Source organism: Marinicauda salina, assembly GCF_003122085.1.
In the GTDB taxonomy this organism is placed as follows: domain Bacteria; phylum Pseudomonadota; class Alphaproteobacteria; order Caulobacterales; family Maricaulaceae; genus Maricicauda_A; species Maricicauda_A salina.
Window position 1 is genome coordinate 111,934 of the sequence record NZ_QEXV01000003.1, and the last position, 56,990, is coordinate 168,923.

The 56,990-nt window shown below is 68.0% G+C and carries 49 protein-coding genes, 3 tRNA genes and 1 pseudogene (2 of these 53 only partly in view); 12 read left to right on the forward strand and 41 right to left on the reverse strand.

The window, feature by feature from the left end:
• From DDZ18_RS06050 to DDZ18_RS06180, 27 genes and pseudogenes are all read right to left on the reverse strand, one after another.
• Positions 1–1,431, reverse strand: partial view of a ribonuclease J gene (locus tag DDZ18_RS06050; RefSeq protein WP_456298948.1) — the 5' portion only. Its footprint begins 267 nt before the window's first position; 1,431 of the gene's 1,698 nt are visible here — the first part of the coding sequence; it begins with the start codon at positions 1,429–1,431; the stop codon falls past the left edge of the window.
• Positions 1,406–2,191, reverse strand: coding sequence for a type III pantothenate kinase (locus DDZ18_RS06055; protein WP_109252482.1), 786 nt, complete (start codon positions 2,189–2,191; stop codon positions 1,406–1,408). Before DDZ18_RS06055 ends, DDZ18_RS06050 begins: the two co-directional genes overlap by 26 nt.
• Positions 2,192–2,210: 19 nt before the next feature.
• Positions 2,211–2,939 carry a biotin--[acetyl-CoA-carboxylase] ligase gene (locus tag DDZ18_RS06060; RefSeq protein ID WP_109252483.1) on the reverse strand — a complete coding sequence of 243 codons (729 nt, stop codon included), beginning with the start codon at positions 2,937–2,939 and terminating at the stop codon, positions 2,211–2,213.
• Between the two features lie 4 nt (positions 2,940–2,943).
• On the reverse strand, positions 2,944–4,398 hold the full coding sequence (gene nuoN, locus DDZ18_RS06065) for an NADH-quinone oxidoreductase subunit NuoN (protein ID WP_109252484.1): 1,455 nt from the start codon (positions 4,396–4,398) through the stop codon (positions 2,944–2,946).
• A gap of 16 nt (positions 4,399–4,414) precedes the next feature.
• Positions 4,415–5,926, reverse strand: coding sequence for an NADH-quinone oxidoreductase subunit M (locus tag DDZ18_RS06070; protein ID WP_109252485.1), 1,512 nt, complete (start codon positions 5,924–5,926; stop codon positions 4,415–4,417).
• Positions 5,927–5,930: 4 nt separating this feature from the next.
• The gene (nuoL, locus tag DDZ18_RS06075; RefSeq protein ID WP_109252486.1) at positions 5,931–8,018 is read right to left on the reverse strand and encodes an NADH-quinone oxidoreductase subunit L; all 2,088 of its coding nucleotides are present in this window, start codon (positions 8,016–8,018) and stop codon (positions 5,931–5,933) included.
• Positions 8,019–8,027: 9 nt separating this feature from the next.
• Positions 8,028–8,342 (reverse strand): NADH-quinone oxidoreductase subunit NuoK, encoded by a 315-nt coding sequence (gene nuoK / locus DDZ18_RS06080; protein ID WP_109252487.1) that lies wholly within the window; start codon positions 8,340–8,342, stop codon positions 8,028–8,030.
• The gene (locus tag DDZ18_RS06085; protein WP_408631534.1) at positions 8,342–8,953 is read right to left on the reverse strand and encodes an NADH-quinone oxidoreductase subunit J; all 612 of its coding nucleotides are present in this window, start codon (positions 8,951–8,953) and stop codon (positions 8,342–8,344) included. Before DDZ18_RS06085 ends, nuoK begins: the two co-directional genes overlap by 1 nt.
• 94 nt (positions 8,954–9,047) lie before the next feature.
• The gene (gene nuoI, locus DDZ18_RS06090) at positions 9,048–9,536 is read right to left on the reverse strand and encodes an NADH-quinone oxidoreductase subunit NuoI (RefSeq protein WP_109252489.1); all 489 of its coding nucleotides are present in this window, start codon (positions 9,534–9,536) and stop codon (positions 9,048–9,050) included.
• A 12-nt stretch (positions 9,537–9,548) separates the two neighbouring features.
• Entirely contained in the window at positions 9,549–10,601 is a 1,053-nt protein-coding gene (nuoH, locus tag DDZ18_RS06095) for an NADH-quinone oxidoreductase subunit NuoH (RefSeq protein ID WP_109252490.1), read from the reverse strand.
• Positions 10,598–10,792: a hypothetical protein gene (locus DDZ18_RS06100; RefSeq protein ID WP_109252491.1), complete on the reverse strand. Its 195-nt coding sequence runs from the start codon at positions 10,790–10,792 to the stop codon at positions 10,598–10,600. Before DDZ18_RS06100 ends, nuoH begins: the two co-directional genes overlap by 4 nt.
• 10 nt (positions 10,793–10,802) lie before the next feature.
• Entirely contained in the window at positions 10,803–12,911 is a 2,109-nt protein-coding gene (gene nuoG, locus DDZ18_RS06105) for an NADH-quinone oxidoreductase subunit NuoG (protein ID WP_109252492.1), read from the reverse strand.
• 250 nt (positions 12,912–13,161) lie between these two features.
• Entirely contained in the window at positions 13,162–13,572 is a 411-nt protein-coding gene (locus tag DDZ18_RS06110) for a hypothetical protein (protein WP_109252493.1), read from the reverse strand.
• A 5-nt stretch (positions 13,573–13,577) separates the two neighbouring features.
• Entirely contained in the window at positions 13,578–14,891 is a 1,314-nt protein-coding gene (nuoF, locus tag DDZ18_RS06115; RefSeq protein ID WP_109252494.1) for an NADH-quinone oxidoreductase subunit NuoF, read from the reverse strand.
• On the reverse strand, positions 14,891–15,652 hold the full coding sequence (gene nuoE / locus DDZ18_RS06120) for an NADH-quinone oxidoreductase subunit NuoE (RefSeq protein WP_109252495.1): 762 nt from the start codon (positions 15,650–15,652) through the stop codon (positions 14,891–14,893). The genes nuoF and nuoE overlap by 1 nt, the downstream gene beginning before the upstream one ends.
• Positions 15,649–16,839 (reverse strand): NADH-quinone oxidoreductase subunit D, encoded by a 1,191-nt coding sequence (locus DDZ18_RS06125; protein WP_109252496.1) that lies wholly within the window; start codon positions 16,837–16,839, stop codon positions 15,649–15,651. The genes nuoE and DDZ18_RS06125 overlap by 4 nt, the downstream gene beginning before the upstream one ends.
• 3 nt (positions 16,840–16,842) lie before the next feature.
• Positions 16,843–17,454, reverse strand: a complete 612-nt coding sequence (locus DDZ18_RS06130; protein WP_109252497.1) for an NADH-quinone oxidoreductase subunit C — start codon at positions 17,452–17,454, stop codon at positions 16,843–16,845.
• 22 nt (positions 17,455–17,476) lie between these two features.
• Positions 17,477–18,077, reverse strand: a pseudogene (locus tag DDZ18_RS06135) (NuoB/complex I 20 kDa subunit family protein).
• Positions 18,047–18,412 carry an NADH-quinone oxidoreductase subunit A gene (locus DDZ18_RS06140; RefSeq protein WP_109252499.1) on the reverse strand — a complete coding sequence of 122 codons (366 nt, stop codon included), beginning with the start codon at positions 18,410–18,412 and terminating at the stop codon, positions 18,047–18,049. The pseudogene DDZ18_RS06135 and the gene DDZ18_RS06140 overlap by 31 nt, the downstream one beginning before the upstream one ends.
• Positions 18,413–18,736: 324 nt before the next feature.
• Positions 18,737–18,813 (reverse strand) — tRNA-Asp (locus DDZ18_RS06145).
• Positions 18,814–18,943: 130 nt separating this feature from the next.
• Positions 18,944–19,019 (reverse strand) — tRNA-Val (locus tag DDZ18_RS06150).
• A gap of 49 nt (positions 19,020–19,068) precedes the next feature.
• Positions 19,069–20,241 (reverse strand): bifunctional chorismate mutase/prephenate dehydratase, encoded by a 1,173-nt coding sequence (locus DDZ18_RS06155; RefSeq protein ID WP_109252500.1) that lies wholly within the window; start codon positions 20,239–20,241, stop codon positions 19,069–19,071.
• 259 nt (positions 20,242–20,500) lie between these two features.
• Positions 20,501–22,903, reverse strand: a complete 2,403-nt coding sequence (gene lon / locus DDZ18_RS06160) for an endopeptidase La (RefSeq protein WP_109252501.1) — start codon at positions 22,901–22,903, stop codon at positions 20,501–20,503.
• Positions 22,904–23,105: 202 nt separating this feature from the next.
• Positions 23,106–24,386 (reverse strand): ATP-dependent Clp protease ATP-binding subunit ClpX, encoded by a 1,281-nt coding sequence (gene clpX, locus DDZ18_RS06165; RefSeq protein WP_109252502.1) that lies wholly within the window; start codon positions 24,384–24,386, stop codon positions 23,106–23,108.
• A gap of 233 nt (positions 24,387–24,619) precedes the next feature.
• Entirely contained in the window at positions 24,620–25,243 is a 624-nt protein-coding gene (locus DDZ18_RS06170; protein ID WP_109252503.1) for an ATP-dependent Clp protease proteolytic subunit, read from the reverse strand.
• Positions 25,244–25,376: 133 nt separating this feature from the next.
• Positions 25,377–26,996: a trigger factor gene (tig, locus tag DDZ18_RS06175; protein WP_109252504.1), complete on the reverse strand. Its 1,620-nt coding sequence runs from the start codon at positions 26,994–26,996 to the stop codon at positions 25,377–25,379.
• 344 nt (positions 26,997–27,340) lie between these two features.
• Positions 27,341–27,424, reverse strand: a tRNA-Leu gene (locus DDZ18_RS06180).
• 45 nt (positions 27,425–27,469) lie between these two features.
• On the opposite strand from DDZ18_RS06180, the gene DDZ18_RS06185 reads away from it, so the two are divergent.
• The gene (locus DDZ18_RS06185; RefSeq protein WP_109252505.1) at positions 27,470–28,084 is read left to right on the forward strand and encodes a methyltransferase domain-containing protein; all 615 of its coding nucleotides are present in this window, start codon (positions 27,470–27,472) and stop codon (positions 28,082–28,084) included.
• Between the two features lie 3 nt (positions 28,085–28,087).
• Here DDZ18_RS06185 and DDZ18_RS06190 read toward each other — a convergent pair whose 3' ends face one another.
• Both DDZ18_RS06190 and DDZ18_RS06195 read right to left on the reverse strand, forming a co-directional pair.
• Positions 28,088–29,485 carry an MATE family efflux transporter gene (locus tag DDZ18_RS06190; protein WP_109252506.1) on the reverse strand — a complete coding sequence of 466 codons (1,398 nt, stop codon included), beginning with the start codon at positions 29,483–29,485 and terminating at the stop codon, positions 28,088–28,090.
• A gap of 215 nt (positions 29,486–29,700) precedes the next feature.
• Positions 29,701–30,258, reverse strand: a complete 558-nt coding sequence (locus DDZ18_RS06195) for a hypothetical protein (protein WP_146190617.1) — start codon at positions 30,256–30,258, stop codon at positions 29,701–29,703.
• A gap of 171 nt (positions 30,259–30,429) precedes the next feature.
• Here DDZ18_RS06195 and DDZ18_RS14285 point away from each other — a divergent pair, with 171 nt between their 5' ends.
• On the forward strand, positions 30,430–30,828 hold the full coding sequence (locus tag DDZ18_RS14285; RefSeq protein ID WP_408631535.1) for a DUF6864 domain-containing function: 399 nt from the start codon (positions 30,430–30,432) through the stop codon (positions 30,826–30,828).
• On the forward strand, positions 30,773–31,099 hold the full coding sequence (locus DDZ18_RS13710) for a hypothetical protein (protein WP_146190618.1): 327 nt from the start codon (positions 30,773–30,775) through the stop codon (positions 31,097–31,099). The genes DDZ18_RS14285 and DDZ18_RS13710 overlap by 56 nt, the downstream gene beginning before the upstream one ends.
• Positions 31,100–31,353: 254 nt before the next feature.
• On the opposite strand, the gene DDZ18_RS06200 is transcribed toward DDZ18_RS13710, so the two are convergent.
• From DDZ18_RS06200 to DDZ18_RS06215, 3 genes are all read right to left on the reverse strand, one after another.
• Complete coding sequence (locus DDZ18_RS06200; RefSeq protein ID WP_109252508.1) at positions 31,354–31,824, reverse strand: helix-turn-helix transcriptional regulator; 471 nt, start codon at positions 31,822–31,824, stop codon at positions 31,354–31,356.
• A 503-nt stretch (positions 31,825–32,327) separates the two neighbouring features.
• Positions 32,328–34,598 (reverse strand): NADP-dependent malic enzyme, encoded by a 2,271-nt coding sequence (locus DDZ18_RS06210; RefSeq protein WP_109252510.1) that lies wholly within the window; start codon positions 34,596–34,598, stop codon positions 32,328–32,330.
• A gap of 68 nt (positions 34,599–34,666) precedes the next feature.
• Positions 34,667–36,181, reverse strand: a complete 1,515-nt coding sequence (locus tag DDZ18_RS06215) for an NAD(P)H-hydrate dehydratase (protein ID WP_109252511.1) — start codon at positions 36,179–36,181, stop codon at positions 34,667–34,669.
• A 137-nt stretch (positions 36,182–36,318) separates the two neighbouring features.
• On the opposite strand from DDZ18_RS06215, the gene DDZ18_RS06220 reads away from it, so the two are divergent.
• The 9 genes from DDZ18_RS06220 (at position 36,319) to DDZ18_RS06260 (ending at position 49,983) form a co-directional block, all read left to right on the forward strand.
• Positions 36,319–36,657, forward strand: a complete 339-nt coding sequence (locus DDZ18_RS06220) for a P-II family nitrogen regulator (protein WP_109252512.1) — start codon at positions 36,319–36,321, stop codon at positions 36,655–36,657.
• A 51-nt stretch (positions 36,658–36,708) separates the two neighbouring features.
• The gene (glnA, locus tag DDZ18_RS06225) at positions 36,709–38,112 is read left to right on the forward strand and encodes a type I glutamate--ammonia ligase (RefSeq protein WP_109252513.1); all 1,404 of its coding nucleotides are present in this window, start codon (positions 36,709–36,711) and stop codon (positions 38,110–38,112) included.
• A 158-nt stretch (positions 38,113–38,270) separates the two neighbouring features.
• Entirely contained in the window at positions 38,271–41,528 is a 3,258-nt protein-coding gene (locus tag DDZ18_RS06230) for an autotransporter outer membrane beta-barrel domain-containing protein (RefSeq protein ID WP_109252514.1), read from the forward strand.
• Between the two features lie 62 nt (positions 41,529–41,590).
• Complete coding sequence (locus DDZ18_RS06235) at positions 41,591–42,199, forward strand: transglycosylase SLT domain-containing protein (RefSeq protein ID WP_233245735.1); 609 nt, start codon at positions 41,591–41,593, stop codon at positions 42,197–42,199.
• An 80-nt stretch (positions 42,200–42,279) separates the two neighbouring features.
• Positions 42,280–44,334, forward strand: a complete 2,055-nt coding sequence (parE, locus tag DDZ18_RS06240; RefSeq protein ID WP_109252515.1) for a DNA topoisomerase IV subunit B — start codon at positions 42,280–42,282, stop codon at positions 44,332–44,334.
• A gap of 147 nt (positions 44,335–44,481) precedes the next feature.
• Positions 44,482–45,909, forward strand: a complete 1,428-nt coding sequence (locus DDZ18_RS06245; RefSeq protein WP_109252516.1) for an amidohydrolase — start codon at positions 44,482–44,484, stop codon at positions 45,907–45,909.
• Between the two features lies 1 nt (position 45,910).
• On the forward strand, positions 45,911–47,182 hold the full coding sequence (locus DDZ18_RS06250; RefSeq protein ID WP_109252517.1) for an amidohydrolase family protein: 1,272 nt from the start codon (positions 45,911–45,913) through the stop codon (positions 47,180–47,182).
• A gap of 156 nt (positions 47,183–47,338) precedes the next feature.
• On the forward strand, positions 47,339–48,796 hold the full coding sequence (locus DDZ18_RS06255; protein ID WP_109252518.1) for a DEAD/DEAH box helicase: 1,458 nt from the start codon (positions 47,339–47,341) through the stop codon (positions 48,794–48,796).
• A gap of 128 nt (positions 48,797–48,924) precedes the next feature.
• The gene (locus tag DDZ18_RS06260) at positions 48,925–49,983 is read left to right on the forward strand and encodes a GGDEF domain-containing protein (protein ID WP_109252519.1); all 1,059 of its coding nucleotides are present in this window, start codon (positions 48,925–48,927) and stop codon (positions 49,981–49,983) included.
• Here the strand turns inward: DDZ18_RS06260 and DDZ18_RS06265 are convergent, their stop codons facing one another.
• The 9 genes from DDZ18_RS06265 to sufB form a co-directional block, all read right to left on the reverse strand.
• A complete protein-coding gene (locus tag DDZ18_RS06265; protein ID WP_109252520.1) occupies positions 49,984–50,346 on the reverse strand; it encodes a TfoX/Sxy family protein in 363 nt (120 codons plus the stop codon). It lies immediately after the preceding gene.
• 3 nt (positions 50,347–50,349) lie between these two features.
• Positions 50,350–50,958 carry a glutathione S-transferase family protein gene (locus DDZ18_RS06270; RefSeq protein ID WP_109252521.1) on the reverse strand — a complete coding sequence of 203 codons (609 nt, stop codon included), beginning with the start codon at positions 50,956–50,958 and terminating at the stop codon, positions 50,350–50,352.
• A gap of 63 nt (positions 50,959–51,021) precedes the next feature.
• Complete coding sequence (locus DDZ18_RS06275) at positions 51,022–51,381, reverse strand: HesB/IscA family protein (protein ID WP_109252522.1); 360 nt, start codon at positions 51,379–51,381, stop codon at positions 51,022–51,024.
• Between the two features lie 11 nt (positions 51,382–51,392).
• Positions 51,393–51,839 (reverse strand): SUF system Fe-S cluster assembly protein, encoded by a 447-nt coding sequence (locus DDZ18_RS06280; RefSeq protein WP_109253070.1) that lies wholly within the window; start codon positions 51,837–51,839, stop codon positions 51,393–51,395.
• Between the two features lie 24 nt (positions 51,840–51,863).
• On the reverse strand, positions 51,864–53,105 hold the full coding sequence (locus DDZ18_RS06285) for a cysteine desulfurase (protein WP_109252523.1): 1,242 nt from the start codon (positions 53,103–53,105) through the stop codon (positions 51,864–51,866).
• Complete coding sequence (locus tag DDZ18_RS06290; protein ID WP_109252524.1) at positions 53,102–54,217, reverse strand: SufB/SufD family protein; 1,116 nt, start codon at positions 54,215–54,217, stop codon at positions 53,102–53,104. Before DDZ18_RS06290 ends, DDZ18_RS06285 begins: the two co-directional genes overlap by 4 nt.
• Before the next feature lie 3 nt (positions 54,218–54,220).
• Complete coding sequence (gene sufC / locus DDZ18_RS06295; RefSeq protein WP_109252525.1) at positions 54,221–54,985, reverse strand: Fe-S cluster assembly ATPase SufC; 765 nt, start codon at positions 54,983–54,985, stop codon at positions 54,221–54,223.
• Entirely contained in the window at positions 54,969–55,262 is a 294-nt protein-coding gene (locus tag DDZ18_RS06300; protein ID WP_109252526.1) for a hypothetical protein, read from the reverse strand. Before DDZ18_RS06300 ends, sufC begins: the two co-directional genes overlap by 17 nt.
• Positions 55,263–55,677: 415 nt before the next feature.
• On the reverse strand, positions 55,678–56,990 hold the 3' portion of the coding sequence (sufB, locus tag DDZ18_RS06305; RefSeq protein WP_109252527.1) for a Fe-S cluster assembly protein SufB. It continues 193 nt past the right edge of the window; the window shows 1,313 of its 1,506 coding nt (coding positions 194–1,506); its start codon lies off the right edge, out of view; it ends in the stop codon at positions 55,678–55,680.

Consider the following 56,990-nt stretch of genomic DNA (forward strand, 5'->3'; position numbering starts at 1 on the left):
CGCGACCACCGTCAGATGCCCGGCGAAGGCCAGCCGGCGACGCTCGCGGATCGACTCCGCCTCGGAGTCGACCAGGAAGTTTCCGTCGAGATGCAGCCGGCCGGCCGGCGCCTCGTCGACGATCTCCGCGCCGTCGCGGGTGATGCGCACGATCGCGCCGTTATAGGGCGCGACGGCGTGGGGCACCTGCAGCGATTTCGCGAACGCGGCGTGTTCGAGGATGTGCCGGCGCTCGCCGTGGACGGGGATCGCCACCTTCGGCTTCGCCCAGGCGTACATCTGCTGGAGCTCGTCGCGGCAGGGATGGCCCGAGACGTGGATGTGGCGGTCCTTCTCGGTGATCACCTTCACGCCGCGGCCGGCCAGCCGGTTCATCAGGTCGAAGATCTCGCGCTCGTTTCCGGGAATGACGCGCGAGGAGAAGATCACCGCGTCGCCCTTCCCCAGCGTGACGTTGCGGTGCGAGCCGTCGGCGATGCGCGAGAGCGCGGCGCGGCTTTCGCCCTGCGAGCCGGTGCACAGATAGCAGATCTTGTCGTCGGGAAAGTGGGCCGCATCGGCCTCGTCGACGAAGTCCTGCACGTCGGCGAGCAGGCCGACCGCCTTGGCCGCGTTGGTCATGCGATGCATCGAGCGGCCGACCAGGCAGACGCGGCGGTCATTGGCTTCAGCGGCGCGGATGGCGGTCTGGAGCCGCGCGACATTGGAGGCGAAGGCCGCGATCGCGACCTTGCCTTTCTGCTCGCCCACCACCTTGGTCAGGGACTCGGCGACGCCCGCCTCGGAGCCGGATTCGCCCGGCGTGAAGACGTTCGTCGAGTCGCACACCATCGCGGTGACGCCCTCCTCGCCGAGGGCCTCGATGGCGCTGGTGTCGGTCGTCTCGCCGATCTGCGGCTCGGGATCGATCTTCCAGTCGCCGGTATGCAGCACCAGCCCGGCGGGCGTGCGGATCGCCAGCCCGTTCGGCTCGGGAATGGAGTGGGTGAGCGTGATCAGCTGCAGATCGAACGGGCCGATCTCGAAACGCGCGTCGAGCCCGATCTCGTGGACCGGCGCCTCGCCCAGAAGTCCCCGCTCGGCCAGCCGGTCGCGCATCAGCCAGGCGGTGAAGGGCGTGGCGTAGATCGGACAGCGCAGGCGGTCCCAGAGATACGCCACCGCGCCCATGTGGTCCTCGTGGGCGTGGGTGAGCACGATGCCCAGCAGGTCGTCGCGGCGCTCCTCGATGAAGCGCGGGTCGGGCATGATGACGTCGACGCCCGGCGTGGAGAGATCGCCGAAGGTCACGCCGCAATCGACGATGATCCACTTGCGGTCCTCTTCCGGCCCGAAGCCGTAGAGGTTGAGGTTCATCCCGATCTCGTCGGAGCCGCCCAGCGGCACGAAGTAGAGCGCTTCCGAGTCAGCCGTCACGGCGATCGCCTCCATTGCGCCGCCACACCTCGTGCAGCCCGCGGATCGTCACGTCTGCGTCGTAGTGATCGACCGTCCTCGACGCGCCCTCGAAGAGCGAGGCGACGCCGCCCGTCGCGATGACGGTCATCGGCTGGGCGTATTCGGCCTTCACCTGGGCGACCAGCCCGTCGATCAGGTTCACATAACCCCAGAACACGCCCGACTGCATCGCCTGGACGGTGTTGCGCCCGATGACGTGCGGCGGGCGCTCGATGGCGATGCGCGGCAGCTGCGCGGCGGCGGTGTGCAGCGCCTGCATGGACAGATTGATGCCCGGCGCGATGATCCCGCCCTCGAAGGCGCCGTCGGCGGAGACGACGTCGAGCGTCGTGGCCGTGCCGGAATCGACGATCACCAGCGCGCCGTCATACTTCACCCGGCAGCCCAGCGCGTTGACCAGCCGGTCGGCGCCGGCCTCGGACGGGGTCTCCAGGTTGACGCCGACCCCGATCTCGACGCCCGGCTCGCCGACGACGACGGGTTCGGTCTCGAGATAGCGCCGCGCGAGGTTCCTGAGATTGAACAGGGACTGGGGCACCACCGAGGAGATCACGCAGGCGTCGAGATCTTTCAGGGAGAGCTCCTGCAGCGACAGCAGCTGCTGCAGCCAGACGGCGTACTCGTCGGCGGTGCGCGCGGTGTAGGTCGCAGTGCGCCACTGCGCGATCCAGCTCTCGCCGTCATGGACGGCGAAGAGCGTGTTGGTGTTGCCGCAATCGATGGCGAGAAGCATGGGAAGGGTTCCGGGCTCGTCAGCGCGCTGACGGGAAGAAGATGTCGCCTGCGGAGATAAACCGCCGCCGGCCGTCCTTCAAATCCAGTCGCAGCGCGCCCTCGCTCGTCAGGTCGGCGAAGACGCCCTCGACGGTCTCGTCCTCGAGCCGGGCGACGCATGTTCCGCCCAGCCCGTGGGCGCGCGCCAGCCAGGCGTCGCGGACGGGCGCGAAGCCGTGCTCGGCCCAGCGCCGCCGCCAGGCGTCGAAGCTGTCGGCGAGGACGCGCAGCGCCGCGTCGGGTTCGAGCGCGCGTCCGTGCGCGGCGAGATCGGTCGCCGGGCGCTCGGCGTCCTCGGGATGGTCGACGAGATTGATCCCGACGCCGACGCCCAGCCACAGCCCGCCGCCCGGCGCGTTTCCCGACTCCAGCAGGACGCCGGCCGTCTTGCGCCCGTCGACCAGCACGTCGTTGGGCCATTTGAGCGTGATCCGCTCGGGGTCGACGCCGGCGGCCGCTGCCACGTCGGCGACCGCGAGCGCGGCGGCGAAGGAGAGCTGGGCGGCCTTGGCGGGCTGCGTCTCCAGCCGATAGAGCCCGGTGGCGTACAGATTGCCCGCACCGCCCGACCAGCGGCGGCCGCGGCGGCCGCGTCCCGCCGTCTGCCGGTCGGCGCGGATCCAGACCGGACCGGTCTCGCCGGCGAGCGCGCGGCGCTTGGCCTCTTCGTTGGTGGAGTCGGTCTCGGCGAGGTGCTCGAAACGCAAGCGATCAGCCGCCGAAGCCGGCGCCGGCCTGGATCACGCGCGTGAACAGGACCGCCACGAAGGGCAGCAGGGCCACGGTCGCGAGCCCCGCGACGCGGCTGACCAGCGCCGCGCCGGCCGGAGCGGGCATGAACTCGCCGGTCGGCTCGTCGAACCACATCACCTTGATGACCTTGAGATAGTAGGCGATCGACACCGTCGAGAAGAGCACGCCGACGACGGCGAGCCAGACCAGCCCCGCCTCGACGGCGGCGTAGAAGACGAACAGCTTGGCGAAGAAGCCCACCAGGAAGGGCATTCCGCCGATCGAGAACAGCACCGCCGTCATCGCCCAGCTCATGCCGGGCCGGGTCTGCGACAGGCCGGCGAGATCCTCGATGCGCTCGACCATGCCCTCGGACCGCCGCATCGACAGGATGACGCCGAACGCGCCGGCAACGCCGATGACATAGAGCGTCATGTAGAGCAGGACCGACCAGACGCCGATTGCCGTTCCCGCCGACAGGCCGACCAGCGCGTAGCCGACATTGCCGATCGAGGAATAGCCCATCAGGCGCTTGATGTTGGTCTGCATGAGCGCGCCGAAGGCGCCGAAGGCCATCGACAGGATCGCCAGCACGATCACCACCTGGCGCCATTCCTCGACCATCGGCGCGAAGGGATCGCTCACGACGCGCGCCAGCAGCGCCATCGCGGCGAGCTTGGGCGCGGTCGCGAAGAAGGCCGTCACCGGCGTCGGCGCGCCCTCGTAGACGTCGGGCGTCCACATGTGGAACGGCGCGGCGGAGACCTTGAAGGCCAGCCCCGCCAGCAGGAAGACCATGCCGAACAGAAGGCCCACCGACCCGCTCTCCGACGCCGCGGCGACGGCGATCGCCTCGAAGCTGGTCGAGCCGGCGAAGCCGTAGATGAGCGACGCGCCGTAGAGCAGCAGGCCCGAGGACAGCGCGCCGAGGACGAAGTATTTCAGCCCTGCCTCGGAAGCGCGCAGGGAGTCGCGATTGAATGCCGCCAGGATGTAGAGCGACAGCGACTGCAGCTCGAGGCCGAGATAGAGCGTCATCAGGTCGTCGGCCGAGACCATCACCGACATGCCGAGCGACGCCAGCACCACCAGGACCGGGAACTCGAAGCGCGCCAGCCGCTCGACCTCGAGATACTTGTCGGCCAGCAGCAGCGCGGCGATGGCCGCGACGAAGACCGCCGTCTTGGCGTAGAGCGCGAAGGGATCGAGCACGAAGGCGCCAGTGAAGGCCTCGCCGCCCTCGCCCGGAACCAGGTAGAGCGCCGCCGCCCCAGCGACCGCCAGCAGGACGAGGCTCAGCGTGTTGACCAGCTTGAACGCCGGCAGGTCGCCCTTGCGGTAGACGCCCGCCATGAGCAGCGCCATCGCGCCGAGCGCGAGGATCAGCTCCGGCGTCAGCAGGCGAAGGTCGGCGAGCAGCGTTTGCGCGGTCATGAGCTCTCAGCCCTCGTTACGAGCCCGGCGCGGCGAGCGCGGCCTGGTACTGGTCGATGAGCGCCTCGACGGAGACGCCGGTGATTTCCGTGATCGGCGTGGTGAAGAAGCCGAGCCACACCACCAGGATCGCGAGCACGCCCAGATTGATCCATTCGCGGAGATCGAGATCGGACGCGCCCTCGAGCTTGGGATTGTCGAGCTCGCCGAAGACCACCTTCTTGTAGAGCGTCAGCATGTAGACCGCCGACAGGATCACGCCGAGCGCGGCGCCGGCGGCGACGCGGGGATCGACCTGGAAGGCGCCGATCATCGTCATCACCTCGCCGACGAAGCCCGACGTGCCCGGCAGGCCGACATTGGCCATGGCGAACAGGCCGAACAGCGCGGCGTAGACCGGCATCGAATTGGCCAGCCCGCCGTAGAAGGCGATCTCGCGGGTGTGGAAGCGGTCGTAGATCACGCCGACGCACAGGAAGAGCGCGCCCGAGACGAGGCCGTGGGAGAGCATCTGGTAGATGCCGCCCTGCACGCCGAGCTCGGTCATCGTGAACAGGCCCATCGTCACGAAGCCCATATGGGCGACCGACGAGTACGCGATCAGCTTCTTCACGTCGGTCTGCCGGAAGGCGACCAGCGAGGTGTAGACGATGGTGATGATCGACAGCGCGTAGATGAGCGGCGCGAAGAAGGCGCTGGCGTCGGGGAACATCGGCAGCGAGAAGCGCAGGAAGCCGTAGCCGCCGAGCTTCAGCAGGATGCCCGCCAGGATCACCGAGCCCGCCGTGGGCGCCTCGACGTGGGCGTCGGGCAGCCAGGTGTGGACCGGCCACATCGGCATCTTCACCGCGAACGAGGCGAGGAAGGCCAGCCACAGCCAGCGCTGCGCCTCGCGGGCGAAGTCGTGGTCGAGCAGCATGGTGAGATCGGTCGTGCCGGCGTCGAGATACATCCAGATCATCGCCACCAGCATCAGCACCGAGCCGAGGAAGGTGTAGAGGAAGAACTTGAACGCCGCGTAGATCCGGTTGGCGCCGCCCCACACCCCGATGATCAGGAACATCGGGATCAGCGAGCCCTCGAAGAAGATGTAGAAGACGATCATGTCGAGGGCGCAGAAGATGCCGATGACCAGCGCCTCGAGCAGCAGGAAGGCCGCCATGTAGTCGGCCACGCGCGTCTTGATGTTCCAGCTCGCCAGGATGCAGATCGGCATCAGGAACGCGGTGAGCAGGACGAACAGCACCGACAGCCCGTCGACGCCGAGCTTGTAGTTGATGCCGAGCTCGGCGAGCCACGGCGCGCTCTCGACGAACTGGAAGCCGGCGACCGTGGGGTCGAACTCGACCACCAGAAGCAGCGACAGCGCGAACACGAAGACGGTCACGAACAGCGCCACGCCCTTGGCGTTGCGGTCCAGCGCGGCCTGGTCCTCGCCGCGCATGAGCGCGCGCAGCACCAGGATCGCCAGCGCGCCGAGCGCGGGCAGGAAGGTGACGGCGGAGAGTATCGGAAGCTGACCCAGCATCGTCCTATTGCACTCCGGCGCCGGCGACGAGCCACAGGGTGAGCGCGAGCAGGCCGATCAGCATCACGAAGGCGTAGTGATACAGATACCCGCTCTGGACCTGCGCGATCCGCTTCGCCCCGGCGAAGGCCGACCGCGCGACGCCGTCCGGACCGAGACCGTCGATCAGGCGCTTGTCGCCAATCTTCCAGAACAGGTCGCCCAGCGCCCGCGCCCCGCGGACGAACACGAAGTCGTAGATCTCGTCGAAATACCACTTGTTGTAGAGGAAGGCGTGGAGCGGCCCGCCGCGCGCGGCGATGCGCGCGGGCAGCCCCGCGTTGAGAATGTAGAACCAGTACGCGATCGCGAAGCCGAGCACCGTCACGCCCAGCGGCGTGAACAGCACCCAGGTCGGCGGATGATGGCCGCCGTGCTCGCCCTCGGCGGCGTGATCCTCCGCGCTCGTGGCCGCTTCCAGCGACGCCGTCTCGGCTTCGCTCAGCGCGACGCCGTGTTCGGCGGCGCGTTCGCCGGCGTCCGGCGCGTGGGTCTCGCCGTAATTGGCCTCGGCGTACGGGCCGGCCGGCAGGCTCTCGCCCCAGAAGGTGAGCGCGCCCTCGCCGACGAAGTCGGACTTGAACGCGCCGCCGGCGAACACCGCGCCGACCGCCAGCAGGATGAGCGGGATCAGCATCACGCCCGGGCTGTCATGGGCCTTCTTCAGCACCTCGGGCTCGCCGCGATACTTGCCGTGGAAGGTCATGAAGATGACGCGCCAGGAATAGTAGGAGGTCAGGCCCGCCGCGATGACGCCCATCCAGAAGGCGAGCATGCCGAAGCTGACGCCCTCCTGCCCCATCATGAAGGCTTCCTCGATGATCATGTCCTTGGAGTAGAAGCCGGCGAAGCCGAGCCCCAGGATCGGCAGCCCGACGCCCGTGAGCGCCAGCGTGCCGATGATCATGAGGATCCAGGTCCAGGGCAGCGACTGGTAGATGCCGCCCATCTTGCGCATGTCCTGCTCGTCGTGGAGGCCGTGGATGACCGAGCCCGCGCCGAGGAAGAGCAGCGCCTTGAAGAAGGCGTGCGTGAACAGGTGGAACATCGCCGCCGAGTAGAGGCCGAGGCCGGCGGCGAAGAACATGTAGCCCAGCTGCGAGCAGGTCGAATACGCGATCACGCGCTTGATGTCGTTCTGAACCACGCCGACCGTGGCGGCGAAGAAGGCCGTGATCGCGCCGATCACGGTGACCACCGCCGAGGCGTTCGGCGCCAGCTCGTAGATCGGATAGGCCCGGCAGACCAGGAACACGCCCGCCGTCACCATGGTCGCGGCGTGGATCAGCGCGGAGACCGGGGTCGGGCCCTCCATGGCGTCGGGCAGCCAGACATGGAGGAAGAACTGGGCCGACTTGCCCATCGCCCCGATGAACAGCATCAGCGCGATCAGCTCGAGCGCCTGGAACTGCAGGCCGAAGAAGGTGATCAGCGTCTCGGTCTCGTCCGGCGCGGCGGCGAACACCTCGTCGAACTGGACCGAGCCGAAGATGAAGAAGATCGCCATCACGCCCAGCGCCAGGCCGAAATCGCCCACCCGGTTGGTGACGAAGGCCTTCACCGCGGCGGCGTTGGCGGACTCCTTCTTGTACCAGAAGCCGATCAGCAGATAGGACGCCAGCCCGACGCCCTCCCAGCCGAAGAACATCTGCAGGAAGTTGTCGGCCGTCACCAGCGACAGCATCGCGAAGGTGAACAGCGACAGGTAGGAGAAGAAGCGCGCCCGATGAGGGTCGTGCTCCATATAGCCCCACGAATAGACGTGGACGAGCGAGGACACGCCCGTCACCACGATCAGCATCACCGACGAGAGCGTGTCGAGCTTGATCGCCCAGGACACCTCGAAATCGCCGACCGCCATCCAGCGCGCGAGCTCGATCGTGCGCGCGTTCCCGGCCACGGCGACGTCATAGAAGACGAAGACCGACAGCACGGCGGCGAGGATCAGGATCCCCGTCGTGATCAGCTGCGCGAGCCGGTCGCCGATCTGCTTCTGCAGCAGGCCGGCGATGATCGCGGCGAGGAGCGGACCGAAGACGATGATGTGAGCCATGGCGTGCGATCAGCCCTTCATCAGGTTGGCGCCTTCGACCGCGATGTCTCCGCGGTTTCTGAAGAAGACGACGAGAATGGCGAGGCCGATGGCGGCTTCGGCGGCCGCGACGGTGAGGATGAACATGGCGAAGACCTGGCCGGCCAGATCGCCCAGATGCGCCGAGAAGGCGACGAAATTGATGTTGACGGCCAGCAGCAGCAGCTCGATCGACATCAGCAGGATGATCACGTTCTTGCGGTTCACGAAGATGCCGAACACGCCGATCGTGAACAGGATCGCGCCGAGCGCGAGATAGTGTCCGAGCCCGATTTCGGTGAGCATCAGCCGATCCCCTCGCCGCTTTCGATGTCGACCACCTCGACGGATTCGGCGCGCGTGCGGCGGACCTGCTTGCCGATGTCCTGGCGCTTGACGCCCTCGCGGTGGCGCAGGGTCAGCACGATCGCGCCGATCATCGCGACCAGCAGGATCAGGCCGGCGGCCTGGAAGAAGAAGACGTAGCGGTCATAGATGAGCGCGCCGAGCGCCTCGACATTGGACACGCCCGCCGGCGTCGGCGACTGCAGCGCCTGGCCCGCGGTGTCGGCCGAGACCCAGGTGAAGCCGACGATGATGAGTTCGGCGGCGAGCACCAGCGCGACCAGCCCGCCCAGCGGCAGATAGCTCAGGAAGCCCTGCTTGAGCTCGGCGAAATCGATGTCGAGCATCATCACCACGAACAGGAAGAGCACGGCGACCGCGCCGACGTAGACGATGACCAGGATCATCGCCAGGAACTCCGCGCCGAGCAGGACGAACAGCCCCGCCGCGCTGAAGAAGGCGAGAATCAGGAACAGCACCGCGCGAACGGGGTTGCGCGCGGCCACCACCATGAAGGCGGAGCCGATCGCCACGATCGATAAAAGCCAAAAGGCCGCCGCTTGCAGCATCAAGCCCCCCGTCGGGTCGATGGTTCAATCGTGTCGTCGCAGGTAAAGCCGGGAGAAAGCCCCGACTCCGGTGCGGGAGTCGCGCGCCGTCATAGCGTCAGCGATAGCGCGCGTCGAGTTCGAGGTTCCGTGCGATTTCGCGTTCCCACCGATCGCCGTTCTCGAGGAGCTTCTCCTTGTCGTAGTAGAGCTCCTCGCGGGTCTCGGTGGCGTATTCGAAGTTCGGCCCCTCCACGATCGCGTCGACCGGGCAGGCCTCCTGGCAGTAGCCGCAATAGATGCACTTCACCATGTCGATGTCGTAGCGCGTCGTGCGCCGCGAGCCGTCCTCGCGCGGCTCGGCCTCGATGGTGATGGCCTGGGCCGGGCACACCGCCTCGCACAGCTTGCACGCGATGCAGCGCTCCTCGCCGTTGGGATAGCGTCGGAGCGCGTGCTGGCCGCGGAAGCGCGGGCTCAGCCGGCCCTTCTCGGAGGGATAGTGCAGCGTCGGCTTCTTGCGGAAGAAGTAGCGCATGCCGAGGGCGAAGGCGCCCCAGAAGTCCATCAGGGCGGCCCCGCGCAGGGTCTGGGCGATCCGGTTCATCTCATCCCTCGCTCACGAAGCGTTCGAATAGGCCACGGCGATTCCCATCAGCGCGACGGCGGCCAGCGAGGTCGGCAGGAAGACCTTCCAGCCCAGCCGCATCAGCTGGTCGTAGCGGTAGCGCGGCACCAGCGCCTTCACCATGGCGAACATGAAGAACAGGAACAGCGCCTTGAGCGCGAACCAGAACACCGGCGGGACCCAGGTGAAGGGAACCACCTCGATCGGCGCGTGCCAGCCGCCGAGGAAGAGCACCGTCATCAGCGCGCACATAAGCACGATGTTGAGGTACTCGCCGATCATGAACAGCAGGTACGGCGTCGAGGAGTACTCGACCTGGTAGCCCGCCACGAGCTCGGATTCGGCCTCGGGCAGATCGAAAGGCGGCCGGTTCGTCTCGGCCAGCGCCGAGATGAAGAAGATGAAGAACATCGGGATCGTCACCACGAAGGCCGGCCAGGGCAGCATGTCGAAGCTGAGCACGTGCCAGTTCCAGAACCCGCCGGACTGGGCCACGACGATCTCGGAGAGGTTCATCGAACCCGCCATCACCAGCACGGTGACGATCACGAAGCCGATCGAGACCTCGTAGGAGACCATCTGGGCGGCCGAGCGCAGCGAGCCCAGGAAGGGATATTTCGAGTTCGACGCCCAGCCCCCGACGATGATGCCGTACACGCCGAGCGAGGAGATCGCGAAGATGTAGAGGATCCCGACATTGAGGTCGGAGATCACCCAGCCCGGCGCCACGGGCACGACGGCCCAGGCGATGAAGGCCAGCACGAAAGTCACCAGCGGCGCCATCAGGAAGAGCGGGCGGTCCGCGCCGGCGGGCACCACGATCTCCTTGAGCACGAACTTGATGAAGTCGGCGAAGGACTGCAGCAGGCCGAACGCGCCCACGACGTTGGGACCCTTCCTCAGCTGGACCGCCGCCCAGACCTTGCGGTCGAGCAGGAGCAGGAAGGCCAGCGACAGCAGCAGCACGACCATGAAGCCCAGGATCTGGCCGATGCTGGCGACCGTGCCCCACAGCGGGCCCCAATCGGCGACGAAATCACTCATTGCTCAGCATTCCCCCCGCCCTTGGCGCGATTGACCGCGGCGCGATGAAAGACGACCGCCCAGAGGACGGCGAAGCCCGCCGCCATGGCGATCCCCGCCGGCAGACTCTCCATCGCCACGCCGAGCGACACGCCCAGCGCGACGCCCACTCCGACGCCGCCGAGGGCCGCGATTTCAGGCGCTTTCGCCAATCCCGCCTCCCTACTCCGCGGCCTGCAGCTCGGACCGCGCCGCGGCGACCTCGGCGGAGCATTCCGCCAGGGTCTTCGAGGCGCGCGCGATCGCATTGGTCAGATAGAAGTCCGTGATCGGCGAGACGAACGGCGCGTCGGCGACGTCGCCGGCCTCGCCGAGGCTCGCCGGATCGAAGCTCTCGGCGCCGGCCGCGCCGGGCGCGTGGTCGATCTCGCCGAAGCTCTCGATCTTTTCGATGAGATCGGCGCGCAGCGCATTGAGATCGTCATAGGGCAGCGTCCGGCCGAGGCGCGCCGACAGCGCGCGGAAGATCGCCCAGTCCTCCTTGGCCTCGCCCTTCGGGAAGACGGCCCGCTCGGCGAGCTGAACCCGGCCCTCGGTGTTCACGTAGAATCCGTTCTTCTCGGTGTAAGCCGCTGAAGGCAGGATCAGATCGGCGCGCATGGCGCCGGCGTCGCCGTGATGGCCGACATAGATGACGAAGGCGTCGCCGAGACGATCCGTATCGATCTCGTCGGCGCCGAGCAGCACGACCGTCTCGACGTCGCCGGCCTTGGCGCCGTCGAGGATGGCGTTCGCGTCGCGGCCGCCTTCGCCCGGGATGAAGCCGAGATCGAGCCCGCCGACGCGCGACGCGGCCGTGTGAAGGACGTTGAAGCCGTTCCAGCCGTCGGCGACCGCGCCGACCCTGGCGGCGAGATCGCCGGCCGCGCGCAGCACCTGCGCGCCGTCGGCCCGGGCGAGCGCGCCCGCGCCCACGATGATCATCGGCTTCTCGGCGTCCTTGAGCGTCTTGATGAAGCCCGAGCGCTTCTTCGCAAGCGCGGCGATGTCCTTCGGCCCGGTTCCGAGATGCTCGTATTCGTAGGTGAGATCGGCGGCCTCGCCGATCACGCCCACCTTGGCGTCCGAGTTCAGCCAGCGCGTGCGGATGCGCGCATTGAGCACCGGGGCCTCCAGGCGCGGGTTCGAGCCCACGATCAGGATGGCGTCGGCCTCGTCGATCCCGGCGATGGTGGAGTTGAACAGATAGCCCTGCCGCGGCCCGCCGCCGATCTTGGCGCCGTCCTGGCGGCAGTCGATCGATTTCACGCCGAGTGAATCGAACAGATCCTTGGCGGCCTTGAGCCCCTCGACGTCATTGAGATCGCCGGCGATGACGCCGACCTTCTCGGGATCGCCCGACAGCTTGTCGGCGGCGAGGGCGAGCGCCTCGTCCCATTTCGCCGGACGCAGCTTGCCGGCCTCGCGCACGAAGGGCCGGTCGAGGCGCTGCCGGCCCAGCCCGTCCCAGACGAAGCGCGTCTTGTCGGAGATCCACTCCTCGTTCACCTCCTCGTGGAGGCGCGGCATGATCCTGAGCACCGCCCCGCCCCGGCTGTCGACGCGTATATTCGCGCCCTGGGCGTCCATCACGTCGACGGTCTCGGTCTTGGTGAGCTCCCACGGCCGCGCGTTGAAGGCGTAGGGCTTCGAGGTGAGCGCGCCGACCGGGCAGAGATCGATGACATTGCCCGACAGCTCGGAGGTCATCGACTTCTCGAGATAGGTCGTGATCTCCATGTCCTCGCCGCGTCCGATCGCGCCCAGCTCGGGCACGCCGGCGATCTCGGTGGCGAAGCGCACGCAGCGGGTGCACTGGATGCAGCGGGTCATGATCGTCTTGATCAGCGGACCCATGTACTTGTCCTCGACGGCGCGCTTGTTCTCGGCGAAGCGCGAGCCGGCGCGGCCATAGGCCAGCGACTGGTCCTGCAGGTCGCACTCGCCGCCCTGGTCGCAGATCGGGCAGTCGAGCGGGTGATTGATGAGCAGGAACTCCATCACCCCTTCGCGCGCCTTCTTGACCATCGGCGAAAGCGTGTTCATCGCCGGCGGCTCGCCGTTCGGCCCGCCGCGCATGTCGCGCACGAGGAAGGCGCAGGACGCGGCCGGCTTCGGCGCGCCGACCAGCTCGACCAGGCACATGCGGCAGTTTCCGGCGACCGACAGGCGCTCGTGATAGCAGAACCGCGGGATCTCCTTGCCCGCGGCCTCGGCGGCCTGCAGCAGCGTGTAATCGACGGGAACGTCGATCTCCTCGCCGTCGATGATGATGGTGCGCGTTTCGCTCATGCCGCGACCTCACGAAGATGCGCGTGGAAGGATCCCCTCCCGCCCCTCGATGGGAGGCGGAGCCGGGCCGTCGAATTCGGGCGGGCGGGGCGGCCAACGCGCCCCTCCCTCCCCTCGATGGGGAGGGAAGACGGCGCAGCCGTCAGGGTGGGGTGAGGTTCACCCCCTCCCGCCGCTTCGCGGCGACCTCCCCCGTCAAGGGGGAGGAGGGCGTTCGCGGCGCCGTCGATGATGATGGTGCGCGTTTCGCTCATGCCGCGACATCCGTTGTTTGAACATTCTCCGAGCGGCGCAGCCGAAAGACGGCGCCCCAGACGAGCGCGCTGCCAAGCCAGCCCCCAACAAAGACGGGAAGGTTGATGATCAGCACGTCGGCGGCTTCGCCGAGCGGGCGGTTCGCCATCCGCGGCGCCAGATCCCAGACGAGAAGGACGAGCGCCACGCCGCCCCAGGCCACGAACGAGCGCGCAATCAGCGACTCTCGCGCGAATAACGCCCCGATCCGCCAAGCCAGGCCGCCGGCAACGAAAAAGAACAGGAAGGACAGAGCTGTGGAGAGCGCGAAATTCTCATCAGCTCCGCCGAGTACGAGCCGCGCGATCGCCAGCGCCGCCGTGCAAGCCGCTGCAGCCAGGACGTATGTCAGAACAATGCCCGCCATCACCCCTACTCCGCCGCGACCGGTTCCTGCACGAAGACCGGACGGCCCGCGCGATAATTCTCGATGCGCTCTTCGATCTCGCCGCGGAAATGGCGAATCAGTCCCTGGACGGGCCAGGCCGCGGCGTCGCCGAGCGCGCAGATGGTGTGGCCCTCGACCTGGCCGGCGACGTCGAGCAGATCGTCGATCTCGGAGGTCTCGGCCTCGCCGCGGGCCATGCGCTCGAGCACGCGCCACATCCAGCCCGTGCCCTCGCGGCACGGCGTGCACTGGCCGCAGCTCTCGTGCTTGTAGAAATAGCTGATGCGCGCGATCGCCTTCACGATGTCGGTGGACTTGTCCATCACGATCACGGCGGCCGTGCCGAGGCCGGACTTGGCGTCCTTGAGCGCGTCGAAGTCCATCAGCACGTCGTCGCAGACATCCTTGGGGATGAGCGGCACCGAGGAGCCGCCCGGGATCACGGCCTTCAAGTTGTCCCAGCCCCCGCGCACGCCGCCGGCGTAGCTCTCGATGAGGGTCTTGAGCGGGATGCTCATCGCCTCCTCGATATTGCACGGCGCGTTCACGTGGCCGGAGATCGAGAAGATCTTGGTGCCGGTGTTTCCGTCGCGGCCGAAGCCGGCGAACCACTCCTTGCCGCGGCGCAGGATGGTCGGCACGACCGCGATGGATTCGACGTTGTTGACCGTCGTCGGGCAGCCGTAGAGCCCGGCGTTGGCCGGGAACGGCGGCTTCATGCGCGGCTGGCCCTTCTTGCCCTCGAGGCTTTCCAGAAGCGCCGTCTCCTCGCCGCAGATATAAGCGCCCGCGCCGTGATGGACGTAGACGTCGAAATCCCAGCCGTGGACGTTGTCCGGCCCGATCAGCTTTGCGTCATAGGCCTGCTTGATCGCGGCCTCGAGGCGCTCGCGCTCGAGCACGTACTCGCCGCGGATATAGATGTAGGCCGCATGCGCGCGCATGGCGTAGGAGGCGATCAGGCAGCCCTCGATCAGCGTGTGCGGATCGTGGCGCATGATCTCGCGGTCCTTGCAGGTGCCCGGCTCGGACTCGTCGGCGTTGACGACGAGATAGTGCGGCCGCGCGCCGACCTCCTTGGGCATGAAGGACCATTTCAGTCCGGTCGGGAAACCCGCCCCGCCGCGGCCGCGCAGGCCGGAGCCCTTCACCTCGCCGGTGATCCACTCGGGGCCCTGCTCGAGGATCTCCTTGGTCATATTCCACGCGCCGCGATGACGGGCGCCCTCGAGGCCCCAGTCATGCGCGCCGTAGAGATTGGTGAAGATCCGGTCCTTGTCCTGAAGAAGCTGGGTCATCAATCCTGATCCTTCTTCTTCGCGGAGCCGGACTTCTTCGCCGCGGGCTTCTTCGCCGCGCCCGCCTTGGCTTTCGGCTTCGGCTTCACCGCGACCTCGGCGTTCGGGAGCTCGCTCAGCGGCTCGGCCGGCGAGCCGTCATAAAGCTCGTCGGCGACGAGGGTCTCGACCTTGGCTTCGGTCGGCTCGGAGGCGCGCCGCGCGGTGATCGGGCCGGCCTCGACCGACTTGCCGGCGGCGAGATCGTCGAGGATCTTCTCCAGCGCCTCGCCGGTCAGGTCCTCGTAATACCAGTCGCCCTCGGCGTTGGAGATCTGGACCATCGGCGCGTTGGCGCAGGCGCCGAGGCACTCGACCTCCTCCCAGGAGAACTTGCCGTCGGCGGTGACATTGCCGCGGCCCTTCTTGCCGATGCGGGTCTCGCACACGGCCTTGAGATCGTCGGACCCGCGCAGCCAGCACGGCGTCGTGCCGCAGACCTGGATCAGGTGCTCGCCCACCGGCTCCAGGTTGAACATGGTGTAGAAGGTCGCGACCTCGTAGACGCGGATATACGGCATGCCCAGCCGGTCGGCGATCGCGCGGATCGCCGGCTCGGTGACCCAGCCCTCCTGCTTCTGGGCGATCCAGAGAAGCGGAATGACGGCCGAATCGGCGCGATCTTCGGGATACTTGTTCAGCCAGAACGCGACCTTTTCCTCGTTCTTCTTTGAAAAGGCGAAGCTTTCCGGCTGCTCCTCGGCGAGACGGCGGACGCTCATCGGTCGATCTCCCCGAACACGATGTCCAGCGAGCCCAGGATGGCGGAGACGTCCGCCAGCATGTGGCCCTTGTTCAAGTGATCCATGGCCTGGAGGTGGGCGTAGCCCGGCGCGCGGATCTTCACCCGGTAGGGCGTGTTCGTGCCGTCGGCGACGAGATAGACGCCGAACTCGCCCTTGGGCGCCTCGACGGCGGCGTAGCACTCGCCCTCGGGCACGTGGACGCCCTCGGTGTAGAGCTTGAAGTGGTGGATGAGCGCTTCCATGGAGCGCTTCATCTCGGCGCGCCGCGGCGGGGCGAACTTGGTGTCGGTGGGCAGCACCTGGCCCTGGTTCTCCGAGCGCGAGAGCCATTCGCAGCACTGCTGCATGATCTTCACCGACTCGCGCATCTCCTCCATGCGGCAGAGATAGCGGTCGTAATTGTCGCCGTTCTTGCCCAGCGGGATCTTGAACTCGAGCTCGTCATAGACCGCGTAGGGCTGCGAGCGCCTGAGATCCCAGGGCATGCCCGAGCCGCGCACCATCACCCCGGAGAAGCCCCAGGCGAGCGCGTCCTCCTTCGTGACGACGCCGATATCGACATTGCGCTGCTTGAAGATGCGGTTCTCGGTGAGCAGCGTCTCGATGTCGTCGACGGCCTGGGGGAAGGCCTCGCACCAGGCCATGATGTCGTCGATGAGCTCCTGCGGCAGGTCCTGGTGGACGCCGCCGGGGCGATAGTAGTGGGCGTGCATGCGCGCGCCGGAGGCGCGCTCGTAGAAGCCCATCAGCTTCTCGCGCTCCTCGAAGCCCCACAGCGGCGGGGTGAGCGCGCCGACGTCCATCGCCTGCGTGGTGACGTTGAGCAGGTGGTTCAGGATCCGCCCGATCTCGTCGTAGAGCACGCGGACATACTGGCCGCGCTTCGGCACGGGAATGTCGGCGAGCCGCTCGATCGCGCGGCAGAAGGCGTGCTCCTGGTTCATCGGCGCGACGTAATCGAGGCGGTCGAAATAGCCGATTCCCTGGAGATAGGTCTTGTGCTCCAGCAGCTTCTCGGTGCCGCGGTGCAGAAGGCCGATATGCGGGTCGACGCGCTCGACCACCTCGCCGTCGAGCTCGAGGATCATGCGCAGCACGCCGTGGGCGGCCGGGTGGACCGGACCGAAATTGATCGTGAAGTTGCGGATGTCGGTTTCGGCCATCGCTTACGCCTCGCCCTCGGCCTTCTCGTCGCCGGGCAGCACGTATTTCGCGCCCTCCCACGGCGAGAGGAAATCGAAGTCCCGGAATTCCTGGACCAGCTCGACGGGCTCGTAGACCACCCGCTTCTCCTCCTCGTCGTAGCGGACCTCGACATAGCCCGACAGCGGGAAGTCCTTCCTCAGCGGATAGCCCTGGAAGCCGTAGTCGGTGAGGATGCGGCGCAGGTCGGGATGGTCGTCGAACAGCACCCCGTACATGTCGAAGACTTCGCGCTCGAACCAGTTCGCGGTCGGGAACACCTCGACCACGCTCGGCACCGGCGTGTCCTCGTCGGCGGTCGTCGTCACGCGGATGCGCTGGTTAAGGTGCATGGACAGCAGGTGATAGACGACGTCGAAGCGGTCGGCGCGGCCCGGCCAGTCGACGCCGCACACGTCCATCAGCGAGGTGAAGCGGCAGTTCGGGTCCTCGCGCAGGAAGCGCAGCACCTTGACGACGCGGTCGCGATGGATCTCCACCGTCAGCTCGCCATGGGCGACGCGCCAGCCGCGCACGTCGGCCTCGAGCGTCGCGGCGATGTGCTCGCCGAGTTCGGTCAGGTCTTTGTCGCTCAACGGTCTGCTCTTTCCGTTTCGCCTAGCGCTCGATCGAGCCCTCGCGGCGGATCTTCTTCTGGAGCTGGAGGATGCCGTAGACCAGCGCCTCGGCGGTCGGCGGACAGCCGGGCACGTAGATGTCGACGGGCACGATCCGGTCGCAGCCGCGCGTCACCGCGTAGGAATAGTGGTAGTACCCGCCGCCGTTGGCGCACGACCCCATCGAGATGACGTAGCGCGGCTCGGGCATCTGGTCGTAGACCTTGCGGAGCGCGGGCGCCATCTTGTTGGTGAGCGTGCCCGCCACGATCATCACGTCGGACTGGCGGGGCGAGCCGCGCGGCGCGGCGCCCAGGCGCTCGATGTCGTAGCGCGGCATCGAGGCCTGCATCATCTCCACGGCGCAGCAGGCCAGCCCGAACGTCATCCACATCAGCGAGCCGGTGCGCGCCCAGGTGATGAGATCGTCGGCGCGCGCGACGATAAAGCCCTTGTCGGCGAGCTTGTCCGAGACGCCGTCGAAGAACGGATCGTGCTTCTTCGGGTCGTAGCCCGGGGTCGCCGCGCGTGCGGCGCCTCCGGCGGGGACGGTCGCGTCAGTCATCGGCGATCACTCCCATTCCAGCGCGCCCTTGCGCCATTCGTACAGGAATCCAACGGTCAGCACGCCGAGGAAGATCATCATCGACCACAGTGCGAACAGGTTTCCGTCGAACACCGGGAAGATCCACGGGAACAGGAAGGCCACCTCGAGGTCGAAGATGATGAACAGGATGGCGACCAGGTAGAAGCGCACGTCGAACTTCATCCGCGCGTCGTCGAAGGCGTTGAAGCCGCACTCGTAGGTCGACACCTTCTCGGGGTCGGGATCGGACGGCGCCAGCACGAAGGCCGCCAGCACGAAGGCGAGCCCCAGGGCGCCGGCGATTCCCAGGAAGATGACGATCGGCAGGTATTCGAGCAGAAGCGCGTTCATCCGCACACGGGCCTTCCTGTCGCGACCGGAGATATGGAGCGCGTAACGCGCCCGGCGACGCGGCGAGAGCGCGCACCCAGGGGGTCCGCGCCGGCGTCCCGGTCGAATTCGGGGCGGAAGCTAGTGCGACGCGTCATGCGCCGCAAGACGAAACCGCCGCCTTCGCGGGCGATCACTGCAGCGGGTTCGAATGAGCTGCGAATAGTTCTCAATTGCGGACAACGCAGCGCCGCGGCGGCGCGAGATTCCGCGCGCTCGAATACTGACCGGGCGGGGTCCGGAACGCGAAAAGGCCGCCGGGACCGGCGGCCTTTCGAACTGGAATGGCGCGAGTGACGGGACTCGAACCCGCGACCTCTGGCGTGACAGGCCAGCGCTCTAACCAACTGAGCTACACCCGCACATTCCGGGGTCTCGCCGACACGCGCGGGCGCGGCGAGAGGCGTTACCTAAAGCCGCGCCCTCCGGCGGTCAAGCGGGTTTGGGCGCGTATTCGCAGAGCGTCTCCGGGAACCGCTTCGCCGCGAAGGATGGTGGGCGGTGACGGGATCGAACCGCCGACCTACTGGGTGTAAACCAGTTGCTCTTCCAGCTGAGCTAACCGCCCTTCCCTCGCCGGCCGCGTTATCGCCGAGACGGCGCGACTCGGCAATCGATCACTCGTCTCCCGTCGTCCGGTCCACCGGCTTCAGCCGATCCGAGCCATAGGAGCCGAAGCTCCTCAGGCTCTTCGCATGAAGACCCAGCGCGTCGAGCGCCGCGGCGACCGGTTCGTGGTCCTCATGCCCCTCCAGGTCGAGGAAGAACATCTGCTCGAACGGCGCGCCCGCGATCGGCCGGCTTTCGAGCTTGGTGAGATTGACCTCGTGGGCGCGGAAGCCGTCGAGCGCATCGACGAGCGAGCCGGCGGCGTTGGAGGTCACGAACACGATCGAGGTCTTGCACGGCAGCAGCGGGCTCGCCGGCTCCGGATCGCGGGCGAGCGCCACGAATCGCGTGTAGTTCTCCGGATGATCGGAGATGTCGGGCTCGATCACGTTGAGCCCGAACAGGCGCGCCGCGTCCGCGCCCGCCACCGCGGCGATCTCGGCGCCCTCGTCCATGGCGCGCTCGAGCGCGCGCGTCGACGAGGAGACCGGAACGGGCTTGAGCTCGGGATGACGCGCCAGGAAATGCTGCGCCTGGCGCAGCGCCTGGGGATGGCCGTAGACAGTGCGGACCGCGCCGGCGTCGCTGGCCATGCCGACCAGGCAGTGCTCGACCTTGTAGTGATGCTCGCCGGCGATCTTGAGCGCGGTGTCGCGCATCAGGTCGTAGACCTCGACGATGCCGCCCGTGGTGGTGTTCTCGATCGGCAGGAAGCCGTAATCGGCCTCGCCGGCCTCGACGGCGGCGAAGATGCCCGCGAAGTCGCGCTTGATCACGGGCTCGACCCCGGAATAGCGCCCGGCGAAATGGGCGTGGGCGGCGAAGTGGCTGTAGCTGCCCGGACCGCCGAGATAGGCCACGCGCGCCTCGCTCAGCGCCCGGTCGGCGGCCCGCGCGTCGAGACCGGCGCGCTGGCGGCGCAGGGAATCGTCGATGATCAGCTTGAACAGGCGCTCGGCGAAGGCCGCATCCAGCCCTTCGTCGGCCGCCAGCCCGACCGCGCGGTCGAGCACGGCGCGTTCGCGCCCCTCGTCGCGCACCAAGTCGCCGCGCCCGGCCTTCAGCGCGCCCAGCGTCTCGCTCAGCCGGCGCCGCTCCGCGATCAGCTTCAAGAGGCGGGCGTCCGCCTCGTCGATCGCGGCGCGCAGCGTTTCGCGCTCGGTGTCCGTTCCATCCGCCATGTCGCCTCCTCCGAAACGAGAAACGGCCCCCGGGGATCCCGGGGGCCGTCTGGAGATCTGTCCGCCTTTCGCGCGCGCAGACTTCAGCCGACCCCCGCGGGGCGGATGAAGAAATAGCCGAAGAAAAAGCTGCGCGCGGTCGTGTTCATGGGCGAAGGATGCGCGGGCCTGCGGAGAACGTCAATCACCCCGCCCGAACCGGAAAAAGGCCGCCCGTCTCCGGGCGGCCTTTCCATGGATCGAATGCGAGCCGGCGCCGCTAGTGCGCGCGGACTTCTCCGCCCGAGGCGGGCTCGGCCGGGGGAAGCGCGGCGAGCGCCTCCTCGTCGGCCTCGGTCCACTCGACGGGCTCGACCTTGCGGGTGAGCGCGTGCTCGAGCACCTGGTCGACGGCCTCGACCGGGATGATCTCCAGGCCCTTCTTGACGTTGTCGGGCACCTCGGCGAGGTCCTTCTCGTTCTCCTGCGGGATCAGCACGGTCTTCACCCCGCCGCGCAGCGCGGCGAGCAGCTTCTCCTTCAGGCCGCCGATCGGCAGCACCCGGCCGCGCAGCGTGATCTCGCCGGTCATCGCCACGTCCTTGCGCACCGGCACGCCGGTGAGCACGGAGACGATCGCGGTGATCATCGCCACGCCGGCGGACGGGCCGTCCTTGGGCGTGGCGCCCTCGGGCACGTGGACGTGGATGTCGGTCGTGCGGAACACGGTCGGCTTCACGCCAAGCGAAGGGGCGCGCGACTGCACGAACGAGTTCGCCGCGGAGATCGACTCCTTCATCACGTCGCGGAGATTGCCGGTCACGGTCATGCGGCCGCGGCCGGGCATCTTCACCGCCTCGACCGACAAGAGGTCGCCGCCGACCTCGGTCCAGGCCAGGCCGGTCACCAGGCCGGTCTTGTCCTCCTCCTCGGTCTCGCCGAAGCGGAATTTCCGGACGCCGAGATAATCGCCGAGATTGTCCGGCGTGACCTTGATCGAGGTCGTGTCGCCGCTCTCGAGTTCGCGGACCGCCTTGCGGGCCAGCCGCGCGATCTCGCGCTCCAAGTTCCGCACGCCGCTCTCGCGGGTGTAGTAGCGGATGACGTCCCGGAGGCCCTTCTCGGTGAGCTCCCACTCGCCTTCCTTGAGCGCGTGGTTCTTCACCTGCTTGGGAAGAAGGTGGCGCTTGGCGATCTCGACCTTCTCGTCCTCGGTGTAGCCGGCGATGCGGATCACCTCCATGCGGTCCAGCAGCGGCTGGGGCATGTTCAACGTGTTCGCCGTGGTGATGAACATCACATCGGAGAGGTCGTAATCGACCTCCAGATAGTGGTCGGAGAAGTTCGCGTTCTGCTCAGGGTCGAGCACCTCAAGCAGCGCCGAGGCCGGGTCGCCGCGATAGTCCATCCCGAGCTTGTCGATCTCGTCGAGCAGGAAGAGCGGGTTGGAGTACTTCGCCTTCTTCATCGACTGGATGACCTTGCCGGGCATCGAGCCGATATAGGTCCGGCGATGGCCGCGGATCTCGGCCTCGTCGCGCACGCCGCCCAGCGACATGCGGATGAACTCGCGCCCGGTGGCTTCGGCGATCGAGCGGCCGAGCGAGGTCTTGCCCACGCCCGGCGGGCCGACCAGGCACAGGATCGGGCCCTTGATCTTCTTGGTGCGCGACTGCACGGCCAGGTGCTCGAGGATGCGCTCCTTGACCTTCTCCAGGCCGTAATGGTCGCGCTCGAGGACTTCCTCGGCCTTCGCAAGGTCGTTCTTGACCCGCTTGCGCTTGTTCCACGGGATCGACAGCAGCCAGTCGAGATAATTGCGCACGACGGTGGCTTCGGCCGACATCGGGCTCATCTGCTTGAGCTTCTTCAGCTCGGCGTCGGCCTTGGCGCGCGCCTCCTTGGAGAGCTTCGTCTTCTCGACGCGCTCCTCCAGCTCGGCGAGCTCCTCGCGGCCCTCGTCGGTCTCGCCCAGCTCGCGCTGGATCGCCTTCATCTGTTCGTTGAGGTAGTACTCGCGCTGCGTCTTCTCCATCTGACGCTTCACGCGCGAGCGGATCTTCTTCTCCACTTGGAGAACCGAGATCTCGCCCTCCATCAGGCCGAACACCTTCTCCAGGCGCTGGCCGACATCCGGGTTGGCGAGCAGGTCCTGCTTGTCGGTGAGCTTGACGGCGAGATGGCCCGCGATCGTGTCGGCCATCTTCGCGGGCTCGGTGATCTCGCCGACCGCGGACAGGGTCTCCGGCGGGACCTTCTTGTTGAGCTTGACGTATTCCTCGAACTTCTCGGCGGCGGCGCGCATCAGCGCCTCGGCCTCCGACGGCTCGCCCTCGATCTCGTCGATCAGGGCGGCCTCGGCCTCGAAATAGGCCTCGTTGTCGAGGAAGCGCTGCACGCGCGCCCGGCGGCCGCCCTCGACGAGCACCTTGACCGTGCCGTCGGGCAGCTTGAGCAGCTGGAGCACGGAGGCCAGAACGCCGGTCTTGTAGATGGCGTCGGGCTTCGGGTCGTCGTCGGCGGCGCTCTTCTGGGTCGCCAGAAGGATCTGCTTGTCGGCGCGCATCACCTCCTCGAGGGCGCGCACGGACTTCTCGCGGCCGACGAAGAGCGGCACGATCATGTGCGGAAAGACGACGATGTCGCGCAAGGGCAGAAGCGGCAGCGTCTTGGTGTCGGTCATTCGAATTCTCCTTCTTCGTCCCCGGCCGGACGCGGCCCGGGGACGGCCGGCCCGCTCTGCGGCGCCGGCGAATCCAGCAGAGCGGACGCTCAAAGCGTCGCCCTGTTCGGTCAGGCTAACAAGTGGAGGCGCGCAGCCGCGCGTTCAAGCGCGCGGCCGCGTTTCGCCGCATCCCTGAGGACGTGAAGTCGCCGAGAGCGGCTCAGGCGCCCTTGCCGGAGGCGGCCTCTTCGCTCTTCTTGGGCCGTTCGGCGTAGATGTAGAGCGGCTTGGCGTCGCCGTTGACGACCTCGGCGTTGACGACGACCTCCTCGACCCCCTCGAGACCGGGCAGCTCGAACATGGTCTCGAGCAGGATGCCCTCCATGATCGAGCGCAGGCCGCGCGCGCCGGTGCGCCGCGCGATCGCCTTCTGGGCGATGGCCGACAGCGCGTCCTCGGTGAAGGACAGGCCCGCGCCCTCCATCTCGAACAGGCGCTGATACTGCTTGACCAGCGCGTTCTTGGGCTCGGTCAGGATCTGCACCAGAGCGCCCTCGTCGAGATCCTCGAGCGTGGCGACGACCGGCAGACGGCCGACGAATTCGGGGATCAGGCCGAAGCGCTGGAGATCGTCGGGCTCGACGCCGCGCAGGACCTCGCCCTGGCGGCGCTCGTCGGGATCGCGCACCTCGGCGCCGAAGCCGACCGCGCTGCCCTTGCCGCGCTGCGAGATGATCTTCTCCAGCCCGGCGAAGGCGCCGCCGACGATGAACAGGATATTGGTCGTGTCCACCTGCAGGAATTCCTGCTGGGGATGCTTGCGCCCGCCCTGCGGCGGCACCGAGGCGACCGTGCCCTCCATGATCTTCAGGAGCGCCTGCTGGACGCCCTCGCCCGACACGTCGCGGGTGATCGAGGGATTGTCCGACTTGCGCGAGATCTTGTCGATCTCGTCGATATAGACGATGCCGCGCTGGGCGCGCTCGACATTGTAGTCGGCGGCCTGCAGCAGCTTCAGCACGATGTTCTCGACGTCCTCGCCGACATAGCCCGCCTCGGTGAGCGTCGTGGCGTCGGCCATCGTGAACGGCACGTCGAGGATGCGCGCCAGCGTCTGGGCGAGCAGCGTCTTGCCGCAGCCCGTCGGGCCGATCAGCAGGATGTTCGACTTCGACAGCTCGACGTCGGAATTGGCGCTGGCGTGGTTGAGGCGCTTGTAGTGGTTGTGCACCGCCACCGAGAGCACGCGCTTGGCGTGCTGCTGGCCGATCACGTAGTCCTGCAGGACCTCGTAGATCTCGTTCGGCGTCGGGACGCCTTCCTTGGATTTCACCAGCGAGGATTTGTTCTCCTCGCGGATGATGTCCATGCACAGCTCGACGCATTCATCGCAGATGAACACCGTCGGGCCGGCGATCAGCTTGCGGACCTCGTGCTGGCTCTTGCCACAGAAGGAGCAGTAAAGGGTGCTCTTCCCGTCGCCATTGGTCGCCTTGGTCATGCTCGCTCCAGTCCGTCCGGCGCTATTGCGCGCGCTCCGCCCGCTGTCTCGCCGCGGTCCGGCCCGCGCCAGGTGAGTCTTCCTGGCTGCAAGATCAAGGCCGGAACTTAGCGAAACGTTGCCAAGCTGAAGTCATTCGATCACACGCTCGCGCGCATGATCAAGCAGCAGACGCTGCTCGCCGCGCAGTTCGCCGGTCTTCGTCGTTGCAGAAAAGCGGGGTCGCGGCGGGCCTATTCGGCCTCCTCGCCGCCGCGTTTCTCGTAGACCTGATCGATGAGGCCGAAGGATTTCGCCTCGTCGGCGTCCATGAAGAAATCGCGATCGAGCGAGCGTTCGACGGTCTCGTAGTCCTGGCCGGTGTGCTTGACGTAGATGTCGTACATCCGGCGCTTCATCTTGAGAATGTCCTCGCCGTGGCGCTCGATGTCGGCGGCCGTGCCGCGGAACCCGCCCGAGGGCTGGTGCATCATCACCCGCGCGTTGGGCGTGGCGAATCGCATGCCCGGCTCGCCGGCCGCCAGCAGCATCGAGCCCATCGACGCGGCCATGCCGATGCACGCCGTCGCCACCGGGCAGCGCACGTACTGCATGGTGTCGTAGATCGCGAGACCGGACGTCACCACGCCGCCCGGCGAGTTGATGTACATCGCGATCTCTTTCTTCGGGTTCTCGCTTTCCAGGTAGAGCAGCTGGGCGACCAGCAGGCTCGACATGTGGTCCTCGATCGGCCCGGTCACGAAGATGATCCGCTCCTTGAGCAGGCGCGAGTAGATGTCGAACGCGCGCTCGCCGCGGCTGGTCTGCTCGACCACCATCGGCACGAGCTGCATCATCGTGTCGTGCGGATCGTTCATCTCCGGCTCCTCTGGGGGCGGTCCGCCGGCGGACGCCGGCGGCTGTATCGCTTCGATTCCGGCGCGAATGTGGCAAGGGGCGCGCCGGCGCGCAAGCAGACCGCCTGCGTCCGGCGCAGCGCCCCGTCCCGGATCAGGACTTCTTCGCGGCGGTCTTCTTGGCGGGCGCCTTCTTGGCGGTCGTCTTCGACTTCGAGGCCGTCGATTTCGACGCCGTCTTGGCGGTCGACTTGCTGGCCGACGCCGACTTCGACGACGCCGCCTTCTTGGCCGGGGCCTTCTTGGCGGTCGATTTCGACGCGGTCTTCTTCTCGCCGGCGGCCTTCGATTCGGTCTTCTTGGCGGCGGTCTTCTTCGCCGGCGCCTTCTTGGTCGAGGCCTTCTTCTTGGCCGGCTTCTTCTCGGCCGGGGCTTCCTCGTCCTCGTCGGCGAACAGCGTCTCGCGATCGACTTCCTTCTCGCTCACCTCGGCGAGCTCGAGGACGTAGTCGACGACCTTCTCCTCGTAGATCGGCGCGCGCAGCGACTGCACCGCGCCGGGATTGTTCTGGAAGTAGTCGACGACCTCGCGCTCGCGGCCGGGATACTTCATCGCTTCCTGGTTCACCGCGCGGGCGAGCTCTTCCTGGCCGACCTGGACGTTCGCCTTCTGGCCGATCTCGGCGAGGATCAGGCCCAGCCGCACGCGGCGCTCGGCGATCTCGCGATACTCGGCCTTGAGCTCGTCGTCGGACTTGGCGGCGTCTTCCTCGTCCAGCTCGCCGGCCTCCTTGGCCGCGGAGACCTCGCGCCAGATCGCGTCGAACTCGCTTTCGACCATGCGCGCGGGCAGCTCGATGTCCTTGTGGGCGTTGTCGAGCTCGTCGAGCAGGGCGCGCTTGACCTTCATGCGCGAGGCCTGGTCGTGCTCCTGCTTGAGGCTGGAACGGATCGCCTCCTTGAGCGCCTCGAGATCGGACAGGCCCAGCCGCTCGGCGAGCGAATCGTCGATCTTCGACTCCTGCGGCGCCTCGACGGCCTTCACCTTGGTCTCGAACACGGCGTCCTTGCCCGCCAGAGTCGGCACGCCGTAGTCCTCGGGGAAGGCCACCTTGATCTCGATCTCGTCGCCGGCCTTGGCGCCCTTGAGCTGCTCCTCGAAGCCCGGGATGAAGGCGCCCTCGCCGATCGCGACGCGCGAATCGTTGGCGGAGCCGCCCTCGAAGGCCTCGCCGTCGATTTTGCCGACGAAATCGACAACGACGACGTCGCCGTCCTCGGCCTTGGCCTTGGCGCCTTTGTCGGCGTAGCCGCGGCTCTCCCTGGCCAGGCGCTCGAGCGTCTCGTCGAGCTGGTCGTCGGAGACCGGCGCGACCGGCTTGGTCAGCTTCAGCTTGGCGGGATCGATCGCCTCGATCTCGGGCATCACCTCGACGCGGACCTCGAAGGCGAAGTCCTGTCCCTTGGCGATGACGTCGTCGGCGTCCGACTTCACGTCGACCTCGGGCTGGCCGGCCGGGCGCAGATTGCGCTCGTCGAGCACGCTCTGCGTCGTCTCGGGCACCAGCTCCTGGAGGATGTCGCCCATGATCGAGGAGCCGAACATCTTGCGGATGTGGCTGGCGGGCACCTTGCCCGGACGGAAGCCCTTCAGGCGGACCTCGGGGCGGATCTCCTCGATCTTCGCGTTGAGCTTCTCTTCCAGCTCGGCGGCGGGAAAGACCACCTCGAAGGTGCGCGAGAGCCCTTCGGCGGATTTCTCCTGAACGTTCATCGTGGCGAGGCCCTGTCTTCTTCAGCGCGCCGACCGGCGGGCGGCGTAATCTCGGAAAAACCCGGACAGGCGAGCCGTCGCGCGCTCGCGCTTCGCGCCCGCAGGGTCGGAAACGAGCGGGCGTTATGTCACGGCGATTCCGGGGACGCAACGCCGGGCGGCGGGACAATGTGCGGGCCGTGTCGGGCGGGGCACGGGGCGCGCGCCGAAGCGCCGGCCGGGAAACGCCGCCCGCCTTCGCCGGATCGAACGGTCCGCCTTCGCCGAGGCTACGGCGAGACAGCCTTCGCTCGATTGGAATGCATTGGCTTGCCTCGCCGAAGCTCGCGCAAGCGAGCGAAGGCTGGTGCGGCTGGAGGGACTCGAACCCCCACTCCAAAGGAACGTGGACCTAAACCACGCGCGTCTACCAGTTCCGCCACAGCCGCAAGCGCCTTATGTGTATCGTCCGGGGGGAACGGAGGAAACCGCCGATGGCCGAAACCGAACGCGAGGAGGGCCGCACGGGCGTCGACTGGGAGCAGCGCTTCCGCGACGACCACGCGCCCTGGGAGCGAAAGCGCCTTCACCCGGCCTTCGAGATGTGGCGCGACGCCGGCCTGTTCCCCGCCGGGGCGAGCGTCTTCCTGCCCGGCTGCGGGCGCAGCCCCGAGCCGCTGGCGTTTGCTAAGTTGGGCCTGAAGGTCACCTGCCTCGACGTCGCGCCCACGGCGCTGGCCTGGCAGCGCGCGCAGTTCGAGGCCGCGGGGCTGACGGCCGAATTCGTCGAGGCCGACGGGCTCGCCTGGCGGCCGGAGACGCCCTTCGATCTCTATTACGAGCAGACCTTCCTGTGCGCGATCTCGCCGACGCTGCGCGCCGACTACGAGCGCGCCGCGTACGAACAGCTCCGTGCCGGCGGGAAGCTCCTCGCCCTGTTCATGCAGAAGAAAGAGCGCGGCGGACCGCCCTATGGCTGCGACATGGAAGACATGGGCGCCCTGTTTTCGGCCGATCGCTGGGACTGGCCGGACGGCGAGTTTCCCGAGGTGCCGCATCCCGACCTCGCCGACCTGCGCGAACTGGCCGCCGTGCTCGTCCGGCGCTGAGACCTACTCCGCCGCGGCGCCGCCCGGCTTGGCGGCCTTGGCGGGACGGGCCTTGCCCTCGTGGGCGGTCAGCGGCGCGACCCGCAGCACGAACAGGACGGCCAGCACGGCGGTGATCAGGTTGGCCGCGGCGATGCCGTAGACCACGCCGTCCGAGCCCAGCGCCGAGCCGATCACCCAGGTCAGCGGCGCCATCAGCACGAAGCCGCGGAAGATGTTGATCGCGATGCCGTAGATCGGCCGGCCGAGCCCGTTGAAGCCGGCGCTCGCGGCCATGGCGATGCCGTAGCCCATCACCGTGAAGGGCACGATGGTCCAGTAGAAGGCCGCCACGGCCCGGCCCTCCGCCGACGGCAGGAACAGGCCCGACAGCCAGCCGCCCAGGAAGAACAGCACGACGGCGAGCGCGAGACTCCAGCCCGCGCAGAACATGAAGGAGCGCGCGAACGCCTCGCGCACGCGGTCGGTGTGGCCGGCCCCGCCGTTCTGGCCCGCCACCGGCCCGATCGAGGCCGACAGCGCGAACAGCGGGATGATGGCGAAGGCCTCCACGCGCATCGCCACGCCGAGCCCGCCGACGGCGGCCTCGCCGAAGCGCGCCATGGCGGCGAAGGCGATGCTCATCGAGATCGGGTTGATCATGTTCGAACCCGAGGCCGGCAGGCCGACGCGGGCGATCTCGCGCCAGTTCCAGAAAAGCTCGTCCCAGCCCGGCCAGGTGAGATCGATCAGCTTCTCCCGGAACACCAGGATCGCCATCGAGATCACGAACACCACGAGGTTCGAGATGAGCGTCGCCGCGGCCGCGCCCTGCACGCCGAGCGCGGGGACCGGCCCCCAGCCGAAGATCATGAGCGGGTCGAGGCCCATGTTCAGCACCGCGGCCAGGATCATGATCGCGGAGGGAATGATGGCGTCGCCGAGCGCGCGCAGCAGATTGCTCGCGATCATCGGGCCGACGATGAAGACGATGCCGGCGAACCAGATCGTCATGAAGTCGCGGACGTGGGGCATCATCGCCTCGGTCGCGCCCAGCATCGTGAACAGCGGGTCGATGACGGCGATGCCGAGGATGGAGGTCGCCAGCACGACGATGAAGGCCAGCGCGATCGCGTCGGTGGCGAGCCGCGCGGTGCGGCCGTGATCGCCGCGGCCGGCGGCCCGCGAGACCACCGAGACCGCGCCCGCGCCGAGCCCGATGGAGATGCTCATCACCGCCATCGAGACCGGGAAGACGAACTGCACGGCGGCCTGCTCGGCGGTGCCGAGCTTGCCCACCCAGTAGGCGTCGACCACGCCGACGGCCATCATCGCCACGATGCCGAACGACATCGGGACGACGAGCCTCAGGATGTGACCGAAGACCGGGCCCTGCGTCAGGTCCCGCGAGCTGCGCGCCATGGGCCGCGCCTCCTCAAAGCCGGGCTCCTACATAATCCGCGCGCGCCCCGCGTGCCATGCGCGCGGAGATGAAATTTCGGGAAGGCGGGGCGAGATCGATTTGGGAATGACGGAGCGACAGGTGAGCGCTGAGGTCCAGGTCACGCCTGAAATGGTGGAGGCGGGTGCAGAGGCTGCCTACGCGCAGCACGCTGACACATTTAGATAATCGTAAGTCACGGCGATAGTTGAGAAAGCTGCTTGTCCAATCCAGAGGAAATTGCGCCGCGTGCGCAAAATGCGTGAAGCTCGCAAATGATGCGCTTCAGCCTGTTCTTATCGGATGCGAAGTCATCAATCGTTTGTGCGATGCGAACGGGCTGGCGATTGTGGTCGCCGGAGAACGTATATAGGACGAAATGGTCTTTGGCGATCCCGTATTTCGCATGAGCGTATTTGTTACGAATACTATTCGCCTCGGTTAGAAGCCCCTTGTAGTAACTGAGGCAGGCGTGCTCGATGGTTTGCGGGTCGCGACGCTTCCTAAGCTCGTCAAGCATTTCGATGCGGTTTGAAAAGGAGCGGAATACGCCCAACGAGGCCAGCGCGTCAGCTTCATCCATTACACCAAGGCGATCAAGGATCATGGGCGGGTATCCTTCCACCATGGCGAACAGACTTATGACTATTCCGACGGCGGCGGCATAATCTTGGTCCCGTTCCAGTGCGACGCCATAGTTGCTCGCATCGGCCGCAATTGTTTTTTCGTCTTCGGTAAGTGAGGTGCTGGACATGTCATCACCGGCAGAGGTCGCCAAGGAGCGTTCAGAGAAGGAAGCGCATTGCATCCGGGACCGCGTCCTGAAGCGAATGCTGGAGACCCACCGAGGCCGCACAGCCTGAAGGGCAGCAAGGGCGAAGACGAAGACTAGCGTTCTGCGCCCTCACCGTGCAATCTGAACGCTATGGCGTTCATTGATTCAGATTTACCCTTTCCGGTTGGGACTCCCGAGGTCACAGCCAGCGCTGAGGGCAACCAGCTAGCGTCATCTGGCGTCATCCTTATTCGTGGGTCATCGCCAATTCATTTGCAAATTGGCGCCGAGGCTGAGGGTTTACATTTTACGGTATCGTTCGACGACGAGGCAGAAGAACATGGCGTTGAATTAAAGAAAGACCCAACATCGGATGTTAGAGCTGAACTGGTTCTTAAGAAATTTAATAACACGCTAGGCACTGTATTTGGCCCTGCTCGTGTCGGCTCCCTGAATGGTAGCTCCATAATACTAGGGCTGTCCGTACATCAAATTGGAGAAGCAAGACAAATTTTATACAGCGTCTTCACTGGGGGCGCCGATGAATAATAAAATTGATTTTTCTAATTCGCCGGACCTCGCACAAGCAGCCCTACAGAATGAAGCCAAGGCTCAGGAGCGTGGTATAATTGGCCGCGTGTTTGGTTCTAAGGATCATGCCCCAACTAATATTGCTGGTATAGTATTGATTGTTTTGCTGTTCCTGCTAGCGGCATCAATGTTTTTTGAAATGTCGATTGATAAAAGTCTGGTAGTGCCGGGCTTGGTTAGCGCAGTGACATTTGGATTAGGAATTATCTTTGGACGCTCAGCGGGTTAACGGGGGTTCCGGCCACTAAACAAGTCCCAAGTCCCTCACCGGGGGCACGGTGGCAAATAATAGTCCGCCGCTAGGTAAGACGCTAGCGCTCGGCATTGCGCACGACAGCGCCGCCGCGCCTCGCGCCTTACATGCACGGATGAAATTTCGGGAAGGCGGCCCGAGCCTTCGAGGCTCGCCCGGACCCGGTCCGGGCTCGCGCCTCAGGGTGAGGACCGCGCGTCGGGGCAGCGGGACTCCGTCACACGCAGCCCCTATCCCCTCAGCTCCGCGTTGGCGGCGCCGATGGCGGCGGCCGCGCGGACGTCCTCTATCGGGAGCTGGCCGCGCCGATGGAGCCACGCGCTGACCTCCCGCCAGTCCCAGAGCGCGCCGTCGCTCGTCACGCGGGCGACGGGCGGCGGAAAATCCCTGCCCCGCCCGCCATTGGCGTAGAGGCTGGTCGCCGAGCGGGTGAGCCCGGCGCGCCGGGCGATCTCCGTCAGGCTGACCAGGTTGTCGGGCTCGACATGGCGAACCGTCGCGCCGGCCGCCTCCACGTCGGCGCGGGCGCTGCGGATCGCCGCGGAGAGGCTCTCGGCCTCGCGATGGAAGTGGAGGACGATCGCCCCGCGCGCGAACGCGATCGTCGCGTCGTCGCATCCCGCCTCGAAGAAGCGGTCCTCGAAATCGTCCGCCCGGGGGTCGAGCCCCGAGGCGACGATGGAAAATTCAAACGCCTTCATCGTCCGCCTCCTCCCGGCCGTGCCCGCACCTGTCGCCGTAGCGGCGCAAGGTTCTCGCATGCGCCCGCGGGTTCCGGGGCGTGGTCCAGACGGAGCACTGGCAGCCGGAGCGGTCGTTCCGGGGACAGAGCATGCGCCCCCAGGCGTGGGCGCTCCCGCCGGCCTTCCGCCATCTCCAGCCGAGCCCTTCCAGGTAAGCGACGGCCGCCTCGATATCCTTGTCGGGATGCCGGGGCCGCCCGCTCATCGCGCAGGCTCGAAGATGGAGGCGCTGTCAACAGATGTCAACATATGCCGCCTTAATGGCGAGACATGCACAACCTAGTGTAATGGCCGGGCGGCGCAAACCCGGCCGCGGGCGCCGGACTCTCCTCCCCGCCCCGCCTCGCCGTCGTAGACTCCCGCCCGCTCTTTCTCAGAGGTGAAGACGCGACGGCGGCGAAGCGGCGCCGCGGTGGTGGTGGTAGGAGTCGAAAAACGGCCTTCCTGGTGGGAATCGACTCTCACGGCCGGTGCGTGAGATCGAAGCTCGCCATGCCCGCGAGATTGACGATGTCCGAAACGCTGGAGCCCAGCCGGGCGATCTGGACGGATTTTTCCAGCCCCACCAGCAGCCCCTCGATCACGGTCGCCCCGCCGGCCGACTTCAAGAGCCGCGTTGCGATCGAGGCCGAGTGGACGGCCGGCATGATCAGCACGTTGGCGTAGTCGCTCAGCCGCGAGAACGGGTAGATCTCGCGATGGTCGGGATCGAGCGCGATGTCGGCGGCGAGCTCGCCCTCGTACTCGAAATCCACCGCCCGGGCGTCGAGCAGGCGCACGGCGGCCTGGATCTTCTCTGTCCGGTCGCCGGGCGGATTGCCGAAGCTCGAGTACGACAGGAAGGCCGCGCGGGGGGTGAGCCCCATCCGGCGCGCGGCGAGCGCGGCGCCCTCGGCGATGTCGGCCAGCGCGGCCGCATCGGGAAACTCGGCGACATTGGTGTCGGCGATGACCAGAGTCTTGCCCTTGGCCACGGCGACCGACAGCCCCATCAGCCGGCCGCCCGGCGCCTCGTCGAGCACGAGGCGGACGTCCGAGAGCGTGTTGGTGAAATGGCGCGTGACGCCGGTGACCATGCCGTCGGCGTCGCCGAAGCGCAGCATGCACGCGGAGAAGACGTTGCGGTCGTTATTGACCAGCCGCTGGACGTCGCGCCGGAGATAGCCCTTCCGCTGCAGGCGCTCGTAGAGGAAATCCGTGTACTCGGGATTCCGGTCCGACAGGCGCGCGTTCCAGATCTCGAGCTCGTCCTCGGGCAGGCCCAGCGCGCGCATGTTCTCGCGGGCGGCCTTCTCGCGGGCGACCAGGACGGCCTTGCCCAGCCCCTGCGACTGGAAGGCGTAGGCGGCGCGGATGACGCTGGGCTCCTCGCCCTCGGCGAAGACGATGCGCTTGTCGGCGCCCTTGATGGCGTCGGTGACGCGCTGCTGCAGCGCCGCCATCGGGTCGAGCCGGCGCGCCAGCGTGCGCCGGTAGCTGTGCTCGTCCTCGACGGGAATGCGCGCCACGCCGGTCTTAACGGCGGCGTTGGCGACATAGGGCGGCACGAAGGAGATGAGCCGCGGGTCGAACGGCGAAGGAATGATGTAGTCGCGGCCGAAGCGCAGCCCGCCCGACTTCGTCGCCGCGCCGACCTCGTCGGGCACGTCCTGGCGGGCGAGATCGGCGAGCGCCCGGGCGGCGGCGAGCTTCATTTCCTCGTTGATGGTGCGCGCCCGGACGTCCAGCGCCCCGCGGAAGATGTAGGGAAAACCGAGCACGTTATTGACCTGGTTCGGGAAATCAGACCGGCCGGTGGCGATGATCGCATCCGAGCGGACCTCCTTGACCGCGTCGGGCATGATCTCCGGGACCGGGTTGGCCATGGCGAAAACGATCGGATCGCGCGCCATCGACTTGACCATCTCCCGGGTGACGATCCCGCCGGTCGACAGGCCGAGCATGACGTCGGCGTCGACCATCGCCTCTTCGAGCGTGCGCAGCGTCGTCTCGCGCGCATGTCCGCGGACGCGCTCGTGGAGATCGTTGCGGCCGGCGTGCACGACGCCCTTGTGGTCGACGATGGTGACGTTGTCGTCGGCGACGCCCATCGACTTCACCAGCTCCAGCACCGACAGGCCCGCCGCCCCCGCGCCGATGAGCACGACCTTGACGTTCTCGAAGGTCTTGCCGGTGAGATGCAGCGCGTTCATCAGCCCGGCCGCGGCGATGATCGCGGTGCCGTGCTGGTCGTCGTGGAAGACGGGGATGTCGAGATCCTCGCGCAGGCGGCGTTCGATCTCGAAGCACTCCGGCGACTTGATGTCCTCGAGATTGATCCCGCCGAAGCTGTCGCCGAAGCCGGCGACGCAGTCCACGAAGCGGTCGATGTCGGTGTATTTCACCTCGACGTCGAAGGCGTCGATGTCGGCGAAGCGCTTGAACAGCACCGCCTTGCCTTCCATCACCGGTTTCGAGGCGGCCGGGCCGAGATCGCCGAGCCCCAGGATCGCCGTGCCGTTGGACACCACCGCGACCATGTTGCCCTTCGAGGTGTAGTCGTAGACCGCGTCGGGATCCTCGGCGATCGCGCGCACCGGCGCGGCGACGCCCGGCGAATAGGCGAGCGCGAGATCGCGCTGGGTCGCCATCGGCTTGCTGGGCGCGAGCGACAGCTTGCCCGGCGGCCAGGCGCTATGGAAATCGAGCGCGTCCTGGTCGGTCTGCGAAAGCTTCGGGGCGTCGTCGGACATGTCGGCGGTCTCGCGTGGAGGGATGGCGGACGTCGCGCAAGGCGTTTACGCGCTCGCACGTTTGAAGACTAGGGGCGGCCGCGCATCAAGCGATCCAGCGCAGCCTGCCTGCGGACGCGCGCGGCCAGCGCCGCCAGGCTCTCGGGCAGACGGCGCAGCAGATCCCCGGCGGTTTCGCCGGGCCGCATCCGCCGCCCCGCATCGCCATGGATCCACACCGCCGCGCTGGCGGCGTCGAAGGCGCCGGCGCCCTGGGCGATGAACGCGCCGATCATGCCCGCGAGCACGTCGCCGGTCCCCGCCGAGGCGAGACGCGGGCTGGCGTGCGTGTTGACGCGGACCCGCCCGTCGGGCGCGGCGATGACGGTGTCGGGCCCCTTGAAGACGATGACGGCGCCGCATTCGGCGGCCGCGCGGCGCGCCGCCTCGATCTTGTCGAGGCTGCCCTGGCTCAAGCCGGGAAAGAGCCGCTCGAACTCGCCGGCGTGCGGGGTGAGCACGCAATCCTCGCGCAGCGCGGAGAAGAAGACGTGGCTCGCGTCGGCGAAGACGGTGAGCGCGTCGGCGTCGAGCACCAGCGGAACGCCGCTCGCCAGCGCCGACAGCGCGCGCTCCTGCGTCGTCTCGTCGACGCCCGCGCCGGGCCCGAGCACGGCGGCGTCGGCCCGGTGGTCGCCGAGGACGTCGCCGAACGCGGCGTCCTTGGGAAGCTTGCGGGTGACCACGGCGAGGCTCGCCGCCGCCGCTTCGAGCAGCGCCGACCCCGGGCAGAGCAGCGTGACGAAGCCCGCCCCCGCCGACAGTCCGGCCTGCGCGGCCAGCCGCGCCGCGCCGGTCGCGCCGCCCGGCCCCGACAGCACGCACAGGCGGCCTCGCCGATGCTTGTGGGTCGCGCGGTCGAGCGCCAGCCCGGACGCGGTCCACAGCCCGGGATCGTTCAGCTCGGCGGCGATCTCGACGGAGTCGCGCCAGCCGTCGGGCACGCCGATATCGACGAGGACGATCTCCCCGCAGGCCGACGCGCCAGGCTCGAGCACATGGGCGGGCTTGAACTGGTGAAACGTCGCCGTGAGATCGGCGCGAAAGGCGGCACCGTCGGCGCGCGCCCGGTCGCCGTGAATCCCGCTCGGCACGTCGATGGCGACGACCGCGGCGGCGGATCTTCCGACTTCGTCGGCCAGCCGCGCAGCGTCGTCCTCGAGCGGGCGCGACAGGCCCGCCCCGAAGAGCGCGTCCACGACGAGCCCATATTCGTCGGGAGCCGCGTCCCCGAGCGGCCGGGTCACCCCGCTCCACTTCGCCGCGGCGGCCGCGGCGTCGCCGGCGAGCGCGTCCGCGGGCTTCATGGCGAACACCGTCACCGGCCAGCCCGCCTCCGCCAGGCGCCGGGCGACGACGAAGCCGTCGCCGCCGTTATTGCCCGGCCCGCACAGCACCGCGGTCGGGCGCGGCGCCCAGCGCGCGCGGATCGCGTCGGCCGCGCCGGCGCCGGCGGCCTCCATGAGCGCTTCGCCCGACCGGCCGGATTCGATCGCGAACCGGTCGGCGGCGCCCATCGCCTCGGTGGTCAGGATCGATCTCATCGCGTCAGGTGTTGCCTCATTCGCGTGCATCGGCGCCCGTTTCCGAGGCGCCGGACCGGTTCGACGCGTCGCCGCGACCGGCCCGGCTTGCCTCGCGCGTCGCCCGACATAGCGTGCCGGAACGAACGGAGGCGTCCATGAAGAAAATCGAAGCGGTCATCAAACCGTTCAAACTCGACGACGTGAAAGAGGCGCTGCAGGAGATCGGCCTGCAGGGGCTCACCGTGACCGAGGCCAAGGGCTTCGGCCGGCAGAAGGGTCACACCGAACTCTATCGCGGCGCGGAGTACGTCGTCGACTTCCTGCCCAAGATCAAGGTCGAGCTCGTGGTCCCCGAGGCGCGCGTCGAGGCCGCCCTCGAGGCGATCCAGACCGCCGCCCAGACCGGACGGATCGGCGACGGCAAGATCTTCGTCATGCCGGTCGAAACCGCGATCCGCATCCGCACCGGCGAGACCGGCGACGACGCGCTCTAGGCGTCGCGACCGACCGCGCCCGTTTCTCCCCAGCCCAGCACCGAGGAAACCATGTCCGACAAGATCCTGAAGAAAATCAAAGACGAAGACATTCAGTACGTCGATCTGCGCTTCACCGACCCGCGCGGCAAGATGCAGCACGTCACGTTCGACCGCTCGATGGTCGACGACGACTTCTTCGAGGACGGGGTCATGTTCGACGGCTCCTCGATCGAGGGCTGGAAGGCGATCCACGAGTCCGACATGACGCTCAAGCCGGACCCGGACCTGGCCCATGTCGATCCGTTTTTCCAGCAGGCCACGCTGTCCGTGTTCTGCGACGTGCTCGACCCCTCGACCGGTCAGGCCTACGGCCGGGACCCGCGCTCGACGGCGAAGAAGGCGGAGACCTATCTCGCCGCGTCCGGCGTCGGCGACACCGCCTTCTTCGGCCCGGAAGCCGAGTTCTTCGTCTTCGACGACGTGCGCTGGGACACCCGCCAGGAGGAGACCGGCTACCGCCTCGATTCCGAGGAAGGTCCGTACAATTCCGGGCGCGAGATGGAAGGCGGCAATCTGGGCCACCGGCCCGGGCCGAAGGGCGGCTACTTCCCGGTTCCCCCGATCGACTCCGGCCAGGACATGCGCAGCGAAATGCTCGCGGTGATGACCGAGCTCGGCCTTGAGCCGGAGAAGCACCACCACGAGGTCGCGCCTTCGCAGCACGAGCTGGGCATGAAGTTCTCCACGCTCACGACGATGGCCGACCGCATGCAGCTCTATAAGTACATCGTCCACCAGGTCGCCGCCGCCTACGGCAAGACCGCGACCTTCATGCCCAAGCCCGTCTACAACGACAACGGCACGGGCATGCACGTCCACCAGTCGATCTGGAAGGACGGCGCGCCGCTCTTCGCCGGCGACAAGTACGCCGACCTCTCGGACATGTGCCTCTATTATATCGGCGGCGTCATCAAGCACGCGCGCGCCATCAACGCCTTCGCGAACCCGACGACGAACTCCTACAAGCGCCTGGTGCCGGGCTTCGAGGCGCCGGTCCTGCTCGCCTACTCGGCGCGCAACCGCTCGGCCTCAATCCGCATCCCGCACTCGCCCTCGCCAAAGGGCAAGCGCCTGGAGGCGCGCTTCCCGGACCCGGCGGGCAATCCCTATCTCACCTTCACCGCACTGTTGATGGCCGGTCTCGACGGCATCGAGAACCAGATCCATCCGGGCGATCCGATGGACAAGGACCTCTACGACCTGCCGCCGGAGGAGCTCGCCGACATCCCGACCGTCGCGCGCAATCTGCGCGAGGCCGTGGAGGCGCTCGACGCCGATCGCGACTTCCTCAAGAAGGGCAACGTCATGGATGACGACCAGATCGACGCCTACATCGATCTGAAGATGGAGGAGATCTCGCGGATCGAGCATCATCCCCATCCGGTGGAGTTCGATCTCTACTACAAGAGCTGATCGCCGAGCTCGGGCGCATGCCGCGGGGCCGGTCGCGCGACCGGCCCCGTTTGCGTCCGGGCTCGCGCTCATGGTCGACGCGCCCGAACGCATGGGCTAGAAAGCGGAACTGACGCTCCGGCCGCCGCGCCGGACGATCTGCGTCTGGAGGGGATTTGATGCGCAGCCGCCTGCTGACCGCCGTGTCGTTCGCCGCGCTCGCCGCCGCGCCGGCGCTGGCTGACGAGGAAGTGACCGACGAGCGCACCGAACAGATCCGGACCTCCGACGCCGACGGTCAGGGCACGGCCGACAATGTCGTCATAACGAGCAGCGGTCGGGTCGTGCTCGACAATCCCGGGCCGGCGATCGTGCTCGATTCGGACCATGACGTGACGATCGAGAACGGCGGCGAGATCGACATGGCCGAAGTCGACGGCGCGACCGGCGTTCAGGCCATTGGCGGCAATACCGGCTCGATCACCCATGGCGGCACGATCGACCTGACCGAGGAATACTCGCCGTCCGACAGCGGGACCGACGATCTCGCCGACCGCGACGGGGACGGCGAAGACGACCCCGACAATGATCCGGACGGCCCGTTCGCGCAGCAGAGCAACAAGACCGGCCTCCTGATCGGCGAGGTCGACACGAATCTCGATCCGCTGCCCGGCCAGTCGGCGCTGACCGGCGACGTCACCACCACCAGCGGCTCGGGCATCCAGGTGGACGGCCAGGATTCCTTCGGCGTGCGCACCGTCACCGCGATCGACGGCGATCTGCTCCTGGGCGGCGGGATCACCGTCACCGGCGAGCGGTCGACCGGCGTGTCGATCGAGGACGCCGTGTCGGGCGATGTCGCGATCGGCGGACAGGTCACCGTACGTTCGCCCGACGGCCAGGGCGTCGATATCGACGACGATGTCGGCGGCGGCGTGCGGATCAGCGGCGGCATCACCGTCAATGGATATCGCATCAGCGGGCGCAGCGCGCAGGAGGTGTTCGAGGTTCTCGACGCCGGAGACGACGACCTCTCCGCCGGCGCCGCGCTGGTGATCGCGGGCTCCGTCCAGGACGGCGTATTCATCGCCGACGGCGCCGGCGTCGAGGCTATCGGCGACGCGCCGGCCGTCGAATTGCGGCCCGCCGCCGACGCCTCGGCCGACATGCAGATCGGCACGGTCGCGCTACCCGACGACTACGGCGTGTCGGAGGACGAGGCCGACGAGGACAGCGATCCGGAGCTCCGCGATGACGCGTTCATCGTCGAGGGCGAGGTCCGGGCGAACGGCCTCTTCGACGGCCGCGACGCGACCGCCTTCTTCATCGCCGGGCGCGATGTCAGCGGAACGCTGCGCGCGGTGATCCTCGCCGGCGACGGTTTCCGGAACGCGGGCTCCATCGTCGCCGAAGCCTTCGACGCCGATGCCACAGCCGCGCGCTTCGGCGAGGGCGCGCAAGCCGACACGATCAACAATTCCGGAGAGATCCGCGCCTCGGTCGCGCGCGGCTTCGAAGATGACGGGTTCGGCGACGGAAGCTTCGGCGAGGGCCGCGCCTTCGCGCTGATGCTCGAGGAAGGCTCGTCCATCCGCCGCGTGCTCAACTCCGGCGACATCCTGGCCACGATCAGCGGCGCGGGTCAGTCCGCCACGGCGATCACCGTCGGGACCGAGGACCTGAATCTCGTGCGCAACACCGGTCGCATCGCGGCGGTGGCGGGCAACCTGGCCGACGACGCGCAGGACCCCGAGCTGATCGCGATCGACGCGAGTTCGCGCACCACCGGACTTCGGGTGGTGCAGCGCCGCGCGTCGGGAAGCGAGACCGCGCCCTCCATCGAGGGCGACATCCGCTTCGGCGCGGGCGACGACGAACTGCGCGTCCTCGCCGGCAGCGTCGACGGCGATATCTTCTTCGGCGACGGCGCCGACCTGCTGGTGATCGACGGCGCCGACATCAATGGCGGTCTCGCCGACTCCGACGGCCAGCTGGTCATCGACCTGGCGAACGGCCGCATCGGCTTCACCGGCTCCGACACGCTCGAGATCACCGAGGCCGTCTTCCGCGACGGCGCGACGCTCGACATCACCGTCGACGACACCACCCGGGTCGGCGCCTTCATCGAGGCCAGCGGCGCGATCGAGTTCCAGGCGGGATCCGACCTGACCGTCAGCCTGTCGGAGCTGATCGGCGACGGGCGCGAGTTCGAGCTCATCACGGCCGGCTCGCTGAACATCGCCGACGAGGATGCGATCCTCACCGCCGCGGACACGCCCTTCCTCTACAAAACCACGCTGGAGCGCGACGGCGCCGATCCGAACACGCTCATCCTCACGCTCGAGCGCAAGACGGCCGGCGAACTGGGCATGAACGCCAACCAGGCCGCCGCGTTCAACGAGGCGCTGGCGGCGATGGACGCCGTCGACTCCCTGGGCGCGGCGATCGCGGCGCTGCGGACCGAAGAGGCGTTCTTCCGCGCCTATGACCAGCTCCTGCCCGAGTACGCGGGCAGCGCGATCCAGTTCGCGCTGGCCTCGAACGACGCCGGCGCGGGCGCGCTCGACACCCGGCTGCGCAACGCGCGACTCTCGCCCGACGATCTCGCCGGCGTGTGGGCCCAGGAGTTCGCCTATTTCGCCGATCGCGGGCGCATCGACGCCGGCCAGGGCTATCGCGGCGACGGCATCGGCCTGGCGGTCGGCGTCGACCGGCCGATCGGCCCGTTCTACGCGGTGGGCTTCAACGTCATCGGGGCCTCCAGCGACATCGAGGAGACCGACGGCGAAGACGAGCCGATGGTCGCCTACACGGCCCAGCTTGGCGCCTATGCGGGCCTCGATGTCGGCGGCTTCGACGCGTCCGGCTCGCTCGGCGTCGGATACGACCGGTTCGAATCCGAACGGCGCATCCTGATCGACGACTTCTCGGCGGTGAACTCGGCCGAGTGGTCGGGCTGGCACGCCACGGCGAGCGCCAAGATCGGCCGCGACTTCACGTTCAACCGGTGGGTCGTGCGTCCCGAGGCCGCGCTGACCTACATGGCGCTGTTCGAGAGCGGCTACTCCGAAACCTCGGAGAGCGCGCTCGAGGGCCTCGAACTGATCGTCGACGACCGCGAGACATCGACGCTGATCGGCGCGGCGACGCTCGAGCTGTCGCGCAATTTCGGCAACCAGGTCTCGTGGTGGCGTCCGAGCTTCCGCGTCGGCGCGCGCGGCGAATTCGCCGGGGAGGCCGGCGAGACGGTGGCGCAGTTCCGCGACGGCAACCCGTTCCGCCTGCAGGCCGAAGAGCTCCCGGGCACGGGTCTCATTCTCGGCCTCGGACTGTCGGCGGGGTCGAACTACTCGACCTTCACCTTCGCCTATGACGCCGATGTCCGGGACGATTTCGTCCGCCACGTCGCCCGGCTGATGATCCGCCTGACCTTCTGACGCGGCGGGCGCGCGCTGCGCGTTTCATTTGCGATTAACCACGCCGCGCGGATCATGGGGCCATGGGACGCGTGCTGATCATATCGCTGCTGCTCGGCGCGACCGCCCTCGCCGGCTGCGCCAGCGGGCCGCCGGACCAGGTCCACAACGCCTGCCTCATCCTCGAGGACAACCGCGCCTGGTGGCGCGCGCTCAAGCGCACCGAGCGCCGCTGGGGCGTGTCGCCGGGCGTTCAGCTGGCCTTCCTCAAGCGCGAATCCGGATTCGACCGCAGCGCCCGGCCGGCGCGCCGACGGCTGCTGGGCTTCATCCCCGGCCCGCGCCCCTCCTCGGCCTACGGCTACGCCCAGGCGCTCGAGACGACCTGGGACTGGTATCGCGAGGAGACCGGCCGGCGCGGCGCCGACCGCGACGATTTCGACGACGCCGTCGACTTCATCGGCTGGTACGCGCAGATGAGCCGCGAGCTTTCGGGCATTTCATCCAATGACGCGCGCAGCCTGTATCTGGCCTATCACGAGGGCCATGGCGGCTTTAATCGCGGCACCTATCGCGGAAAGTCCTGGCTCAATCGCGCCGCCGACGAGGTGGCGCGCGACGCCTGGCGCTACAACAGCCAGATCGACGACTGCCGCGGGCGGCTCGATCGCGGCTTTCTGTTCTTCTTCTAGAACCCGGCCGGCGTCGCCGCGCCGACGATCTGCAGGCTGCGTCTCCCGCTCGGCATCCCGATCGGGCAAGTTGATGCGTGATGACCGACGATTCGCAGAACGATCTCTTCTCCGCCCCGGCGCCGAATCCGAAGCCGAAGCCCGCCAAAGGCGGCGCCAAGCGCTCGACGCCGGCGAAGGATGACGCCCCGCGCGCGCAGACGGGATATGACGCCGCCTCGATCGAGGTCCTCGAGGGGCTCGAACCGGTCCGGAAACGGCCGGGCATGTATATCGGCGGCACCGACGAGCGCGCCGTCCACCACCTCTTCGCCGAGGTGCTGGACAACGCGATGGACGAGGCCGTGGCGGGCTGGGCCGACCGGATCGAGGTCAGCCTCGACGAGGACGGATACGCGACGGTGAGCGACAACGGCCGCGGCATCCCGGTCGATCCGCACCCGAAATTCCCCGACAAGTCCGCGCTGGAGGTCGTGCTCACCACGCTGCACTCCGGCGGCAAGTTCTCCGACAAGGCCTACCAGACCGCCGGCGGGCTTCACGGCGTGGGCATCTCCGTGGTCAACGCGCTGTCCGAGCATGTCGAGGTGGAGGTCGCCCGCGAGCGCACGCTCTGGCGTCAGACTTTCGATCGCGGGCTTCCGGCCGGACCGGTCGAAAAGGTCGGCGCGGCGCCCAATCGGCGCGGCACGCAGGTCCGCTTCAAGCCCGACCCGGAGGTCTTCGGCGCGCGCGTCGGGCTGAAGCCCGCGCGCATGTTCGCCATGGCGCGATCCAAGGCGTTTCTCCGCCGGGGCGTCGAGATCCGCTGGCGCTGCCCGGAGGAGATGGTCGAGGGCACCGACATTCCCGCCGAGACCGTGCTGTCCTTCCCGGGCGGGCTCGCCGACCGGCTCGCCGAGCTTTCGGCGAAGAGCACGCTCGTCACCGAAATCTTCGCCGGCCGCGTCGAGCGAGAGGGCCGGATGGGCGCGGCGGAATGGGCCGTCGCCTTCTCCGCCGACGGCTTCGGCGAGATCGACGGCTTCTGCCACTCCTACTGCAACACCGTGCCCACGCCCCAGGGCGGCACGCACGAGCAGGGATTGCGCGCGGCGCTGGCCAAGGGGCTGCGCGCCCACGGCGAATTGTCCAACGTGAAGAAGGCCGCCCAGGTCACGCCGGACGACGTCATGGGCGGCGCCGGGGCGATGATCTCGATCTTCCTCAAGGATCCCGAGTTCCAGGGCCAGACCAAGGACCGGCTGTCCACCGCCGAGGCCCAGCGGCTCGTGGAGACGGCGATCCGCGACCGCTTCGACCACTGGCTCGCCGCCCGCCCGAAGGAGGCCGCCCGCCTGCTGGAATGGGCGATCGAGCGCTCCGACGAGCGCCTCAAGAGGAAGCGCGAGAAGGAGGTCAAGCGCCAGACCGCCTCGCGGCGGCTGCGCCTGCCCGGCAAGCTCGCCGATTGCTCGAAGACCGGCCCCGAAGGCACCGAGATCTTCCTCGTCGAGGGCGACTCGGCGGGCGGCTCGGCCAAGCAGGCCCGCGACCGGCGGACCCAGGCGATCCTTCCCCTGCGCGGCAAGATCCTCAACGTCGCCTCGGCGACGGCCGACAAGATCGCCGCCAACCAGGAGATCTCCGACCTGATGCTGGCGCTGGGCGCGCAGCCCGGATCGAAGTTCGACCTCGACGACCTGCGCTACGAGCGCGTCATCATCATGTGCGACGCCGATGTCGACGGCGCCCACATCGCCGCCCTGCTGGCGACCTTCTTCTACAAGTTCGCCCCGGCGCTCATCGATTCCGGCCGCCTGTTCATGGCCCAGCCGCCGCTCTTCCGGCTGACCCAGGGCGCGAAGACGCTCTACGCCGCCGACGAGGCTGAACGCGACCGGCTGATCGAGACCGAATTCAAGAAGAACAAGGTCGATGTCGGCCGGTTCAAGGGCCTCGGCGAGATGACGCCGGCCCAGCTCAAGGCCACGACGATGGACCCCGCCAGCCGCTCGCTGGCGCGCATCACCGTCGACGAGGAGATGCGGCGCGCCGACGACCAGCTCGTCGAGACGCTGATGGGCCGCAAGGCCGAGCTTCGCTTCAGGTACATCCAGGAGCACGCGCCCTTCGTCGACGAAGTCGACGTGTAAGAGCGGGTCCGCCCGTCAATTAGCCCCTTTTCTCCGGACCGGTTTTTGTGGAGGCTTGCGCGCATCGTGCGGCGACCGACCGCCGCGGAATCCTATCGGGGAGACAGAACTGTGAGATTCCACCCAGCCATCGCCGGCCTGGCCTCGATGGCCGCGCTCGTGCTGGCCGCCTGCGCGGACCAGACCGACGAGACCGACGAGTCCGCCGCCGGAGACGCCGGCGGCGAAACCGAGTCGGCGGCCGCCGACTCGGAGACCGGGACAGCCGGCTTCGATCGCAATCCCTATCCGTCGACCTACGCGCCGCCGGAATCGGGCGTCGTGCTGATCGCCAACGCGACCGTGTTCGACGGCGTCGGCGGCGAGATGCAGGACACCGACGTGCTGATCGAGAACGGCCGGATCGCCGCGATCGGCTCGGGGCTGGAAGCGCCCGAGGGCGCGGAGGTGATCGACGCTTCGGGACGCTACGTCACCCCCGGCGTCGTCGACATCCACTCGCATCTCGGCGTCTACCCCTCCCCGGCGGTGAACGCCCATTCCGACGGCAACGAGGTCACCTCGCCGGTGACCGCCGAGGTCTGGGCCGAGCACAGCGTCTGGCCGCAGGACCCCGGCTTCGACACCGCGCTGGCCGGCGGCGTCACGACGCTGCACATCCTGCCCGGCTCGGCGAACCTGTTTGGCGGCCGCGGCGTCACCCTGCGCAACGTGCCCGGCCGGACGGTCCAGGCGATGAAGTTCCCGGATGCGCCCTACACGCTGAAGATGGCGTGCGGGGAGAACCCGTCGCGCGTCTATGGCGGGCGCAACCAGTCGCCGATGACGGACATGGGCAACATGGCCGGCTATCGCGCCTCGTGGATCGAGGCGTCGAACTATCGGGACGACTGGAACGAGTACTACGCCGCCGTCGAGGCCGGCGAGGACGCCGAGCCGCCGACGCGCGATCTCGAGCTCGACACGCTGATGGGCGTGCTCGAAGGCGAGATCCTCGTCCAGATGCACTGCTACCGCGCCGACCAGATGGCGCAGGTGCTCGATATGTCCGAGGAGTTCGGCTACCAGGTCACCGCCTTCCACCACGGCGTCGAGGCCTACAAGATCCCCGACCTGCTCGCCGAGCACGGGACCTGCGCGGCCGTCTGGGCCGACTGGGGCGGGTTCAAGATGGAGGCCTACGATTCCATCCCCGAGAACCTCGCGCTCACCCACGCCGCCGGCGCCTGCGCGATGATCCACTCCGACAGCGATCTCGGCATCCAGCGACTGAACCAGGAGGTCGCCAAGGCGCTCTCCGACGGCCGGCGCATGGGACTCGACATCTCCGACGGCGAGGCCGTGGGATGGTTCACCGCGCGTCCCGCCCAGGCGCTGGGCGTCTTCGACGAGACCGGCTCGATCGAGGAAGGCAAGCGCGGCGACGTGGTCATCTGGTCGGAGCATCCCTTCTCGACCTACGCCGTGGCCGATCAGGTCTTCATCGACGGGGCGCTGATGTTCGACCGCGCCGACCCCGATCGCCGCACCGTCCGCGACTTCATGCTGGGTCAGCCCGGCGAAGGAGACTACTGAGATGAAACGCGTTCTCGCTTCTCTCGCGCTGGCCGCCGCAGTCGCGGCGCCGGCGCTCGCCCAGACCGTCGCGGTGACCAACGGCCGCGTCGTCACCAACACCAGCGCCGGCGTCATCGATGACGGCTCGGTGCTGATGCGCGACGGCGACATCGTCGCGGTCGGAGCGGACGTGGAAATCCCCGCCGAGGCGACGGTCGTCGACGCCGAAGGCGGCTGGATCACCCCGGGCCTGTTCCATCCTCACACCCAGCTCGGCCTGATCGAGGTCGCGCTCGAGGACTCGACGCGCAACGCGGCGGCCGGCGAGTCGCCGTTCTCCGCCGCGCTCGACGTGTCCGAGGGCTTCAATCCGTCGGGCAATCATATCGACGAAGCCCGCGCGGAAGGCATCACGCGCTTCGCGCTGCATCCGTCCACCGGCTCGACGATCATCGCCGGCCAGGGGGCGCTCGCCGATTCCGCGGGCGCGCCGGACTCCGTGTTCACGACGCGCGACTTCATGGTCGCCGACCTTCGGCGCTCCGGCGCGAATCTCGCGGGCGGCTCGACGGCGGCGGCGTGGGCCTATCTCCGCGCGGCGCTGGACGACGCCCGGGCCTATCCCGGCCGCTACCAGAACGGCGGCGACGGCGACGTGCTCACGCGCGCCGACGCGGCCGCGATGGTGCCCGTCGCGCGCGGGGAAACGCCGCTCGTGGTCTATATCGACCGGGCCGCCGACATTCGCCGCGCCCTCGACTTCATCGAGGCGAATCGCTCGCTGCGCCTGATCATCGCCGGTGCGGCGGAAGCCCATCTCGTCGCCGACGAACTCGCGGCGGCGGGCGTGCCGGTCATCATGGATCCGATGCGCAACCTGCCGGACTCCTTCGACACGCTGGCTTCGACGCTGCAGGCGGCCGCGCGCCTGCACGACGCCGGCGTGCAGGTCGCCTACACGACGATGGGTTCGGACATCTACTGGAACCCGCGCCTGCTCACGCAGCACGCCGGCCTGGCCGCCGCGCACGGCGCCGAGTGGGAAGAGGCCTTCCGCGCCATCACGCTTGCGCCCGCCGAGATCTACGGCGTCAGCGACCGCTTCGGCGCGCTCGAGGCGGGATACGCCGGCGACGTCGTCGTGTGGGACGGCGATCCGCTCGAGTTGATGAGCGCGCCGACGGCGGTGTTCATCGACGGCGAGGCGCAAAGCCTCGAAACCCGTCAGACCCGCCTGCGTGATCGTTACGCGGAGATCGCCGCGGAGGCCGACTTCGCATATCGCCATTAAGCAACACGATCGCGCGAACTGCGCAATCTACGGGCCGGCCGCGTTGACAGCGCGCGCCGGCCCCGTATTTTCCGCGCGTGCGCGCCGATCCGCGGGATTCGGCGCAGGATTTGCTAGACGCCCCTATGTAACGAACAAGGGCGATCGACGAGGCGCATGACCTTCGAAGAACTGGGCCTGAGCCCGAACCTGCTTGCCGCCGTCAAGGACGCCGGCTACGAGAAGCCCACGCCGATTCAGGAAGGCGCGATTCCGGTCGCGCTGGCGGGCCGCGACGTGCTCGGCATCGCCCAGACCGGCACCGGCAAGACGGCGTCCTTCACGCTGCCGCTGATCGAGCGCCTCTCGCGGGGCCGCGCCAAGGCGCGCATGCCGCGCTCGCTGATCATCTGCCCGACGCGCGAGCTCGCCGCCCAGGTCGCGGAGAATTTCGAGACCTATTCGAAGAATCACAAGCTGACGATGGCGCTGCTCATCGGCGGCGTGTCCTACGGGCCCCAGGAAAAGATCCTGGATTCCGGCGCCGACGTGCTGATCGCCACGCCCGGCCGCCTGCTCGACCATTTCGAGCGCGGCAAGCTGCTGCTCACGGGCGTGCAGATCCTCGTCATCGACGAAGCCGACCGCATGCTCGACATGGGCTTCATCCCGGACATCGAGCGCATCTTCAAGCTGGTCCCGCCGCGGCGTCAGACGCTGTTCTTCTCCGCGACGATGCCCAACGAGATCGTCCGGCTGGTGAACACCTTCCTGCACGACCCGGAGCGCATCGAGGTGTCGCGGAAGGAGAAGACCGCCGAGACGATCAAGCAGTACCTCGTCCGGGTCGACGACAAGACGCCGAAGGCCAAGCGCGCGGCCCTTCGCGCGGCGATCAATCGCGAAGGCGTCAAGAACGGCATCGTGTTCTGCAACCGCAAGCGCGACGTCGACGTGGTCGCCCGCTCGCTCGCGCGTCACGGCTTTTCCGCAGCGCCGATCCACGGCGATCTGCCGCAATCGCAGCGCACGCAGACGCTCGCCGACTTCAAGTCCGGCGAGACGCGCCTGCTGGTCGCTTCGGACGTGGCCGCACGCGGTCTGGACATCCCGGCGGTGAGCCACGTCTTCAATTTCGACATCCCCCGCAACCCGGACGACTACATCCACCGGATCGGACGCACCGGCCGCGCCGGGATGGAAGGCGAGTCGGTGACGATCGTGACGCCGGAGGATTCCAAGTCGCTGGCGAACATCATCAAGCTCATCGGCGAGGAGCCCGAAACGCTCAAGCTCGACGGATCGGGCTCGAAGCAGAAATCCGGCGGCAAGCCGCGCGCCTCGGAGCCCAAGTCCGAAAAGCCCGCGAAGGCCGCCGAGGCGGACAAGGAAGAGGCGGCGGAAGCCAGGACGGATCCGGCGCCCGAACCGACCGCCGAGAAGGCGGAGAAGGCCGACAAGCCGGCGGCGAAGTCCGGCGGCGGGTCCGGTCGCAGCGGAGGTCGTCGCCGCGGCGGCGGCGGTCGCCGCAAGACCGGTGGAAAATCGCCGGCGCGCGAGGAAGCCGCCGAGGCCGTCGCGCCCGGCTTCGGGGACCATGTACCTGAATTCCTTCTGCGTTCCGCCTACGGTTGAGCCCGCCCCCGCTCCCGACGCGATCGGGGCATTTACGCGTTCTTTTCATTTCCCCCCTACCGTGCCTCCACGGGATAGGCATCCATGGTCGCGCCGATCGCGCCACGGACAAGCAGGGGTGAGCACGCGTGAACGGCCGATTGCAGACTTCCGAAGGTATCGATCTCGCGCGCAAGGCGCTCGACCTCATGGCCGAGCACCAGGTCGTCCCGAGCGCGCAGAACTATTCGATCTGGGTGGCGTTCGTTTCGGATTCGATCCCCGAACTTTGCGAATCCATCGAGGCGCGGATCAATGAAGGCGGTGAATTCGACGAGGCCTTCCTCGACGATCTCTACGACCGCTACTTCACGTTCAAGCGCATCCAGGACGCCGTCATCGAGACCGGCGGCGCGATGAGCCGCGAACTCGGCGAGGTCGTCCAGACGCTGGCCGACGCCAAGCGCGACACCCAGGCCTATGGAGAGGCCCTCGCCGGCGCGTCCGGCAAGCTCGACAAGACCACCGACCAGGCCAGCTTCAAGCAGATGGTCGAGGGGCTCGTCTCCGCCACGGCGCGCATGCAGCGCCGCTCGCGCGACCTCGAGAAGCGCCTGCACGACACCTCGCGCGAGGTCGAGCAGCTGCGCTCGAATCTCGAGAAGGTCCGCGAGGAGGCGATGACCGACGCCCTCACCGGCGTCGCCAACCGGAAGCGCTTCGACGAGGCGCTGCGCAAGGCGCGGCGCGCCGCCGACCTCAACGGCGAACCGTTCGGGCTGATCCTCTGCGACATCGACCATTTCAAGCGGTTCAACGACACTTGGGGCCACCAGACCGGCGACCAGATCATCCGCTTCGTCGCCGCGTGCCTCAGCCGCTTCTCGAAGGACTATCACGTCGTCGCCCGCTATGGCGGCGAGGAGTTCGGCGTCGTCCTGCCGAAGACGGAGATCGAGGAAGCCCGCCAGATCGCCGAGAAGGTCCGCTCGACCGTCGAGTCAAAGCGGCTATTGCGCAAATCGACGAGCGAGGACCTCGGGCACATCACCGTTTCGCTCGGCGTCTCGCAGCACCATCCCGGCGAATCCGTCGAGTCGCTCATCGAGCGCTGCGACACCAATCTCTACCGGTCGAAGACCGACGGCCGGAACCGCACCACGGTCGACGAGACCCCGGCCGACGCGAACGGCGTCGCCGCCGCCTGATCAGGCCTTCGGCTTCCGCTTCTTCTTGCCCGCCTGCGCCCTGAGCGCGACGTCGAGCGCGCGCCGCGCCCAGCGGCCCGCCTCCTCGGAATCATCCACGGCGGCTTCGGGCAGGCGCCAGTAGCCCATCTCCCCCGGCGGTCCGTCCTTGGGTCGAAAGATGAAGGGCCCGCTTCCCTCGGCGGCCAGCGCCGCCGACAGCGCGTCATCGACCTTGAGATAGATCTGGTCGTCGGCGACGAGGGCGAACATGACGCCCTGCGCATACAGCCCCGCCCCGCCGAACATGCGCCGCGCGCTGACGGGGCCTAAGGCGGCGAGATGCTCGCAGGCGAATTCGAGGAAATCGTCGGAGACGGCCACCGCTCAGGCCGATTTCGGCGGCGCGGTCTCCACGAAGCTCTCGCGCGCGAACCATTTTTCGGCGAATTCGGCGAGGCCCGGCCGGCCCTCGCGCCAGTCGAACTCCGGATAGCGGAAATCCAGGTAGCCCAGCGCCACGGCCACGGCGAGCGCGCCGAGATCGACCGAGCGCTCGAACCGGCTGCGTTCGGAGTCCTCCAGGACGTCCAGCGTGCGCGTGATCGCCCGCTCCCAGCGCTCGATCCAGTAGGGATAGCGCAGCTCGTCATCGCGATTGGTCTCGAGCCGGCGTCCGACCGTCAGGTCAAGCAGCCCGTCGGCGAGCGCCTGCTGACGCATGACCAGCGTCCGGCTCTCCCCGCGCGCGGGGATCCAGGTTTCGTCATTGAGGGTGTCGATGTAGTCGCAGATCGCCGCCGAGCCGACGATCGCCGGCGCGTTGTCGCGCACCAGCGCCGGGACCTTGCCCAGCGGATTGGCGGCGTGGAGTTCGCCCGGATCGTCGAGCGGGTTCAGCTCCTCGACATGGATCCGCGTCTCCAGGCTCTTTTCCAGGATCAGCGCCTTGCACTTGCGCGCGTAGGGCGAGGTCGGAGAGGACAGAAGCTTCATGCACAACCCCCGGGACGGCCGTGCTTCAAACCACCACGGGCCGGGCGTCGAGACAAGCGCGCATCACGACTCCAGCTGCGCGGGCGTCAGCGTCACGCTTTCGCCGCAGCCGCACGCGTCGGTCTCGTTGGGATTGCGGAAGACGAACTTGGCGTGCAGCGGCGTGACCTCGTAGTCGATCTCGGAGCCGAGCAGGAAGAGCAGCGCCTTGGACTCGACGACGATCTCGACGCCCTTGTCCTCGACGCGCTCGTCGAACGGCTCGGGCTCGGAGACATAGTCCATCATGTATTCCATGCCCGCGCAGCCGCCATTGGTCACGCCCACGCGCAGATAGCCCTTGCCGTTCTTGGCCATCAGCGCCTTGACGCGCTCGGCGGCGGCGTCGGTCAGGGTCACGGCCTTGGGTTTCGGTCGGGTCATCTCGGCGCCTCTCAGAGCATGTTCAGTTGCAGCCGGGCCTCGTCGCTCATCCGATCGGGCGTCCAGGGCGGATCGAAGGTGAGCGTCACATCGGTGCGCTCGACGCCCTCGACGGTGTTGCAGGCCTCCTGGACCCAGCCGGGCATCTCGCCGGCCACCGGGCAGCCCGGCGCGGTGAGCGTCATCTCGACCTTGAGCGTGCGGTCGTCCTCGAGATCGACCTTGTAGATCAGGCCGAGCTCGTAGATGTCGACCGGGATCTCGGGATCGTAGACCGATTTCAGCGCAGCGACGACATCATCGGTGACGCGGGCGATCTCCTTGTCCGACAGCGCCGGCGCGACGCCGGCGCTTTCATCCGCCGCGGGCTCGGACTGCGTCGCGGACTCCGCCGCCGGCGCGTTCAGATCGATCACGTCGCGCTCTGCGGCTTCGGCCCGGGCTGTATGGTCTCTCATGTCGTCCATTCGTCTTCCCGGCCTCTAGATGAGAAAGCTGCGCGCCTTGTGCAACGCCTCGATGAAGGCGTCGACCTCCTCGGCGGTGTTGTAGAGGGCGAAGCTCGCCCGCGCCGTCGCGGCGACGCCGAAGCGCGACATCAGCGGATGGGCGCAGTGATGGCCCGCGCGGACGGCCACGCCGTACTTGTCCATGAGCTGGGCGAGATCGTGGGCGTGGGCGTTGTCGTCGACGAAGGAGAGGATCGCGCCCTTGTCCTGCGTGGTCCCGAGGATGCGCACGCCGTCGATCCCGGAAAGCCCGGCCGTGGCGCGGTCGAGCAGCGCGCGCTCGTGGGCGTGGATGGCGGCCCGGTCCTGCGCCGTCAGCCAGTCGATCGCCGCGCCCAGCCCGATCGCGTCGGCGATCGCCGGCGTGCCGGCCTCGAACTTATGCGGCGGATCGGCGTAGACGACGCCGGTCTCGCTCACCTCGGCGATCATCTCGCCGCCGCCCTGCCACGGCGCGAGGCGGTCGAGCCAGTCGGCCGCCGCGTAGAGCGCGCCAGAGCCGTTCGGCCCGTACAGCTTGTGGCCGGTGAAGACGTAGAAATCGCAGCCGATGTCGGCGACGTCGACCTGCGAATGCACCGCCGCCTGCGAGCCGTCGAGCAGGATCGGGACGTCGCGGGCGTGGGCGATCTCCGTCAGGCGCTTCGCGTCCGTCACCGCGCCCAGCACGTTCGACATGTGGGTCAGCGCAACGATCTTCGTGCGCGGCGTGAACAGCGCCTCGTAAGCCTCCATGTCGAGCGAGCCGTCGTCGCGGACGGGGACCCACTTGATGACCGCGCCCCTGCGCTCGCGCAGGAAGTGCCAGGGCACGATGTTCGAGTGGTGCTCCATCTGGGAGAGGATGATCTCGTCGCCGGCCTCCAGCGTCTCGCCGAGCGACCAGGCGACGAGATTGATCGCCTCGGTGGCGCCGCGCGTGAGCACGATCTGCTCGGCCCGCTCCGCGCCGAGGAAGGACGCGATCTTGCCCCGCGCGCCCTCGAAGGCCTCGGTGGCCTCGTTGGCGAGCGTGTGCAGCCCGCGATGGACGTTGGCGTAAGACTGACGCCAGACGTCGCCGACGGCCTCGATGACGGCTTCCGGCTTCTGCGCGGTCGCGGCGTTGTCGAGATAGACGAGCGGCTTGTCGTTCACCGTCCGCGCGAGGATCGGAAACTCGTCGCGGATCGCATACGGGTCGAAGGCCGCCTCGGGTTTCGTCAACGCGGTCATGCGACCTCCTTGAGACGCGCGCGCAGCTTCTCCAGCAGGCGCTCGCGCTCGGCCTCGTCGGCGATCGCCATAAGGGGCTCGGCGAGGAAGCTCTCGGTGAGCAGCGCGCGGGCCTGCGGCTCGGGGATGCCCCGCTGGCGCATGTAGAACAGCGCGGTCTCGTCGATCGCGCCGAGCGCATTGCCGTGGGCGCATTCGACATCGTCGGCGTAGATCTCGAGCTCGGGCTTGGCGTCGATCTCCGCGCCCTCGTCCAGCAGCAGGCCGCGATGGGTCATGCGCGCGTCGGTCTTCTGGGCGGCGCGCTCGACGAAGATCTTGCCCTGGAAGACGCCCCTGCCGCCCTTCGCGGCCGCGCCCTTGAACAGCTCGGAGGTCGTCCCGCCCTCGCCCGTATGCCGGACGAAGGTGGTCTGGTCGAGATGGAGCTTGTCGCCAACGATATACGCCCCGTCGAGCGACAGATCCGCGCCCTCGCCGGGATGCGTCACGTGCGTCTCGAGCCGGGCGAGCTTGGCGCCGAAGCCGAGCGTCGTCTGTGTCGCCCTCGCATTCGCCGAAAGCTCGATCCCGCTGGTGACGACCATCACGGCGTCGGACGAAGCGTCCTGCTCGATGAGGCGCGTCAGCCGCGCGCCCTCGCCCAGCCGGATCAGCACCGCGACATTGGCGAACGCGCCGGCCGCGCCGGCGTAGCGCTCGTGCAGGCTGGCCTCGACGCCGGCGGGAAGCTCGATCGCGATCACCTTGTGGGCCGCGCCCGGCTTGGCGGAGATATCGAGGTTCAGCGCCTCGCCGTCGGTCAGGCGGTAGATATCGGCGGGTCCGCCCAGCGCGGCGGCGAGCCGCGGCATGACGAGCGTGGGCGCCTGCGCGACCGGCGCGGTCTCGTCGGGCGCGCGCGAGGCGTCGACCGCGATCGATCCCGCGTCCCCGCCCATGCGGGCGAGCGCGGCGCGCAGATCGCTCCACTTCCATTCCTCGACGCGGCGATGCGGCAGGCCGCGCTCGGCGAGATCGGCGCGCAGAAGCGCGCGCCAGTCCTCGCCCGCTTCGGGCAGCTCGGCGAGGAAGACGTCTTCGAGAGGTATGGTCTTGATCGCGGCGGTCATGAATCAGGCGGCGCTCCGCGCATACTTGTCATAGCCCTCGGCCTCGACGGTGCGGGCGAGCTCGGGCCCGCCGCTCTCGGCGATGCGGCCGTCGGCCATGACGTGGACCGTGTCGGGCGTCAGGTAGTCCAGCAGGCGCTGATAGTGCGTGATCACCAGCATGCCGCGTTCGGGATCGCGCAGCGCGTTGACGCCGTCGGCGACGACCTTGAGCGCGTCGACGTCGAGACCGGAGTCGGTCTCGTCGAGGACGAGGAATTTCGGCTCCAGCATCAGCGCCTGGAAGATCTCCATGCGCTTCTTCTCGCCGCCGGAAAACCCGACGTTCACGGGCCGCTTCAGCATTTCGTTCGAAACGCCGAGTTTCGCAGCACTTTCGCGGGCCTTCTTCATGAACTCGGGGGCCGGAACCTCGTCCTCGCCGCGGGCCTTGCGCTGGGCGTTGAGCGCCTCCTTGAGGAAGGTCAGCGTCGGCACGCCGGGGATCTCGACCGGGTACTGGAAGGACAGGAAGAGCCCGCGCGCGGCGCGCGCCTCGGGCTCCATCTCCGCAACGTCCTCGCCGCGGAATTCGATGCCGCCCTCGGTGATCTCGTAGCCCTCGCGGCCGGCGAGCACGTAGGACAGCGTCGACTTGCCCGAGCCGTTCGGACCCATGATGGCGTGCACCTCGCCGGCGGGCACCTCGAGCGAGACGCCCTTGAGGATCTCGGCGCCCTCGCCGTCATCGGCCTCGACGCGGGCGTGGAGGTTATTGATCTTCAGCATTCGTCGCTCCTTCGTCCGCATCGCTTCCCGGCGGAACCGGCGCGGAGGTGAGAAAGGCCAGCCCGATCCACAGCGCGACCGCCGCGCCCAGGATCAGAAGGTAAAGCGTCGCGGCGAGCCCGGTCCCGAGCGCCGCGCTGAGCGCCAGCGCGGCGAACAGGCCGCCGGCGACCGCGATGGCGAGGATCGCCCAGGTCGCCGTCCAGCCCTGCCAGCTCGCCGGCGTGATCGGGAAGCCGGCCCCGCGCGGCGGACGGCGTCTGAACCAGTAAGCCATCAGGCGTGTCCTCCCGCAGCGGGGCGAGGCGCGGCCTTCGACTCCCTCCCCCCCAGGGGGAAGGTCGGGGTGGGGGCCGGCCCCCCATGAAACCCCGGCCGCCCGAAGGGCGAGCCGGGGCCTCCGGGAAGCCAATCGCCATGAGGTCCCGGATCGCGCCTGCGGCGCGTCCGGGAGTTCAGGTCACCCCACCCTGGCCCTCCCCACAAGGGGAGGGAAAGCCGAGCGCCCTGTTCAGCCGCGTGAGACACGCAGCGCTTTGCAGGGTTTGCTCCCCCGCTCGCGGGGGAGCTGCCGCCCCCGCCTCCAGCCGGGGTGACTGAGGGGGGATGCGGCGGAACCGAAATTCCCCCCTCCGGTCCTTCGGACCACCTCCCCCGTGAACGGGGGAGGAAAGAGGCGCGACGCAACGCCATCAGCCCACGCTCCCTTCGAGCGAGACCTTGAGCAGCGCCTGGGCCTCGACGGCGAACTCCATGGGCAGCTCCTGGAGCACCTCGCGGCAGAAGCCGTTGACGAGCAGCGCCACGGCGGTCTCCTCGTCGAGCCCGCGCTGGCGGGCGTAGAAGAGCTGGTCATCGGAGAGTTTCGAGGTCGTCGCCTCGTGCTCCAGCGTGGCGTAAGGCGTCTTGGCCTCGATATACGGAATGGTGTGCGCGCCGCACTGATCGCCGATCAGCAGCGAGTCGCACTCGGTGAAGTTCCGCGCGCCGACGGCCTTCTTGTGGGCCGACACGAGGCCCCGATAGGTCTGGTCGGAGTGTCCCGCCGAGATGCCCTTGGCGATGATCCGCGACTTCGTGTTCCTGCCGAGATGGATCATCTTGGTGCCGGTGTCGGCCTGCTGGCGGCCGTTGGTCACCGCGATCGAGTAGAACTCGCCCTGCGAGTTGTCGCCCCGGAGCACGCAGCTGGGATATTTCCAGGTGATCGCCGAGCCGGTCTCGACCTGGGTCCAGCTCACCTTCGAGTTCCGGCCGCGGCAGTCGGCGCGCTTGGTCACGAAGTTGTAGACCCCGCCCTTGCCCTCGGCGTCGCCGGGCCACCAGTTCTGCACCGTGGAGTACTTGATCTCGGCGTCGTCGAGCGCGACCAGCTCGACCACGGCGGCGTGGAGCTGGTTCTCGTCGCGCATCGGCGCGGTGCAGCCCTCGAGATAGGACACGTAGGCGCCTTCGTCGGCGATGATGAGCGTGCGCTCGAACTGGCCGGTGCCCTGGGCGTTCATGCGGAAATAGGTCGACAGCTCCATCGGGCATTTGACGCCCTTGGGCACGTAGACGAACGAGCCGTCGGAGAAGACCGCCGAGTTGAGGGTGGCGAAGAAGTTGTCGGTCGGCGGCACGACGCTGCCCAGATATTCGCGCACGAGCTCGGGATGCTCCTGCATCGCCTCGCTGATCGACATGAAGATCACGCCGGCCTTCTTCAGTTCCTCCTTGAAGGTCGTCGCCACGGAGACCGAGTCGAACACCGCGTCGACGGCCACGCGCGACTTCTCGCGCGCTTCGGCGGCGGTGCGCTCCTCGGCGCCCTCGACGCCGAGCAGGACCTCGGCCTCCTTGAGCGGGATGCCGAGCTTCTCGTAGGTGTCGAGCAGCTCCTGGGGAACCTCGTCCAGGCTCTTGTATTTCGCGCCGGTTTTCGGCGCGGCGTAGTAGATCGCGTCCTGGTAGTCGATCGGCGGATAGCCGACCTTCGCCCAGTCCGGCTCCTTCATGGTGAGCC

Excerpts from the sequence above, each read along its gene's own strand:
- DDZ18_RS06210 (WP_109252510.1), bottom strand. The coding sequence starts at position 34,598 with ATGTCCGACGACGCCCCGAAGCTTTCGCAGACCGACCAGGACGCGCTC.
- tig (WP_109252504.1), bottom strand. The coding sequence starts at position 26,996 with ATGAACGTTCAGGAGAAATCCGCCGAAGGGCTCTCGCGCACCTTCGAG.
- nuoL (WP_109252486.1), bottom strand. The coding sequence starts at position 8,018 with ATGGCTCACATCATCGTCTTCGGTCCGCTCCTCGCCGCGATCATCGCC.
- DDZ18_RS06250 (WP_109252517.1), top strand. The coding sequence starts at position 45,911 with ATGAAACGCGTTCTCGCTTCTCTCGCGCTGGCCGCCGCAGTCGCGGCG.
- DDZ18_RS06255 (WP_109252518.1), top strand. The coding sequence starts at position 47,339 with ATGACCTTCGAAGAACTGGGCCTGAGCCCGAACCTGCTTGCCGCCGTC.
- DDZ18_RS06055 (WP_109252482.1), bottom strand. The coding sequence starts at position 2,191 with ATGCTTCTCGCCATCGATTGCGGCAACACCAACACGCTCTTCGCCGTC.
- DDZ18_RS06170 (WP_109252503.1), bottom strand. The coding sequence starts at position 25,243 with ATGAACGATCCGCACGACACGATGATGCAGCTCGTGCCGATGGTGGTC.
- DDZ18_RS06285 (WP_109252523.1), bottom strand. The coding sequence starts at position 53,105 with ATGACCGCGTTGACGAAACCCGAGGCGGCCTTCGACCCGTATGCGATC.
- DDZ18_RS06300 (WP_109252526.1), bottom strand. The coding sequence starts at position 55,262 with ATGGCTTACTGGTTCAGACGCCGTCCGCCGCGCGGGGCCGGCTTCCCG.
- DDZ18_RS06200 (WP_109252508.1), bottom strand. The coding sequence starts at position 31,824 with ATGAAGGCGTTTGAATTTTCCATCGTCGCCTCGGGGCTCGACCCCCGG.
- nuoI (WP_109252489.1), bottom strand. The coding sequence starts at position 9,536 with ATGAACCGGATCGCCCAGACCCTGCGCGGGGCCGCCCTGATGGACTTC.
- DDZ18_RS06185 (WP_109252505.1), top strand. The coding sequence starts at position 27,470 with ATGGCCGAAACCGAACGCGAGGAGGGCCGCACGGGCGTCGACTGGGAG.
- nuoG (WP_109252492.1), bottom strand. The coding sequence starts at position 12,911 with ATGAGCGAAACGCGCACCATCATCATCGACGGCGAGGAGATCGACGTT.
- DDZ18_RS06280 (WP_109253070.1), bottom strand. The coding sequence starts at position 51,839 with ATGAGAGACCATACAGCCCGGGCCGAAGCCGCAGAGCGCGACGTGATC.
- DDZ18_RS06195 (WP_146190617.1), bottom strand. The coding sequence starts at position 30,258 with ATGTCCAGCACCTCACTTACCGAAGACGAAAAAACAATTGCGGCCGAT.
- nuoN (WP_109252484.1), bottom strand. The coding sequence starts at position 4,398 with ATGACCGCGCAAACGCTGCTCGCCGACCTTCGCCTGCTGACGCCGGAG.
- clpX (WP_109252502.1), bottom strand. The coding sequence starts at position 24,386 with ATGACCAAGGCGACCAATGGCGACGGGAAGAGCACCCTTTACTGCTCC.
- DDZ18_RS06245 (WP_109252516.1), top strand. The coding sequence starts at position 44,482 with ATGGCCGCGCTCGTGCTGGCCGCCTGCGCGGACCAGACCGACGAGACC.
- nuoK (WP_109252487.1), bottom strand. The coding sequence starts at position 8,342 with ATGCTCACCGAAATCGGGCTCGGACACTATCTCGCGCTCGGCGCGATC.
- parE (WP_109252515.1), top strand. The coding sequence starts at position 42,280 with ATGACCGACGATTCGCAGAACGATCTCTTCTCCGCCCCGGCGCCGAAT.
- glnA (WP_109252513.1), top strand. The coding sequence starts at position 36,709 with ATGTCCGACAAGATCCTGAAGAAAATCAAAGACGAAGACATTCAGTAC.
- DDZ18_RS06215 (WP_109252511.1), bottom strand. The coding sequence starts at position 36,181 with ATGAGATCGATCCTGACCACCGAGGCGATGGGCGCCGCCGACCGGTTC.
- nuoF (WP_109252494.1), bottom strand. The coding sequence starts at position 14,891 with ATGACCCAGCTTCTTCAGGACAAGGACCGGATCTTCACCAATCTCTAC.
- DDZ18_RS06235 (WP_233245735.1), top strand. The coding sequence starts at position 41,591 with ATGGGACGCGTGCTGATCATATCGCTGCTGCTCGGCGCGACCGCCCTC.
- DDZ18_RS06275 (WP_109252522.1), bottom strand. The coding sequence starts at position 51,381 with ATGACCCGACCGAAACCCAAGGCCGTGACCCTGACCGACGCCGCCGCC.
- DDZ18_RS06125 (WP_109252496.1), bottom strand. The coding sequence starts at position 16,839 with ATGGCCGAAACCGACATCCGCAACTTCACGATCAATTTCGGTCCGGTC.
- DDZ18_RS06140 (WP_109252499.1), bottom strand. The coding sequence starts at position 18,412 with ATGAACGCGCTTCTGCTCGAATACCTGCCGATCGTCATCTTCCTGGGA.
- sufC (WP_109252525.1), bottom strand. The coding sequence starts at position 54,985 with ATGCTGAAGATCAATAACCTCCACGCCCGCGTCGAGGCCGATGACGGC.
- nuoE (WP_109252495.1), bottom strand. The coding sequence starts at position 15,652 with ATGAGCGTCCGCCGTCTCGCCGAGGAGCAGCCGGAAAGCTTCGCCTTT.
- DDZ18_RS06290 (WP_109252524.1), bottom strand. The coding sequence starts at position 54,217 with ATGACCGCCGCGATCAAGACCATACCTCTCGAAGACGTCTTCCTCGCC.
- DDZ18_RS06270 (WP_109252521.1), bottom strand. The coding sequence starts at position 50,958 with ATGAAGCTTCTGTCCTCTCCGACCTCGCCCTACGCGCGCAAGTGCAAG.
- DDZ18_RS06190 (WP_109252506.1), bottom strand. The coding sequence starts at position 29,485 with ATGGCGCGCAGCTCGCGGGACCTGACGCAGGGCCCGGTCTTCGGTCAC.
- DDZ18_RS06155 (WP_109252500.1), bottom strand. The coding sequence starts at position 20,241 with ATGGCGGATGGAACGGACACCGAGCGCGAAACGCTGCGCGCCGCGATC.
- nuoH (WP_109252490.1), bottom strand. The coding sequence starts at position 10,601 with ATGAGTGATTTCGTCGCCGATTGGGGCCCGCTGTGGGGCACGGTCGCC.
- DDZ18_RS06110 (WP_109252493.1), bottom strand. The coding sequence starts at position 13,572 with ATGGCGGGCATTGTTCTGACATACGTCCTGGCTGCAGCGGCTTGCACG.
- lon (WP_109252501.1), bottom strand. The coding sequence starts at position 22,903 with ATGACCGACACCAAGACGCTGCCGCTTCTGCCCTTGCGCGACATCGTC.
- DDZ18_RS14285 (WP_408631535.1), top strand. The coding sequence starts at position 30,430 with ATGGCGTTCATTGATTCAGATTTACCCTTTCCGGTTGGGACTCCCGAG.
- DDZ18_RS06070 (WP_109252485.1), bottom strand. The coding sequence starts at position 5,926 with ATGCTGGGTCAGCTTCCGATACTCTCCGCCGTCACCTTCCTGCCCGCG.
- DDZ18_RS06220 (WP_109252512.1), top strand. The coding sequence starts at position 36,319 with ATGAAGAAAATCGAAGCGGTCATCAAACCGTTCAAACTCGACGACGTG.
- DDZ18_RS06230 (WP_109252514.1), top strand. The coding sequence starts at position 38,271 with ATGCGCAGCCGCCTGCTGACCGCCGTGTCGTTCGCCGCGCTCGCCGCC.